The sequence below is a fragment of the Streptomyces sp. NPDC104096 genome (genome assembly GCF_055584385.1).
In genome coordinates, this window is record NZ_JBVJMD010000061.1 from 1 (window position 1) to 41,691 (window position 41,691).

The window sequence follows — 41,691 nt, forward strand, 5'->3', positions numbered from 1 at the left end:
GACCCCCTGGCCGGACCCCGCCGGGGGTGGGTCACCGGACCGGGGTGAAGTCCCGCGCCCCGATGTACTCGGGCCGTCGCACCGGTGCCGCGAACGGTTCCACCGCCGCGTTCTCCACGCTGTTGAAGACGATGAAGACGTTGCTGCGCGGGAACGGCGTGATGTTGTCGCCGGACCCGTGCATGCAGTTGCAGTCGAACCAGGTCGCCGAACCGGCCCGGCCCGTGAACAACTTGATGCCGTGCCGGTCCGCCAGCGCGGTCAGCGCCTCGTCCGAGGGCGTGCCCGCGTCCTGCATCTGGAGGGACTTCTTGTAGTTGTCCCGCGGGGTGGCCCCCGCGCACCCGAGGAACGTCCGGTGCGAGCCCGGCATGATCATGAGGCCGCCGTTGGTGTCGTGGTTCTCGGTCAGCGCGATCGAGACGGACACCGTGCGCATGTTCGGCAGACCGTCCTCGGCGTGCCAGGTCTCGAAGTCGGAGTGCCAGTAGAAGCCGCCGGCCCCGAACCCCGGTTTGACGTTGATGCGGGACTGGTGGACGTAGACGTCCGAGCCGAGGATCTGCCGGGCCCGGCCGACCACCCGCTCGTCGCGGACGAGCCGCGCGAAGACCTCGCTGATCCGGTGGACCTCGAAGACGGACCGGATCTCCTGCGACTTCGGCTCCCTGACGGAGCGCGGGTCGGCGCGGACGGCCGGATCGGCGACCAGCCGCTCCAGCTCCCGCCGGTAGATGGCCACCTCGTCGTCGCCGATGATCCGGTCCACGGTGAGGAAGCCGTCGCGCTCGTAGGCCTGGAGGTCGGCGGTCGAGACCGGTCCCGGTGTGTCCGGGGCGCCCCAGAGGACCGGGTCCTGGCGCGGGACGGCGACCTCGCCGGTGCCGCGGCTGGGGTACAGGTCGGTGATCACGGTCATCGGCGTCACACCTCCTCGGGCTCGGTGAGCAGGGGGTACACGCCGTTCTCGTCGTGGTCCTCCCGGCCCGTGACGGGCGGGTTGAACACGCAGAGGCAGTGGAAGTCCTCCTTGACGCGCAGCGTGTGCCGCTCGTGGCCGTCCAGGAGGTACATGGTGCCGGGGGTGATCGTGTACGTCCGGCCGGCCTCGTGGTCGGTCAGCTCTGCCTCGCCCCTGGTGCATACGACGGCCTCGATGTGGTTGGCGTACCACATCGACGTCTCGGTCCCGGCGTACAGGATGGTCTCGTGCACCGAGAAGCCGACCCGCTCCCGGGCGAGGACGATCCGCTTGCTCTCCCAGGTGCCGGACTTCGCCTTGACGTGTCGGTCGGTTCCTTCGATGTCCTTGAACGATCGGACGATCATGAGTGGTGTGTCTCCTCCTTGTCAGACGGTTTCCCGGACGGCGCGGGCCAGGACGCGCAGGCCCTCGTCCAGTTCCTCGGGTGTGACGGTGAGGGCGGGCAGCAGTTTCACCACCTCGCTCTCCGGGCCGGACGTCTCGATGAGCAGCCCGAGTTCGAAGGCCCGCCGGGCGACCCGCTCGGCGCGGCCCTTGTCGTGGAACTCCAGACCCCACACGAGCCCCCGGCCCCGGTACTCGCGGACGTCGGCGAGGTTCTCCTCGGCGATCGAGACGAGCCCCTGCTCCACCTGTTCGCCGCGGGTGCGGGTCTGCTTCTCCATGGCGGCCCCGTCGGCCCAGTACGTCTCCAGCGCGGCCGTCGCCGTCACGAACGCCGGGTTGTTGCCGCGGAAGGTGCCGTTGTGCTCGCCGGGCTCCCACACGTCGAGTTCCGGCTTGAACAGGCACAGCGACATCGGCATCCCGTAGCCGCTGATGGACTTCGAGACGGTGACGATGTCGGGGGTGATCCCCGCCTCCTCGAAGGAGAAGAAGGCCCCGGTGCGTCCGCACCCCATCTGGATGTCGTCGACGATCAGCAGCATGTCCTGGCGCTCGCACAGCGCGGCGAGCGCGCGCAGCCACTCCGGGCGGGCGACGTTGATGCCGCCCTCGCCCTGCACGGTCTCCACGATCACGGCGGCGGGCTTGTTCAGGCCGGAGCCCTGGTCCTCCAGCAGCCGCTCGAACCACAGGAAGTCCGGCACCAGGCCGTCGAAGTAGTTGTCGAACGGCATGGGCGTGCCGTGCACCAGCGGTATGCCGGCGCCCGCCCGCTTGAACGCGTTGCCGGTCACGGCGAGCGACCCGAGCGACATCCCGTGGAAGGCGTTGGTGAACGACACGATGGCCTCGCGGCCCTTCACCTTCCGCGCCAGCTTCAGCGCGGACTCGACGGCGTTGGTGCCGGTCGGCCCCGGGAACATGACCTTGTACGGCAGGTCGCGCGGGCGCAGCACCAGGTCCTGGAAGGTCCGCAGGAACGACCGCTTGGCGACGGTCGACATGTCGAGCCCGTGGGTGACCCCGTCGCGCAGCAGATAGTCGATCAACGCCCGTTTGAGCACGGGGTTGTTGTGGCCGTAGTTGAGTGATCCGGCGCCGGCGAAGAAGTCGAGGTACCGGCGGCCGTCCTCGTCGTACATGTGGCTGCCCTGCGCGCGGTCGAAGACGACCGGCCAGCCGCGGCAGTAGCTGCGCACCTCGGACTCCAGGGTCTCGAAGACGCTCAGGTCGGGCTGGGTGATGGTCACGGCGAAACGCTCCTCGGTGCGACGGGTGTCGGTGCGACGGATCTCGGTGCGACGGGTGTCAGTACGACGGGTGGGTCAACGGGCCGATGCGGTACAGGACTTCGGGCGCGTGCGGGCCGTCGGGGAAGTGGCCCGCGGCGAACAGCACCTCACGGGTGACAGTCGCCCCGTGCCGGGCCGCGTACGAGGTGAACAGGCGCTCGGAGGCGGTGTTGTCCGGGGTGATGGTGGTCTCGACGCGGGCGAGCGGGTGCTCGGCGGAGATCCGGGCGGTCAGCCCGTCGAGCAGCGCGGCGGCGAGGCCGCGGCCGCGGTGGGCGGGGTCGACCGCCACCTGCCAGACGAGCAGGGTGTCCGGGCGCTCGGGCCGGACGTACCCGGTGACGAACCCGACGGGCCGCCCGTCCTGTCCGCGGGCCACCGCCGATGTCCCGGCGAAGTCGCGGCACCACAGCAGATAGCTGTAGGAGGAGTTCAGGTCGAGTGTCCCGGAGTCCTTGGCGATGCGCCAGATATCGGCCCCGTCCGACACCGACGGGCGGTCGATGAGCAGGTCTGCTTGTACGGCGGTCATGCAAATTCAATTTACCGAGGGGAATTAAAAAATGCATGGCGGGACGGGCTTACTTCTGAGCCCGTCCCGTGTTAACGCGCGGGGGCGCGCAGGAGCACCGAGGTGCGCCGAATATACTGATTTGGCCGTGATGAAAGCCGCAAAGCGGTCGGCTTGTGGAACGTGTCACATGGGTGCGACCTTCACGGAATCCCCGCGAAACACCCGCTCGAATGCGCTCGGAATATTTGCGTTTAGGTACGTGATCGGCGGGCAGGAGAATGCGGGGAGCTACTTTGGATCGGAATTCGATAATCCCTGTGTACGGGAATCCCCGGATCCATGGATCGGAGCCGGGGATTCCTGAATCGCTGCGAATTCTGAATTGTCGGGCGGGTCCTCAGTGCCAGGCGCTCTCGGCGGCCTGCCGTGCCGCCTGCGGGTCCACGTCCAGGCCCTGCCCGGCCAGTGCGGCGCCCAGGGCCGCCAGGCTCGCCCGCACGGCCTCCGGCGTCGCGTCGGCCCCGTAGTGGTTGACCCGGATCATCTCCTTCGCCAGCGCGCCCCCGCCCGCGGCCAGCGGCAGCGCCGGGTCCGCCGCCAGCGCCCGCGCCACCAGCTCCGACGCCACCACGCCCGAGGTCGTCCGCAGCGTCGTGGCGACCGGTGCCGCGTCCCGCTCCTCGTACACGTACGGCTCCAGACCGCCGCCCAGCGCCACCGCCCCCGCCCGGGTGGCCAGCGCGGCGCTCCGGTGCCGGGCCATCACCGCGTCCAGGCCCGCGCTCTCGATCCGCTCCAGGCACGCCTCCAGCGCGAGCATCTCCAGCTGGGCCGGTGCGTGCAGCAGCGCCTTGCGGCCGCCGTCGACCCAGCGCTGCTTCCAGTCGAGCAGCGACAGGTACGACCGGCGCGGCGCCCCGGGGTTGGCGGCCATCCGGGCCCAGGCCCGCTCGCTCACCGACACCGCCGACACGCCGGCCGGGCCGCCCATCGCCTTCTGCGCGCCGATCACGCACAGGTCGACGCCCCAGGCGTCCGGCAGCACCGGCTCGGCCCCGACGGAGGCGACGGCGTCCAGGTAGAACAGGGCGCCGTGGGCCCGTACCGCTTCGCCGATCTCCGCGACCGGGTTGGTGTTGCCGGTCGCCGCCTCGGCGTGCACCAGCGACACGAAGTCGATCTCCGGGTGCTCGGCGAGGGCGGCGCGCACCTGGTCGGCGGTGACGGCCGTGTGGAAGGGCACGGCCAGGTCGATCACCTCCGCCCCGCAGTCGCGCAGCCAGTCGCCGAAGGTCTGCCCGTACGGCCCGGTGATCACGTTCAGCGCCGTCGTGCCGGGGCCGGCGGTCCCGCGGATCGCGCCCTCCAGCGGCAGCAGCGCCTCGCCCTGCATGATCACGACGTCCTGGCGGGTGCCGAGGAGCCGGGCCACCCGGTCCTCGATCGAGGCGAAGCGCGCGGCGCTCAGCGGGGGCAGGTCGAGGAACGGGTGGGTCACGGCGGTGCTCTCTTCGCTCTCTGTCACTCACGGGTGGCCGACCGCTCACGGATGGTCGACGCTGACGAGAGTATCCGGCGACCGGCGCCCCTCGCCGACCGGTGACTTCTTAGGCTGTACGGTCGCGTAGCCATCGGTTTGATTTGAGAGACCCAAACATCTCCTTATAATCGGAACCCACAGCTCGCTCACAGCACCCCATAACCCCCACGGACCCCTTCAGGAGGTCACCCCGTGAACACCCCTCTCGGACGCCGGACCCGCGTCCTGGCCGCCACCGCGGCGACGGCCGGACTGGTCCTCGTGGCCGGATGCTCCTCCGGCGGCAGCGGCTCCGGCGCCACGAAGACGGCGGCCGGCGGGGTCGAACTCGTCAAGGCCGGTCAGCTCACCACGTGCACCCATCTGCCGTACCCGCCCTTCCAGTCCGAGATCGACGGCAAGGTGCAGGGCTTCGACGTGTCGCTGATCGACCTGGTCGCCGACGACCTGGGTGTGAAGCAGGCCATCGTCGACACGCCCTTCGAGAACTTCAAGACGGGCGCGTTCCTGAACTCCGAGCAGTGCGACCTCGCCGCCGCCGGTATGACGATCACCGAGGAGCGCAAGAAGAACGTCGACTTCTCCGACCCGTACTTCGACGCCACCCAGGCCGTCCTGGTCGACAAGAAGAGCGGCATCACCTCGCTCGCCGACGTCAAGGCGAAGGGCAAGAAGCTCGGCGCCCAGGCGCAGACCACCGGCGAGGACTACGCGAAGAAGCAGGGCCTCGACCCGATCTCCTTCGAGTCCTCCGACGCGGTCCTCAGCGGGCTGCGCACCGGACAGGTGCAGGCCGTCATCATCGACTACCCGGTCGTCCAGGGCTGGCTGAAGGACAAGGCCAACGCCGACGCCTTCCAGGTGGTCGACAACCTCAACACCGGTGAGCAGTACGGCTTCACGGTGAAGAAGGGCAACACCAAGCTCCTCGCCGCCATCAACAAGGCCATCGCGGACGCCAAGGCCGACGGCACGTACAAGAAGCTCTACGAGAAGTGGATCGGCCCGTACGACGCGGCCGCCGCCTCCCCGTCCGCCTCATGAGTGGTGCCGACACCTCCCTCCAGCCCCGCAGGTCCGGCCTGAGCAGGCGCCAGAAGCGCCGGATCTCACGCGGTGCGCAGTACGTCGTCTTCGTGGCCGCCGTGATCGCCTTCGCGGTCACGGCGGACTGGGGCCGTCTGAAGAACCAGTTCTTCCAGTGGGACCTGGTCAAGCAGATGTTCCCCGAGGTCATCACGCTGGCGCTGAAGAACACCGTCCTCTACACGGTGTCCGGTTTCGTCGTCGGCCTCGTGCTGGGCATCGTCATCGCCCTGATGCGGCTGTCGTCGGTGGGCCCCTACCGCTGGTTCGCCGGAATCTACATCGAGGTCTTCCGCGGTCTGCCCGCCCTGCTGATCTTCATCTTCGTGGGCGTCGCGGTGCCGCTGGCGTTCCCGGGCACGGAGATCCCGGGCGGCACGTACGGCAAGGTCGCCATCGCGCTCGGCCTGGTAGGGGCCGCGTACATGGCCGAGACGTTCCGCGCGGGCATCCAGGCCGTGCCCGGGGGGCAGATGGAGGCGGCCCGTTCGCTGGGCTTCTCGCACGCCCGGGCCATGGTCTCGATCATCGTCCCGCAGGCGTTCCGGATCATTCTCCCGCCGCTCACCAACGAACTCGTGACCCTCTTCAAGGACTCCTCGCTGGTGCTGTTCCTCGGTGTCACCCTGGAGGAACGGGAGCTGTCCAAGTACGGCCGCGACCTGGCCAGCACGACCGCCAACTCCACACCGATCCTGGTCGCGGGCCTGTGCTACCTGCTCGTCACGATCCCGCTCGGTTTCGTCGTACGCCGTCTCGAAGCGAAGTCGGGGGAGGCCGCCAAGTGAGCACACCCGAGATCCAGGTGAAGGACCTGCACAAGTCCTTCGGCGACAACGAGGTCCTGCGCGGTATCGATCTGGAGATCGGCCAGGGCGAGGTCGTCTGCGTCATCGGCCCGTCCGGCTCCGGCAAGTCGACCCTGCTGCGCTGCGTGAACCTCCTGGAGGAGCCGAGCAGGGGCCAGGTGTTCGTCGGCGGTACCGAGGTCACGCACCCCGACGTCGACATCGACGCCGTACGCCGCCGTATCGGCATGGTCTTCCAGCAGTTCAACCTCTTCCCCCATCTGTCGGTGACCGAGAACCTCACGCTGCCGCAGCGCCGGGTGCTCGGCCGGGGCAAGGCGGAGGCGGCCCGGACCGCCGCCGAGAACCTCGCCCGGGTGGGCCTCGCGGAGAAGGCCGACGCCTATCCGGGCGCCCTCTCCGGCGGCCAGCAGCAGCGCGTCGCCATCGCCCGCGCCCTCGCGATGGGGCCCGAGGTGATGCTCTTCGACGAGCCGACCTCGGCACTCGACCCGGAGCTGGTGGGGGACGTCCTCGCCGTCATGCGCATGCTCGCGGACGAGGGCATGACGATGATGGTGGTCACCCACGAGATGACCTTCGCGCGCGAGGTCGCCGACCGGGTCGTCTTCATGGACGGCGGGGTGATCGTCGAGGAGGGCCGCCCGGCCGAGGTCATCGGCAGACCGCGCCACGAACGCACCCGCCACTTCCTCTCCCGCCTCCTCGACCCCGCCATGGCCGAGGTGGAGGAGGAGACCTCGGACCAGGTGGGCGGACCGGCCTGACGGCTCACTAAGGTGCGGTGCATGAGCGATCACGCGGTGCTGCACGTGAAGGGTCGGGTGCTCGTCGGCCCGGACGACACGGACGTCCGGGACGAGCTGTGGGTGGTCGGCGGACGGATCTCCTACGACCGTCCCGCCGGCGCCCGCGACATCCGTACCGTCGAGGGCTGGGTGCTGCCCGGCCTCGTCGACGCGCACTGCCATGTGGGCCTCGGCGCGCACGGCCCGGTCGACGCGGACGTCGCGGAGAAGCAGGCGCTGACCGACCGCGAGGCGGGCACCCTGCTGATCCGGGACGCGGGCTCGCCCTCCGACACCCGCTGGGTCGACGACCGCGAGGACCTCCCGAAGATCATCCGGGCCGGCCGGCACATCGCCCGTACCCGGCGCTACATCCGCGGCTACGCGCACGAGGTCGAGCCGGACGAACTGGTCGCGTACGTCGACCGGGAGGCCCGGCGCGGCGACGGCTGGGTCAAGCTGGTCGGCGACTGGATCGACCGCGACCTCGGCGACCTGTCGGCCTGCTGGCCGCGCGAGGCGGTCGAGGCGGCGATCGCGCGGGCCCACCGGCTGGGCGCCCGGGTCACCGCCCACTGCTTCGCCGAGGACTCCCTGCGCGACCTCGTCGAGGCCGGTATCGACTGCATCGAACACGCCACCGGTCTGACGGAGGACCTGATCCCCCTGTTCGCGGAGCGCGGCGTCGCGATCGTGCCGACCCTCGTCAACATCGCGACCTTCCCGCAGCTCGCCGCGGGCGGCGAGCGCAAGTACCCGCGCTGGTCGGCCCATATGCGGCGGCTGCACGAGCGCCGCTACGACACCGTGCGCGCCGCCTACGACGCCGGCGTCCCGGTGTACGTCGGCACCGACGCCGGGGGCAGCCTCGCGCACGGCCTGGTGGCCGCGGAGGTCGCGGAACTGGTGACGGCCGGCCTCCCCGCGGTCGAGGCGCTCTCGGCCACCGCCTGGGGCGCGCGCGGCTGGCTGGGCCGCCCCGGCCTCACGGAGGGGGCGCCGGCGGACCTGGTCGTGTACGAGGGGGACCCGCGGGCGGACGTACGGGTGCTGGCCGCTCCGCTGCGGGTGGTGCTGAACGGACACGTCGTCGGCTGAACACCTCGGCGGCCACCACGTCGACGCGCCCGGGCTCGCGCTCCCTCACGGCGCACCGGGTTGACGACGCGTGACCGGCCGGGTCGGTGGGTCGTTGCGCCCTCTCGCGCACGCGGTCGGCGATCCGTGCGCGCGCAGTGTGAGGCGTGGGGGTGACCGGGTGGAACATCCGTGCAGCAAGATTCGAAAAAGTGCACGGAAATCCCACGATGGAGTGAAGTGCCCCGAGATGGCCGCCCGTTCACCCTTGGTGCGTAATCCTTGCCGGGTCCCGAGCACGTCACTTCTGGGGGTCCCACGCCTTGAACGGCAACCACTTCCGCATGCCCGCACGCCGTCTCGCCGCCGTCGCGGCGGCCACGTCCCTGGCCGCCGGTCCCGCGGCCCTCGTCGCGGCTGACACCGCCCACGCGACCGGCGGCCAGGGCCGCGCGAGCGCCGCCGTCCTGCGCACCGGACTCGACGTGGCCCTGCTGAACAGGACCGCGGACGTCCCCCTCGCGGTCTCGCTCAACGAGGTCGAGGCGTCGAAGCGGCAGCACGCGCGGCGGACCGCGCTCAGCGCCCGCCTCGACGGCGTCGACGGCGGGAAGCCGTTCAGCGTGCTGAGCGCCGACGTGGCGACGGCGAAGGCGACGGTCACCGACGACAAGGCCGAGGGCTCCACCGAGCTCGCCCATGTCCGGCTGCACGTGCCCGGTCTGCCCCTGCTGTCCGTCATCGAGGTCGACGGCATCACCTCGAAGGCGACCTGCGAGGCCGGGGAGACGCCGGTCGCCTCGGCGAACGTCCTGGGCGCGGTCACCGTCCTCGGCAAGCGGACCAGGCTGACCGCGGGCGGGCCCACGGACGTGAAGGTGCCCGGCGTCGGCGAGGTGCGTCTGGACCTGTCGAAGCGCGAGACCACCTCCCGTACGGCGGCCGCGACCGCGCTCGAACTCACCGTGTCCATCAACCCGTTGAAGCTGAACGTGGCCGAGGTCAAGGGCACCCTGAGCCTCGCGAAGGCGACCTGTGAGACCCCCGAGGCCCCTGAGGCGGCCGAGGTTCCCGAGGCGGCCGATGCACCCGAGTCCTCCGCGCCCGGGTCCTCCGCGCCCGCGGCGGCCGCCGAGCAGGGAACCTCCGACGTGACGACCAAGGGCGCGCCCGCGCAGGCCGACCTGGCACAGACCGGTGGGAGTTCGGTGACCCCGTACCTGGTGGGCGGCGCGGCCGCGCTCCTGGTGGCGGGCGGGGGAGCGGTGGCGCTGTCCCGACGCCGGGGCTGACCACTCCGGAAGGGGCGGTGCCGCCCGCGCCGGGGCTGACCACCCCGGAAGGGGCGGGGCCGCCTCACCGGGGAACGGGGGGTCGGAACTGCCTCCCCCGGGGGACGGGAGGAGGCAGGGGGCGGGGCGGGGGCCGGGAGGAATCCCCCGCCCCGCCCCGGGCGGGTGCCAAAGCTCCCGCCTCACCACGCAGGCCCCGCCGCATCAGGCCAATGCCTGCTCCAGCGCCCCCAGAAAGGCGTCCGTCGTCTCCCGGTCCCGTACCGCGAGGCGGATCCACTCCTCGCCCAGGCCCGGGAAGGTGTCCCCGCGCCGCACCGCGAAGCCCAGCGTCCGCAACCGTTCTCGCACGGCATCCGCCGCAGGCATCCGTACCAGCAGGAACGGGCCCTCGGCGGGCTCCACGACCCGCACTCCCGCCGCCGCGAACCGGGCGAGTCCCGCGACCAGATGGGCCCGGTCGCCGGCGATCCGGCGGGCCGCCCGGTCCGCCTCCGCGAGGGCCCGGGGGCTCACACACGCCTCGGCCGCGGCGAGCGCGGGCGTGGAGACCGGCCACAGCGGCTGGGCCCGCTCCAGGGCGGTGACCGTCTCCGGGGCAGCGAGCACGTACCCGATCCGCAGCCCGGCCAGCCCCCAGGTCTTGGTGAGGCTGCGCAGCACCACCAGACCCGGCACGTCCGTCCGCCCGGCCAGCGCCTCCCGCTCACCCGGCACCGCGTCCACGAACGCCTCGTCGACCACCAGCGTCCGCCCGGGACGCGCGAGCCGGGCGATCGCGTCCGCCGGATGCAGGACCGAGGTGGGGTTCGTCGGATTGCCGATCACCACCAGGTCCGCCTCCTCGGGCACCGCCCCCGGAGTCAGCCGGAAGCCGTCCTCGGCGCGCAGCAGCACCCGGTCGACGGTGTGCCCGGCGTCCCGCAGCGCCGCCTCCGGCTCGGTGAACTGCGGATGCACGACCACCGGCCGGCGCACCTTCAGCGCCCGCGCCAGCAGGACGAACGCCTCTGCCGCGCCGGCCGTCAGCAGCACCCGGTCCACCGGCAGCCCGTGCCGCGCCGCCACCGCCGCCCGCGCGGCCCGCCCGTCCGGATAGGCGGCCAGGCCGTCCAGCGACCCGGCGATCAGCTCCCGCAGCCACACCGGGGGCGTGCCCGCCCGTACGTTGACGGCCAGGTCGACCAGCTCCGCCCCGTCGTCGCGCACCTCCGCGTCACCGTGGTGCCGCAGGTCGGGGCCGTCCCCGGGAACGTCGTCAGCGCGCATGGGAGTGGGTGTGCCCCCCGTGCTGGTGGTGCCCGTGGTGGTGACCGCCGCCGTGGCCGCCCTCGTGACCGTCGTGGTGTCCGTCGTCGTCCGGGTGGAAGTGGGGCTGCTGCGGCAGCCCCACCTTGTCCTCGAAGCCCGGCAGCGCGATGCGGTACACGCACGAGTCGCAGTTCATCCGCAGATCGCCCTTCACGGCCTCCGCGTACCGCTCCATCACCAGGTCCAGCAGCTCCGGCTCGGGCCCGATCACGTCCGCCGAGCGCACCTCGACCTCCGGATGCGCGGCCGCCCAGTCCTCGGTCTGCCGCCGCACCCGGTCCGGCAGGATGCCGGTGAACAGGAAGTACGGCAGCACCACGATCCGCCGGGCGCCCAGCCGCGCGCACCGGTCGAGGCCGCTCGGCACGTCCGGCGCGGCCAGCGACACGAACGCCGTCTCCACGCCCGCGTAACCGCGCCCCTCCCACAGCAGCCGCGCCGCCTTGTGCACCTCGGCGTTGGCGTCCGGGTCGGTGGAGCCCCGCCCGACCAGCAGCACGGTCACCCCGGCCCGGTCCCCGGGCGTGCGGCCCGCCTCGCCGAGCGTCTCGTCCAGGCGCCGCTCCAGCACGTCCAGCAGCGACGGGTGCGGGCCCAGCGGACGCCCGTAGGTGTACGAGATCCCGGGGTGGCGTTCCTTCTCCCGGGACAGGGCCGCCGGGATGTCCCCCTTGGCGTGCCCTGCGGACACCAGCATCAGCGGCACCGCGGCGAACCGGCGCGCCCCCCGCTCCACCAGTTCGGTCACCGCCTCACCGAGCGGTGGCGAGGACAGCTCGATGAAGCCGCCCGCGACGGGCAGTTCGGGGTGGCGGCGCCCCAACTCCCGTACGAAGTCGCGGAACGCCTCGGCTCCGGCCTCGTCCCGGGTGCCATGGCCGGCGATGAGCAGGGCGGGCGGCGGGGTGGTCACGATTGCTCCTCGGATTGCGGAATGCTGTGGTACAGCAGGGCGTTGAGGGCGGCCGCGGCCACCGCGGAACCGCCCTTCTCGGACACGTTGCTCACGGCGGGCAGCCCGCTCTCGCGCAGCGCGGCCTTCGACTCGGCCGCCCCGACGAAGCCGACGGGGAGCCCGATGACGAGCGCGGGGGAGGCGTCCAGCGTCAGCAGTTCCTCCAGGGCGGTCGGCGCACAGCCGATCACCCACAGGGCGCCCGGGCCGACCTCCTCGTACGCCAGCCGGACGGCGTGCGCCGACCGGGTCAGCCCCGGTCCGGACCGCGCGTCGCGCAGCCGGCAGACGGTGTCGCGGCGGGTGATCCCCGCGGCCACCATCTCCACGTCCACCACCACCGGCGCCCCGGCGTGCAGCGCCGTGTACGCCTTCGCCAGGTCGCCCTCGTCCAGGACGAGATCGTCGGCGTAGTCGAGGTCGGCGGCGGAGTGGATCACCCGCTCCACGACCGCCCGCGACAGCGGCGGGAAGTGCGAGGTGTCCAGACGGGCGCGCAGCCGCCGGAAGGACTCCTGTTCGATCGGATGGACGACACGGTTCACCGGGCACCCTCCTGCGGGCCTCGCTGCGGGTCTTCCTGCGTCTCTTCCCGGGTCCGCGCGTGCGGGACGGTCCGCGTCTCTTCCTGCTGGGCCGTCCCCGGGTCCTGCTGCCAGCGGTAGCCGCGCGGGGTCACCATCCGTCCCGCGATCCGCCGGGTCGCCGTGTTGCCCACGGTCACGACCGTCATCATGTCGACCGTCGCCGGATCCAGCGCGGCCAGCGTCGTCACCCGGCTGGACTCGTCGGGGCGCGACGCGTTGCGCACGACACCGACCGGCGTCGACGGCTCCCGGTGTTCCGCGAGGACCGCGAGGGCCTTCGGCAGCTGCCAGTCGCGGCCCCGGCTGCGCGGGTTGTAGAACGTCACGACGAGGTCCGCCTCGGCCGCGGCCCGTACCCGCCGCTCGATGACCTCCCACGGCGTGTGCAGGTCCGACAGGCTGATGGAGACGTGGTCGTGGCCCAGCGGCGCGCCCAGGATCGCCCCGGCCGCGAGCGCCGCCGTCACCCCGGGCACCCCGACCACGTCGATGTCGTCCGACGCCTCGGCCAGCGCGGGCGAGGCCATCGCGTACACCCCCGCGTCCCCGCTCCCGACGAGCGCGACCGCCGCGCCGCGCCTCGCCTCGGCGACCGCCGTGCGGGCCCGCTCCTCCTCCGCGCCGAGCCCCGACTCCAGGATCCGGGTGCCGGGCCGCAGCAGATCGCGGATCTGGTCGACGTACTGGTCGAGCCCGACGAGCACGGACGCCCGGCGCAACTCCGCCTCGGCACGCGGCGTCAGCAGGTCCCGGGCGCCGGGCCCGAGCCCGACCACCGCGAGCCGCCCGCGCCCCGGCCGCCGTACGACCGCGCAGGTCGCCATCGCAGGCCGGCCGTCCGCCCGCTCCGACTTCCGCTTGGGGACGAGGAGTTCACCGCCCCGTACCAGCGCGGCGGCCTCCGCGACGGACGGGGTGCCGACCGCGGCGAGCGGCGCGCCGGACGGGTTCGGCACCTCGACGGCCGCCAACTCCCCGGCGGAGTACGTCACCAGCGGCACCCCCAGCCGCTCGGCGACGGCGACGACGCCGGGCTCGTCGGACTTGGCGTCGACGGTGGCCAGTTCGGCGACGGACGCGGCGCTGAGCCCGGCGTCCCGCAGCGCGGCCTCGACCAGCCCCAGCACCTCGTCGACGGTCGCACCCCTGGACGCCCCGACGCCGACCACCAACGACGGCGGGCGCAGCAGCACTTCGCGGTCGGCCGGCGCCACGGTCCGGTCGGTCAGCCGGACCGTGTACGCGCCCCGCGTCCCCAACGGCAGCGCGGGCAGCGGCCAGGGCACCTCCGAGGCCAGCGCGACCGGCTCCCCGTCCAGCAGGGCGCGGGTCACCCCGGCGACGTCCCCCTCCACGGGCAGGCCGAGCGTGTCGAGGCCGGGCACGCCCACCGCGTCCGTCGCCGTGGTCACCACCGGCTCGGCGCCCAGCAACTTGCCGACCGCGCGGGCCAGTTCATTGGCGCCGCCGCCGTGGCCGCCGACCAGCGACACGGCGAACCGGCCGGCCTCGTCGACGCACACCACACCGGGGTCGGTCCGCTTGTCGCCCAGCAGCGGCGCGACCAGCCGTACCACCGCCCCGGCCGCCAGGAAGCACACCAGCTGCCCGCACTCCGCGAACGCCCGCGGTACGGCGTCCGCCACGGGTCCGTCGTAGACCCGCGTGCGGTCCGGCCAGGCCGCGGCCAGCCGGTCGCGCGCCGCCGCCCCCGCCGCGGTGGCGGAAATGAGGCCGATCACAGGGCAACTCCTTCGGTACGCGCCGCGGGGCGGTTGCCCCACAGCAGGAAAACGGGATTGGTCGCGGCCGGCCGGGTCACGTCACCCGGCAGCGGGACCAGCCGCGACGACTGGAGCAGCACTCCGTCGCAGTCGAACCCGGCGCCGATCAGCGCCGCCCGCGCCGCCGGCACCCGGTCCAGGGCGGCCATCGCGACGACCACGCTCCGCCGGGCCCGCCGCGCGCACGCGTCGACGATCCCGGGCAGCTCACGGCCGCCACCCCCGACGAACACGGCGTCGGGGTCGTCGAGTCCGGCCAGCGCGTGCGGCGCCGCGCCGTGCACCACGTGCACGTAGACGTTGTGCTGAGCGGCGTTGGTACGGATCCGGCCGACCCCGTCCGGGGTCTTCTCCACGGCGCTCACGGCGGCCCCCAGCCGCGCGCACTCCACCGCCACCGAACCGGAGCCCGCGCCGACGTCCCACACCAGGTCGCCGGGGCGCGGACCGAGGCGGGCCAGCGCCAGGGCCCGCACCTCGAACTTGGTGATCATCGAGTCGCGGTGCGCGAACGCGGACTCCGCGAGCGCCCAGCCCGCGGGCCCCGGCGCCGTACCGGCCACCGTCCGCGCCCCGCCCCGCGCCGTCCGGGACTCGTCCAGGCACAGCACCACGCTCACCGCCGACCCCCAGTCCCGGGCGGCGGCCTGCGCCGGTGTCACCCGCTCGACGCGCTCGCGCGCCGGGTCGCCCAGCGCCGAGGCCACCACCAGGACCCGGTCGGCCGAAGCCCGCGCGAGCGCCGCGCCCAGCTCGGCGGGTCCCGCGCCCGGCCCGGTCAGCACGGCCGTCTTCGGATACGCGCGGCACACGTGCACCGCGGTGCGCAGCTCCCGCCCGTGCGCGCTGACCACCACGGCGTCGTCCCAGGTCAGCCCGGTCCTGGCGAACGCGGCCGCGACGGAGGAGACGCCGGGCCGTACATCGAGCGCCGCGGCCCCGAACCGCTCCGACAGCACCCGCACGATCCCGAAGAACCCGGGATCCCCCGAGGCCAGCACCAGCACCGGCCGTCCCTTGCCGACGTACTCCGTGACGGTGTCCAGGGCGGGCGCCAGCGCGCCCAGGACCACCAGCTCGGCGGTCGCGGGCAGCAGCGGCCGTACGGCGTCCAGGTGCCGCCGGCCGCCCACGACGAGCTCCGCCCCCGCGAGGACGTCCCCGGGCGGCGGCGCACCGGTCCCCGTGCCGACGACCGTGATCACGTGCCGGCGCCCCGGGCGCGCAGGGCCTTGCGGGCCTCGGGGTCGGCCTTGCGATAGCCGTGGAAGTGCCCCGGGTGGTACAGGTGCGAGCGCGTCCCGCCCGCGTCCAGCGCCGGGCCGACCAGGAACAGCGTGTGCTTCCAGAGCTTGTGCTCCTTGACCGTCTCCTCCAGGGTGCCGATCGTGCACTTCACGACCAGCTCCTCCGGCCAGGTCGCCTGATAGGCGACGACGACCGGCGTGGTCGTCGGATAGCCGCCCTCCAGCAGCTCCCGCACCAGCTGGCCGCTGCGCGCCGCCGACAGGAACAGCGCCATGGTCGTGCCGTGCCGGGCGAACTCGCGCACCTCCTCGCCGGGCGGCATCGGCGTCTTGCCGCCGCCGAGCCGGGTCAGGATCACCGACTGCGCGACCTCGGGAACGGTCAGCTCGCGACCGGCGATCGCGGCGACCGCCGAGAAGGACGAGACGCCGGGCACGATCTCCGTCCCGATGCCGAGCTCGTCGCACCGGTCGAGCTGCTCCTGCGTGCCGCCCCACAGCGCGGGGTCGCCGGAGTGGATCCGGGCGACCCGCAGCCCCTCGGCGCGGGCCCGCCGGTAGACGGCCACCACGTCCTCCAGGGACATCGTCGCCGAGTCGAGGATCTCCGCGTCCTCGCGCGCGTGTTCGAGCACCTCGGCCTGGACCAGGCTGGCGGCCCAGATCACGACGTCGGCCTCGGCGATGGCCCGCGCGGCCCGGAACGTCAGCAGGTCGGCGGCGCCGGGGCCGGCCCCGACGAAGGTCACCTTGCCGGTGGGGGCATCGGCCATGGGTACGGGTCCTCTCGTACGGATCTTCACTGGGCGGGGGGCCGGAGGTGCGCGACCCGGGTTCGATCGGATAGCAAGGTCACATGGCGGTCCTCGTCGCGCTCGGCGCGTTCCTGATGACGCTGGCCGGCGGCTGGACGGCACAGCGGGTCACCGACCGGCGCCATCTGGTCCTCGGCCTGGCCGGCGGTCTGATGCTCGGCGTGGTCGGCCTGGACCTGCTGCCCGAGGCGCTGAAGACGGCGGGCACCGAGGTCTTCGGCGTACCGGCCGCGCTGCTGCTGTTCGTGGCCGGCTTCCTGCTGGCCCATCTGGCCGAACGGCTGCTGGCCGACCTCCCCCGGGACCCCCACTCCGCCCGGACGGAGGAGGACCACGCGGCCGCGCACGGCGCCGGGGCGCCCTCCGGCCGGGTGCCCGAGGTGGGCCTGACGGCGGCCGCCGCGATGGTCGGCCACAGCGCCATGGACGGCGTGGCGATCGGCGCGGCCTTCCAGGTCGGCGGCGGCATGGGCGCGTCCGTCGCGCTGGCCGTCGTCGCCCACGACTTCGCGGACGGCTTCAACACGTACACGATCACCAGCCTGTACGGGAACGCCCGGCGCAAGGCGGTGGCCATGCTGTTCGCGGACGCGGCGGCGCCGGTTCTCGGCGCGGCCTCGACCCTGTTCTTCGTCCTGCCCGAGACGCTGCTCGGCGGCTATCTCGGCCTCTTCGGCGGGGTGCTCCTCTACCTCGCGGCCGCCGAGATCCTGCCCGAGGCCCACCACGAGCACCCCGCCCGCCCGACCCTGCTGTGCACGGTCGCGGGCGCCGCGTTCATCTGGCTGGTGGTGGGTCTGGCCGGCTGAGCGGCCGTACGGCCCGCGGGGCGTCACAGCTTGCCGCCCCGCCCGCCGTCGCGCGGCGCGGGCGCGATGAGCGTCGACAGATAGGGCAGCGGGCCGTCGCCGAGATCGGCGGCCGGCCGGATGGACTCCTGCGCGAGCCCCAGCGCCGAACCCCACACCGCGGCCTCCAGCCGCCCGGTCTCCCGCAGCGCCTCGGCGACCTCCGCGGCCTGCCGCCCGAACTTGTACGCGACGACCGTGCCCGGCCCGCTCAGCGCGTCCTTGAGCGCGGCGGACCCCGCCGTGACCGGCACCAGGGTGAGCGGTTCGGTCCCCTCGGTCAGGACCGCCCCCGAGCGCGCCGCGAGGTCCTGCATCGCGGTGATGCCCGGCACGGTCTCGACGACGACGTCCGGCACCGACTCCGCCACGGTCTGCGCCAGATAGGTGAACGTCGAGTACACGTTCGGGTCCCCGATGGTCGCGAAGGCGACGCGGGCGTGCGCGTCGAGCAGCGCCGCCACCCGCGCCCCCGCCGCGTCCCAGGCGGCCTCGCGCCGGGCCCGGTCGCTGCGCTCGTTGAGCGCGAACACCACCCGGACGACCTTCTCCCGCGGCACGTAGTGCAGCACGGTCGCCTCGGCCCGTCCCGGCTCGCCGCCGTCCGCCCCGTCCGCCGCGGCCATCACGGGCACCACGACGACGTCCGCGGCGCGCAGGGCGTTGACGCCCTTGACGGTCACCAGCTCGGGGTCGCCGGGGCCGACCCCGACACCGATCAGCTTGCTGCTCATGACGTCAGGCACCTCTCGACGAACCGACGGGCCACGCCGGGCTCGGACGCCCAGTGCGTGTGCAGATAACTCGCGTGCACGCCCTGCTGCACGAAACCTTCGACGCGCCGTTCGGGGGCGCGCATCCCCCAGGCGGGAGACGCCCCGGCGCCGGGCTCCACGACCGTCCGGTGGAACTCGTGCCCGCGCATCCGGGTGCCCGCCGCCGCGAGCACGCTGTCGCCGAGCGCCACCGCGTCCCGGTAGCCGAGGGTGAGCCGCTCGTCCATCCGGGCCACGGCGTCGATCACCCCGCACATGGGCCGGCCGTCGAGCTCCCGCGCCAGATACAGCAGCCCGGCACACTCGGCCGCGACCGGCGCCCCGGCCGACGCCAGTTCCGCCACCGCCCTGCGCAGCGGCTCGTTGGCGGACAGCTCGGGCGCGTACACCTCGGGGAACCCGCCGCCGATCACCAACCCGCTCGTTCCGGCGGGCAGTTGCTCGTCATGGAGCGGATCGAAGGGCACGATCTCGGCACCGGCGGCGGTGAGCAGCTCGGTGTGCTCGGCGTAGGAGAAGGTGAACGCGGGGCCGCCGGCCACGGCGACCACCGGTGCCTTCCGGTCCCGGCCGACCACGTCCAGCCCGTCCGGCGCCTGAGGACGAGGCCGTTCGGGCCGGAGCGGGGGGCCGGGGGCGGCGGCCCCCAGGGCCTCGGCCGCGTCCCAGGCCGCACCCGGCACCGTACCGGCACTGCGCGCCAGCGCGATCAGCGCTTCCAGGTCACAACCGTCGGAGACCTGCGCCGCCATCGCCGCGACGGCCGCGACCGCCTCCGCCCGCCGCTCGGCGACCGGCACCAGACCGAGGTGCCGGGACGGCGTGTCCACCTGCGGCGCCCGCCGCAGCACCCCGAGCACCGGCACCCCGGCGGAGTCCAGCGCGTCGCGCAGCAGCTCCTCGTGCCGGTCCGAGGCGACCTTGTTCAGGATCACGCCCCCGATCCGCACCTCGGGATCCCAGGAGGCGAACCCGTGCACCAGCGCCGCCACCGACCGCGACTGCGACGACGCGTCGACGACCAGCACCACCGGCGCCCGCAGCAGCTTCGCCACCTGGGCGGTGGACGCCAGTTCCCCCTCGCCCGCCGCCCCGTCGTACAGCCCCATGACCCCTTCGACGACCGCGATGTCGCATCCCCGCGCGCCGTGCGCGAACAGCGGACCGACCAGGTCGGGACCGCACAGGTACGCGTCGAGGTTGCGGCCCGTGCGCCCGCTGGCGAGCGCGTGGTAGCCGGGGTCGATGTAGTCGGGCCCGACCTTGTGCGGGGACACCCGCAGCCCGCGCCCCGCGAACGCGGCCATCAGCCCCGTGGCGACGGTGGTCTTGCCGCTGCCCGAGGAGGGCGCGGCGACGACCAGCCGGGGAACGGACGTCCTCACCACTCGATGCCCCTCTGGCCCTTCTGGCCGGCGTCCATCGGATGCTTGACCTTGGACATGTCGGTGACGAGATCGGCGAAGTCGACCAGTTTCTCGGGGGCGTTGCGCCCGGTGATCACGACGTGCTGAGTGCCCGGCCGGTCCCGCAGCACCGCGACGACCTCGTCCGTGTCGATCCAGCCCCAGTGCATCGGGTACGCGAACTCGTCGAGCACGTACAGCTTGTACGTCTCGGCGGCGAGGTCGCGCTTGACCTGTTCCCAGCCCTCCCGGGCCTTGTCCTCGTTGTCCATCTGGGCGTCGCGCTGGACCCAGGACCAGCCCTCGCCCATCTTGTGCCAGTCGACGCTCCCGCCCTCGCCGGAGGCGCCCAGCACGCGCAGCGCGTTCTCCTCGCCGACCTTCCACTTCGCCGACTTGACGAACTGGAACACCCCGATGGGCCACCCTTGGTTCCAGGCGCGCAGCGCCAGCCCGAACGCGGCGGTGGACTTCCCCTTGCCGACGCCCGTGTGCACGACGACCAGCGGCCGGTTACGTCGCTGACGAGTCGTCAGACCGTCGTCCGGTACGACACTCGGCTGTCCCTGCGGCACTACGCGGCCCTCCTCTGCGCGTCCTTCACCACGTCCTTCACCAGCCCGGCGATGCTGTCCGCCCGAAGCTCGTCCAACGTCACCGCCGTACCGCCCAGTTCACCCGCGAGCTTCCCGGCCAGCCCCAGCCGCACCGGCCCGGACTCGCAGTCCACGACGACCGAGGCGACCCGCTCCGCCGCGAACAGCCCGGCCGCCCGGGACGCGAGCGGCAGCGGCTCGGGGCCCCCGGTGGCCCGTCCGTCCGTCACCACGACCAGCAGCGGCCGCCGCGCCGGGTCCCGCAGCCGTTCCACCCGCAGCACCTCGTGCGCCTTCAGCAGCCCGGCCGCGAGCGGGGTGCGCCCGCCCGTCGGCAGCGACTCCAGCCGTGCCGCCGCCGCGTCCACCGAAGAGGTGGGCGGCAGCGCGACCTCGGCGGCCGACCCGCGGAAGGTCACCAGCCCCACCTTGTCCCGCCGCTGGTAGGCGTCGAGCAGCAACGACAGCACCGCGCCCTTGACCGCGCCCATCCGCTGCCGGGCCGCCATCGACCCGGAGGCGTCCACGACGAACAGCACGAGGTTGGACTCGCGCCCCTCCCGCACCGCCTGCCGCAGATCGTCCCGGCGCACGAGCAGCCCCGGCCCCGAACGCCCGCGCGCCCGCTGATGCGGAGCGGCTGCCTGCACGGTCGCGGCGAGATGCAGCTTCGTCAGCGTGCCGCGCGGCCGCCGGGCCCCGGTCGTGCGCCCGTGCTCGGTCCGCGCCCGCGAGCGTCGTCCGGCGGCGCCCCGGCCTATCCCGGGCACGCTCAGCGCCTTGGTGCGGAACGGCTCGGCGGCCCGCACGGCGGACCGTTCCGTGCTTCCGGAGGCCTGCGGCTCCCCGCCCTCGCCGGCCTCGGGCCGGGCCGACGTGTCACCGCCCTGCGGACCTGACTCCGGGGACGGCTGCCCGCCACCCCCGCCGCCCGGGCCGTCGGGGTCCGGATCGTCCTCGGGGGACTCGCCCGAGAACTCCTCCAGCGTCTCGTCGAGCTTGTCCTCGTCGAGACCGGGCGCGTCGAACGGATTCCGCCTGCGCCGGTGCGGCAGCGCCAGCAGCGCCGCCTGCCGCACGTCCTCGGCGAGCACCTCGGTGCGCCCGGCCCAGGCCGCCAGCGCGGTGGCCGTACGCGCCATCACGATGTCGGCCCGCATGCCGTCCACCTCGAAGGCGGCACAGGTCGCCGCGATCTGCCGCAGCGCACCGTTACCCAGCCGCACCGAGGGCAGCAACTCGCGTGCCGCGACGATGCGTCGACGTACGGCCGCCTCCTCGCCCGCCCAGCGCGCCGTGAAGCCGGCCGGGTCGTCGTCGTACGCGAGCCGCCGCCGTACGACCTCCACCCGCTGGTCGGGTTCCCGAGAGGCGGCCACCTCGACGGTCAGCCCGAACCGGTCCAGCAACTGCGGCCGCAGCTCGCCCTCTTCGGGGTTCATCGTGCCCACGAGCAGGAACCGCGCCGCGTGCCGTACGGAGACGCCCTCGCGCTCGACGTACGAGGCGCCCATCGCGGCCGCGTCCAGCAGCAGGTCGACCAGATGGTCGTGGAGCAGGTTGACCTCGTCGACGTACAGGATCCCGCGGTGCGCGTCGGCCAGCAGGCCGGGCTCGAAGGCCTTCACGCCCTCGGCGAGCGCCCGCTCGATGTCCAGGGCGCCGACCAGCCGGTCCTCGGAGGCGCCGACGGGCAGCTCGACCATCCGGGCGGGGCGTGGCGCGCCCCCTCCCGCTTCGTGCGGCCCGTCCGGGCAGCCGGGGTCGGGGGAACCGGGGTCGCAGGAGAACCGGCACCCGGGGACGACGTCGACCTCGGGCAGCAGTGCGGAGAGGGCACGTACGGCCGTGCTCTTCGCGGTGCCCTTCTCGCCGCGCACCAGCACACCGCCGACCGCCGGTGACACGGCGTTCAGCAGCAGCGCGAGCCGCAGGTCGTCCTGGCCGACGACGGCCGTGAACGGGAACGGGGTACTCACTGGTCGTCGCCCTCCAAGTCGCCTTCGAGCTCCAGATAGGTGGCGCGCAGCCGCTCCAGCGTGTCCGCGTCCGGCTCCGCCCACAGCCCGCGGTCCGCCGCCTCCAGCAGGCGCTCGGTGATGCCGCGCAGGGCCCACGGGTTGGACTTCTTCATGAAGTCCCGGTTCTCCGCGTCGAAGACGTACTCGGCGCTGAGCTTCTCGTACATCCAGTCGTCCACGACCCCGGCCGTGGCGTCGTAGCCGAAGAGGTAGTCGACGGTCGCCGCCATCTCGAAGGCGCCCTTGTAGCCGTGCCGGCGCATCGCCGCCATCCAGCGCGGGTTGACCACCCGGGCCCGGAAGACCCGGTGGGTCTCCTCGCCCAGCGTGCGCGTCTTCACCTGGTCCGGTACGGCCGAGTCGCCGACGTACGCCTCGGGGGAGGCCCCGGTCAGGTGCCGCACCATCGCGACCATGCCGCCGTGGTACTGGAAGTAGTCGTCCGCGTCGACGAGGTCGTGCTCGCGGGTGTCCACGTTCTTGGCGGCGACCGCGATCCGCTTGAACGCCGTCTCCATGTCGCCGCGCGCCGCCCGTCCGTCGAGCCCGCGCCCGTAGGCGTAGCCGCCCCAGACGGCGTACACCTCGGCGAGGTCGGCGTCCGAGCGCCAGTTCCGGGCGTCGATCAGCGGCAGCAGGCCGGCGCCGTACGCGCCCGGCTTGGAGCCGAAGATGCGGGAGGTGGCGCGCCGCCGGTCGCCGTGCTCGGCGGTGTCCTCGTCGGCGTGCGCGCGGACGAAGTTGCGGTCCGCCGGTTCGTCCAGCTCGGCGACCGCCCGTACCGCGTCGTCGATCAGCCCGACCACGTGCGGGAACGCGTCCCGGAAGAAGCCGGAGATGCGGACCGTGACGTCGATGCGGGGACGGCCCAGTTCCGCCAGGGGCACGATCTCGAAGCCGGTGACCCGGCGCGAGGCGTCGTCCCACACCGGGCGGCAGCCCAGCAGCGCCAGGATCTCCGCGATGTCGTCGCCCTGGGTGCGCATGGCGGACGTGCCCCACACCGTCAGTCCGACGGACGTCGGGTAGGCGCCCGTGTCCTGGAGGTACCGCTGGACGAGGGAGTCGGCGAGGGACTGGCCGACCTCCCAACTCAGCCGGGAGGGAATGGCCTTGGGGTCGACGGAGTAGAAGTTGCGGCCGGTCGGCAGGACGTTGACGAGCCCGCGCGTGGGCGAACCCGACGGGCCGGCCGGGACGTAACCGCCGTCCAGCGCCTTGAGGATGTGCCCGATCTCGTCCGTCGTCCGCGCCAGCCGCGGGACCACCTCGCGGCAGGCGAACTCCAGCACCGCGACGGCGTCGGGGAGTTCGGTGCCGAGGAGGTCGCGCACCAGCGCCGGGACCGCGGCCGGGTCCCAGCCGCGCTCCTCCATGCCGAGGGCCGCCCGGCGGCAGAGCTGCTCCAGCAGGTCGATCGCGTCGGCCGCCGTCCGGGCCGGGCCCTCGACGAGGTCGGTCAGCTCGACCGGGACCTTCACGGCCGCGCCCGGCTCGGCGAGCAACTCCTTCTCCAACAGGCCGAAGTGCTCGGCGAGGGCGGCACGCAGGCCGGGCAGCGCGTTCGCCGCACCGCCCCACACCTGCGAGGCGCGCAGCACGGCGAGCACGAGGTTCACCCGCGGCTCGGCCTCCGGGCCGCCGCCCAGGACGTGCAGCCCGTCGCGGATCTGCACGTCCTTGATCTCGCAGAGGTAGCCGTCGATGTGCATCACGAACTCGTCGAAGTCGCCGTCGTCCGGCTGCTCGTCGACGTGCAGGTCGTGGTGGAGCTCGGCGGCCTTGACCAGCGTCCAGATCTGGGCGCGGACGGCCGGGGCCTTGGCCGGGTCCAGGTCGGACACGAGCGCGTACTCGTCGAGGAGTTGCTCCAGCTTGGCCAGGTCGCCGTAGGTGTCGGCGCGGGCCATCGGCGGTACGAGGTGGTCGACGACGGTGGCGTGACCGCGCCGCTTGGCCTGGGTGCCCTCGCCGGGGTCGTTGACGATGAACGGGTAGACCAGGGGGAGTTCGCCGAGGACGGCGTCGGGCGCGCAGCCGCCGCTCAGCCCGAGTCCCTTGCCCGGCAGCCATTCCATCGTGCCGTGCTTGCCCATGTGGACGATCGCGTCGGCGCCGAAACCCCCCTCCGATGTCGCGGCCTCCAGCCAGCGGTAGGCGGCCAGGTAGTGGTGCGACGGGGGCATGTCGGGGTCGTGGTAGATCGCGATCGGGTTCTCGCCGAAGCCGCGCGGCGGCTGGATCATCACGACGACGTTCCCGAACCGGAGGGAGGCGAGGACGATGTCGTCGCCGTCGACGTACAGCGAGCCCGGTGGCTCGCCCCACGCCTCCAGCATCCCGTCCCTGAGCGCGGGGTCGAGCCGGTCGAACCAGGCCCGGTAGTCGGCCAGCGGCACCCGCGCGGGCGCCGCGGCCAACTGCTCCTCGGTCAGCCACTCGACGTCGTGGCCGCCGGCCGCGATCAGCCGGTGGATCAGCTCGTCGCCGTTGTCGGGGTGCCCCTCGACCGCGTATCCCGCGTCCCTGAGCGCGTCCAGGACCCGTACGGCCGAGGCGGGCGTGTCCAGCCCCACCGCGTTGCCGACCCGCGAGTGCTTGGTGGGGTAGGCGGTGAAGACCAGCGCGAGCTTCTTCTGCGCGTTCGGGGTGTACTTCAGCCGGGCGTGCCGTACGGCGATCCCGGCCACCCGGGCGGCCCGCTCCGGGTCGGCGACGTAGACGGGCACCTCGTCCGGGCCCTGCTCCTTGAAGGAGAACGGCACGGTGATCAGGCGTCCGTCGAACTCCGGGATGGCGACCTGCATCGCCGCGTCCATGGGGGAGAGGGCGGCGTCGGACCCGCTCCAGGCGGCGCGCGAGGAGGTGAGACACAGGCCCTGGAGGACGGGCACGTCGAGGTCGGCGAGCGCCCCGATGTCCCACGCCTCCTCGTCCCCGCCCGCGGAGGCCTGTGAGGCGTGGGTGCCGCCCGCCGCGAGGACGGTGGCGACGATCGCGTCGGTCCGGCCGAGGATCCCGTACAGCCCGGGGTCGGCGTCGCGCAGCGAACCGCAGTACACGGGAAGCGCGTTGGCTCCCCGCGCCTCGATCGCCTCGCACAGGGTGTCCACGAAGGCGGTGTTGCCGCTGAGTTCGTGGGCGCGGTAGAAGAGCACGCCGACCGTGGGCCGGCCCTCGACGAGGGCACGCTCGCCGTGGACGCCGTACCCGGGCATCCGCTGCGGCCCGTCGAAGCCCTCACCCGTCAGCAGCACGGTGTCGGACAGGAACCGGGCCAGCTCCGTGAGGTTCGCGGGGCCGCCCTCCACGAGATAGCGCAGGGCCTCGGCGACCACACCGGCGGGCACCGACGACTCGGCCATCAGCTCGGCGTCCGGCACGGACTCCCCGCCCAGCAGCACGGTCGGGATCCCGGACGCCTTCAGCACGGCCAGCCCGTCCTCCCAGGCCCGCTTCCCGCCCAGCAGCCGTACGACGGCGACGTCCGCGCCCCTGATCAGCGCGGGCAGCTCCCCGGCGACGTCGACCCGGGTCGGGTTGCCGATCCGGTAGGGGGCGCCGCAGGCGCGGGCCGCCAGCAGATCGGTGTCGGCGGTCGACAACAACAACACTGTGCTCATGCGGGCGCTCCCGGGGGGATGAAGGGCAGTCCTTGCGGCGCGCCGGACTCGATGAGCCGCCACAGCGCGTCCGTGTCCGCGTGCTGTTCGATCAGGTCGCCGAGCAGGTCGAGCTGCTCCTCGCGCAGCGCGGCGAACGAGGTGTCGGGGGCCGGCACGAAACGGCGGCCCGCGGCGGCCGCCACCTCGCGCAGGAACGCCCGCCGGAACCCGTCCGACTCCAGCGAGCCGTGCCAGTGGGTGCCCCAGACGGCGCCGGCCCGGCAGCCGTCGAGGGGGTGTCCCTCGCCGTCGGAGAAGAACGGCTCGCCGCCGGTGACGTCGGCGACCCCGTGATGGATCTCGTACCCCTCGACGTGCTCGCCGAGGGCCTCGCCGACGGGCCGGGTGAGCGTCTTCTCACGGGCGAACCGCACCCGTACGGGCAGCAGACCCAGCCCGTCCACGTGCCCCGCGCGGCTCTCCACCTCGTCCTCGATGTGCTCGCCGAGGATCTGGAAACCGCCGCAGACGCCGAGCACCGGCCGGCCCTCGGCGGCCCTGCGGAGCAGCGCGTCCGCGAGGCCCCGCCGCCGCAGCCACTCCAGGGCCTTGACCGTCCCGCGGGTGCCCGGGACCACCACGAGGTCGGCGTCGGCGAGTTCCTCGGGCCGGTCCACGAACCGCACGACGACGCCCGGTTCGGCGGCGAGCGCGTCCACGTCCGTGAAGTTGGACATCAGCGGGATCGCGCAGACGGCGACCCGCAGGACGTCCTCGCCGACGGGGGCGGTGACGGCGGACTCCCGGACGGCACCCCGCAGGGAGACGCGCAGCCCGTCCTCCTCGTCGATGCCGAGGCCGTGCCGGAAGGGCAGCACGCCGTACGTCCGCCGCCCGGTGAGGCCGTGCAGCATGTCGAGCCCGGGTTCGAGCAGGGACACGTCGCCCCGGAACTTGTTGACGAGGAACCCGGCGACCAGCTCCTGGTCCTCGGGAGCGAGCAGGGCGACCGTGCCGAAGAAGGAGGCGAAGACACCGCCGCGGTCGATGTCGCCGACGACGAGGACGGGCAGTCGCGCGTTGCGGGCGACGCCCATGTTCACGATGTCGGTCCGGCGCAGGTTGATCTCGGCCGGGCTGCCGGCCCCCTCGCAGATCACCGCGTCGTACGTGCTCCGCAACTCGGCGAGGCAGTCGAGGACGGTGCCCAGCAGCGCCTCCTGCCGCCCGCCGTGCAGCCTGTTCCCGGGGGACGGGCCCGCGACCCCGCCGAAGAACCCGCGCGCGGTCATCTCGCCCACCGGCTTGCCCATGAGGACGACCTGGCTGCTGCGGTCGCCGCCGGGCTTGAGCAGCACGGGGTTCATCAGCGCGGTCGGCTCGACGCGGCAGGCCTGGGCCTGCATCGCCTGGGCCCGCCCGATCTCCGCGCCCTCGCGGGTCACGAACGAGTTGAGGGACATGTTCTGCGCCTTGAAGGGCGCGACCTTGACGCCCTGCCGCACCAGCCACCGGCAGATCCCCGCGGTGACGACGCTCTTGCCGGCGTCGGAGGTGGTGCCGGCGACCAGGAGACCACCGTTCATCAGTCACGTTCCTTCACGAGGAGTCGCGCGGCGGCGCAGACGCCGAGCGCGAGCCAGCCGACGCGCCGGGACAGCCGCACCGCCCGGTCGATGTCCGAGGCACGGACGGCCCGTCCGTGGGCACCGTTGAGCACGGGCCGGTGCTCGACCCGTCCGGCGTAGGAGAGGGTCCCGCCGAGCCGCACGCCGAGGGACCCGGCGAACGAGGCCTCCACGGGACCGGCGTTGGGACTGGGATGCCTGGCGGCGTCGGCCCGCCAGGCCCGTACGGCGCCGCGCGGATCGTCTCCGGCCAGGGCCGCGAGGGCGGCCGTGAGGCGGGCCCCCGGCCAGCCCGCGGCGTCGTCGAGCCGGGCCGAGGCCCATCCGTAGCGGCGGTAGCGGGGCGACTTGTGGCCGACCATGGCGTCGAGGGTGTTCACGGCGCGGAAGCCGATCAGTCCCGGCACCCCGCCGACGGCTCCCCACACCAGCGCGCCGACGACGGCGTCGGAGGTGTTCTCGGCGACCGACTCGACGACCGCCCGCGCTACGCCGTCCGCGTCGAGGGCCTGGGGGTCCCGGCCGCACAGATGCGGCAGCCGGGCGCGGGCGCCCGCGACGTCCCCGGCCTCCAGGGCGCGCCCGATGGCGCGGGCCTCCCGGGCGAGCGAGGTGCCCCCGACGACGGCCCAGGTGGCGGCGGCGGTGAGGGCCACGGAGGCGGCGCCGGAGGTACGTACGGCGCGGGCGGCCACGGCCCCGAGCGCCACGGCGCCGCCGGCGCACACCACGGTGTGCAGCGCGCCCTGGCCACGGTGGTCCCGCCACAACGCCCGTTCCACGGCCGCGGCCGCGCGCCCGAACAGTGCGACCGGGTGCCCGCGGCGTGGATCGCCGAGGAACAGGTCGCCCAGGAGGCCCGCGGTGGCGCCGTACGCGAAGACGCGATCGGCACGCACCGGCTCAGCCGATCGTGGCGGTACCGGGCAGTGACCTGGTGCTGAGACTCAATCGGCAGCCGAGCATGGCGACATGTCCTCACTCAGGGTGTCCACGCCCTGGTTCGACGAGACCGACGGCGAGAGTTCCTGGCTCCCGGGGATTGCTACCCCGGTCACAGTGGCGGGACCGCGCCGGATTCGCACCGGCTTCCTCTTGTGTCGTCGTAGATGGCTCCGGAAGTCCACCACGGGCCCTGAAGGGCCGTCAACCTGCTCTTGACCTGGGACGGAGGAGTGTGTGAAGCCCCACACACGGCGGGCGGCGGGATGGGCGGGCGACGAGTGGGAAGCGCGGCCGACGAGACGGGCGGGCAACGGGAAGCGCGGGCAACGGCAAGGGCGGGAAGAACCCGTGGGTTCTTCCCGCCCTTGGCGAACGGTGTGCCGGATGGCGGCGGGTCAGGCGACGATCAGCCAGATCCCGTAGCCCACCGCGGCCGCGCAGGCCGCGAAGCACGCGTAGGCGCCCGTCACCGCGAGCGCGGCGCCGCCGCCCTGCGCGGAGGCCCGCTCCTGGCGGGAGAGACCCATGATGCCGAGGGTGAACAGGGCCACGAGACCCACGGTGACCACGAGGCTGACGCCGAACACGGAGCCCAGGGCTGCCCAGTCGATGTTCATACCGATGCTTCCTTACTTAACCGGGTGCGCGGGGCTCAGGCGGCGGTCGGCGGGACCGACGCCGTCGCCGGGTCGGCGGTGACCATCGGGGCGGCGGCCGGGGAGGGGATGGTGGCCGTGAGGTTCTCGGTCACCGTGCCGGTGGGGGGCGGGGCCACCATGGCGATCGCCTGGGTCACCACGCCGGCCGGCTCCTCGGAGGCGGTGACGCTGTTGTGGTCGACGGTCTCGCGCCGGGAGACCTTCCAGATCGCGGCGCTGGAGGCGATCAGGAAGACGGCGACGGCCGCGGTGCCCCAGTCGCCCAGGTTCGTCACGGACTCGGCGAGCGCGCCGACCAGGCCGGCGGCCGGCAGGGTCAGGCCCCAGGCGACGAACATGCGGGTCGCGGTGGACCAGCGCACGACTCCGCCCTTGCGGCCGAGGCCCGCGCCCATCACGGAGCCGGAGACGGCGTGCGTGGTGGAGAGGGAGAAGCCGAGGTGGGAGGAGGCCAGGATGACCGTCGCGGCGCTGGTCTGGGCGGCGAAGCCCTGCTGCGGCTGAAGGTCGGTCAGGCCCTTGCCCATCGTGTGGATGATGCGCCAGCCGCCCAGGGAGGTGCCGAGCGCGATGGCGAGACCGGCGGAGAGGATGACCCAGACCGGCGGGTCGGAGTCGGGCGCGATGGCGCCGCCGGCGACCAGGGCGAGGGTGATGATGCCCATCGTCTTCTGCGCGTCGTTGGTGCCGTGGGCCAGGGAGACCAGGCCGGCCGAGGCGATCTGGCCGGTGCGGTAGCCCTTCGCGGCGGCCTTGCTGTCGGCCTTCTTGCCCAGGGTGTAGGAGAAGCGGGTGGCCAGCATCGAGGCGACGCCCGCCACGATCGGGGCCGCGACGGCCGGGATGAGGACCTTGGTGACCAGCGCGTCGCCGTGGACGGCGCCCACGCCGGCCGAGGCGACGGTGGCTCCGATCAGACCGCCCATGAGGGCGTGCGAGGAGCTGGACGGCAGGCCCACCAGCCAGGTCAGCAGATTCCAGAGGATCGCGCCGACCAGGGCGGCGAAGATGACCTCGGGTCGGATGCCGGTCTCGTCGACGAGACCCTTGGAGATCGTGTTGGCGACCTCCACGGAGAGGAAGGCGCCCACGAGGTTGAGGACGGCCGACATGGCCACCGCAACCTTGGGCTTGAGTGCACCGGTCGAGATGGTCGTGGCCATCGCGTTGGCGGTGTCGTGAAAACCGTTCGTGAAATCGAACGCGAGTGCGGTTACCACCACAATCGCGAGGATCAGCGAGAAGTTTTCCATTTACCCAGGCAATCGTTCGAAGTCATTGGTGCGATGAACGTAGGCAACCTGGGTGAACGGAAGGTGAACTGAGACGGGCTTTGTGGTGTCGCCAACAGGAGAATGACACTCCGCTTGATGCTACCGATACGTACCCCGCATGACCGGTCACCCCAGGTGAGCGGCCTGGTGTCGCAACCCCGTCGGACCGTCGGTCGGGATTCCGGCTTGCGGCGGGCCGTCGCCGCCGTCGTATGCCGACGGACCCGAAATGGCTACGCTGCGTGATCGGCGGCCTGTCGGCGTCGAGCCTGGCAGGATCGCGACATGACTGAGCGGCGGCACGACGGGCAGGGTGCGCGGGGCGCCCGGAACACAAAGGGCATACAGGGCGACCCGGGCGGCCGGGGTGTGAGCGAGGACGAGGCGCGTGCCTGGGACGCGCTTGTCGCGACGGCCCGCCGGACCGTCTCCGACGGACTGGTCGTCGGCACCTCGGGCAACGTCTCCGTCCGGGTCGGGGACACCGTGCTGGTCACGCCGTCGGGCGTGCCCTACGACCGGCTGACGCCGGACGACATCACCGGGGTCGACCTGGCGGGCCGGCAGGTGCTCGGCAGCCTCGTCCCGACCAGCGAGCTGCCCATGCACCTCGCCGTCCACCGCGCCGGCGACGCCCGGGCCGTGGTGCACACCCACGCCGTGCACGCCACGGCCGTCTCCACGCTCGTGCCCGAGCTGCCGACGATCCACTACATGGCCGCGGCGCTCGGCGGGCCCGTCCGGGTCGCCCCCTACGCGCCCTACGGATCCGAGCGGCTGGCCGAGAACGTGCGCCTGGCCCTGGTGGACCGCACCGGCTGTCTCCTCCAGAACCACGGCACCCTCACCCACGGCGCCACCCTCGACCAGGCCTACGACCGCACGGCACAACTGGAGTGGATGTGCCGGCTGTGGCTGACCGCGTCCTCGGTGCCGGGACTGGCGCCGCACCTGCTGACGGCCGAGCAGGTGGCGGAGGCGGGGGAGCGGCTGCGGGGGTACGGGCAGCGGGCCTGACGGTGCGGGTGGGGCGGGCAGGGTGCGCGGTGCGCATGGGACGGCCCGCGCAGGCGGCCCGCCCGGCGTACGCACGGCCCGCGCGGCGCGCACGGCGGACAGGTGGCACGCACGGCGTACAGGTGGCGCACACGGCGCACGCGTGCCGCGCGCGGCGTACGGGTGGCCGGGGCGTGCCTCCGGCCCCGTCCCGGTACGTCACTCCTTCCCCGGCTCCCACTGGCCGGTCGTCCGCACCGCCCCGACACTGAACGGGTGCACCCTGTCAAAGCGACGGCCGCCGCCGTCACCGCAGTGGTAGGGGCCGGGGCCGCCGCGGTGGCCGCCGGCCGGCTCGCCAGCGACGCCGCCCTGAAGGCGCCGGCCGGCCGGCCCCTGCCCACCGAACCCAGGCTCACCGTGCACGGCACCGCCGCCGGACGGATCACCCTCACCAGGGACCTGGCCTCGCTGCGCCCCGGCACCTACGGCCTCGCGGGCGACGGCTCCCACGCCGTCGTCGGGCCCGTCGTCGACGCCGCCGCGCTCTCGGCCGACACCGTGGTGCGCCGCCTGGAGCGCGTCACCCACGGCACCCTGAGCCAGGGCGACAAGGTGTGGCTCACCCCGAACGTGTACGTCGGCAACCCGGGCGCCGCGCTCGGCCTGGAGTACGCCGACGTCGACATCCCCGGCGAGCTCGGCCCGCTGCCGGCGTGGTTCGTCCCCGGCGCCCGCGACACCTGGGTGATCGCCGCCCACGGCCTCGGCACCACCCGGGAGCTGGCCCTGAACGTGATGGAGTTCCTGCACCGCCATCGCTTCTCGGTGCTGGCCCTCTCCTACCGCGGCGACCTCGGCGCGCCCCGCCCGCAGGACGGCCTGAACCACCTCGGCGAGAGCGAGTGGCGCGACCTGGACGCCGCGATGCGCTACGCCGTGCGCTACGGAGCCGAGCGCCTCGTGCTGTACGGCTGGTCCACCGGGGCCACCATGGCGCTGCGCGCCGCCGCCCACTCGGGGCTGCGCGAGCGGGCCGTGGGGCTCGTCCTGGACTCCCCGGTGCTGAGCTGGGAGACCACCCTGCGCTCGCTGGCCGCGGCCCGCCGCACCCCGGGGCCGCTGCTGCCGCTGGCCGTGCGTGCCGCCGAGGGCCGCACCGGCATGAACAGCGCCAGCGACGAGGAGCCCGCCGACCCCGCCCTGCTCCGGATCCCGGCGCTGATCTTCCACGGCCCCGAGGACGCGGTGGCCCCCTGGGCCCTCTCCCGTCGCCTCGCCCGGCGCCGGCCCGACCTGGTCACCCTCCAGACCGTCCCGGGTGCCCCGCACGGAGCCATGTGGAACGCCGACCCGGCCGCCTACGAGGAGGCTCTGCGGCGCTTCCTGGTCCCCCTGATGTGACCGGTCCGGTCCCCTGACGTGGCCGTCCCGGTCCCCCGCCGGGACCGGACCGCGCACCGGTCGCGGACCGGCCGACCTGCTTCCGTTTAAAGCCGTACCACTGGCCTGATCGCTCCCGTCGACCCCCCTCGCGGACGTGTGCGTTGGCCAGTCCCGTAGCCCGCCGTGACATTCCGTTTGGGTTTTCGGACGGTCAACCGGAAGACTGCACCCGTGACGTCCCGTATCCCGCGCGACTCCAGGCTTCGACTCGTCCGCCCCCGACCCCTGGCCGCCGCCCCCAGAGCCGTGAACCAGCGGCGCCCGCGCCGCCCCGCACCCCGACCTCCGGAGGGCACGCCGGCCCCCGCGGAGCTGGCCAGAATGGCTCGCTCCGGTCTGGCCCCGGCCGCCCGCGTCGCCCGCTGGGCCGACGCCGCCCTCGGCCCCGGCCGCGACGGCGCGGCCGTCGACGGCAAGGCCACCCTCGCCGACGCGACCGCCGACCGGGCGGCCCTGGAACTCGGCCTGACCGCGACCGAGGTCCGCGCCGACTGGGACACCGCCCGGCTCGCCGGCCTCATCGAGGTGCACGGCGACAGCGCCCGTCCCGGCTGGCGGCTGCGCGCCTGGGACCGTGACGACAGCGCCGTCCTGCGCGGCTGGGTCGCCCTCTTCGACGCGTGGTCGCTGGCGTGCCCGGAACCCGCGGACCATGAGCCCTCGACCGTCGCCGAGGTCGTCTCGGCCATGCCGCAGGTGCTCTCCTTCCTCCAGCTCTCCGCCGGTCCCGTACCCGTGACCCAGCTCCTCGACCTGCTCGCCCAGCGGGTCACCGAGCTGCGCACCGAGCGCTGCGAGATCCCCTACGGCCCGCAGGCCGTGACCGGCGCCGCCGCCGTCCCCGCGGGGGCCGCCGTGGCCGCCGCGACCGTTGTGCCCTCCGCCGACGCCGACCCGGCGGAGCCCGCGCAGGAGGCCGAGCTCGCCCCGCTGCTCGACTGGGCCCTGCACGCCCTCGCCTCGGTGGGCGCCCTCACCTGCGGCGCCGGTCAGGCCACGCTCACCCCGCTGGGAAGCTGGGCGGTCTGGGTCAAGCTGGAGCAGATCTGCGTCGCCGCGCAGAGCCCCGCCGGGAACATCGAGCAGGCCGCCGAGGGAATGCTGCGCGGCTGTGCCCAGCTGCGCCCCAACGCGGCCCGCGCCGAGTACCGCGCCTGGCTCGCCGCCCGCCCCGTCGGCCGCGCCGTCACCGACCTGCTGGCCGCCGCCCGCGGCGAGGACGCCCTGCTGCGCGGCCTGGCCTTCGAGGCGCTGCGGGTCGTCGGCGCCCCCGCCGAGCACGACGTCCGCTCGGTGGTGGACGAGCCGGCCCTGCGGCCGTACGCCCTGCTCTGGCTCGCCGAGCACGACGGCGTCGACCCCGAGGACGCGCACGAGGTGCTCACCCGGCAGGAGGCCACCTGGCTGTGGGTCGACACCGCGGCCGCCGTGGCCGACCACGGCGAGGCCCCGATGCTGGTCCGGCATCTGGAGTCCGCGGTGCAGCCCACCGTCCCGCAACTGCTCGACGAGGTACGCGCCGTCGGCCACCCGCGCACCGTGCAGGTCCTCGTCGCGCTCGCCGCCGCCCACCCGGACCCGGCGCTGGCCAAGGCCGTCCGCCGGGCGGCCTTCCAGGTGCACACCGGAGGGAACTGACCCGGAGGAACCGACCCGCGGGAACGTCGGCCGCGGCGGACCGCGGGGACCGTTCCGCGGCGACCCGATCACGGCGAACCGGCGGGAGACCCGGGCAGAGCCCCGGCCTCCCGCCGACTGCCGGTGCCGGTCGTCAGGACGGCAGCTCGGGGGCGTACGTGCCGAAGCTCCAGATGTTGCCCTCGATGTCCCGGGCCATGTAGTCCCGCGAACCGTAGTCCTGGTCCGTCGGGGGCATCAGGATCTCCGCGCCGTGCTCCACGGCCCGCCGGTGGTGGGCGTCGACGTCGTCCACCAGGACGTACACCCCCGCCGGGCCCGCGCCCTTCATCGCCGTGTCGAAGACGCCGCCACGGCCCTTCGAACCCAGCATCACCGCGCCGTTGCCCTGTACCAGCTCGGCGTGCATCACCGCGCCGTCCTCGCCCTCGTACACCGACAGCTCCAGGAACCCGAAGGCCTCCGTGAGCTGCCTGAGTGCCGCCTTCGCGTCCGTGTACAGCAGTGTCGGACAGATGCTCGGGCGTCCACCGCTCGTCCCCGTCATGCCGGCCTCTCCCTCGTCGTCGCCGCCGGAAATCAACCTGCCGCCCAGTCTCGCAGCGGCCACTGACAACGGACCCGCCCCGCCGCACCGGAAGGCGGAGCGGGCCGGATGTGCCGAACGTCACGCCACGCCACCGCCGCGCCACCGGCCCCGTATACGTCCTGGTGGACGCCGCCGCCGTACGCCCGGTCCGCCGCCCGATCGCAGAAAAAGTGGTTGCACGGCCCCGTTAGACTGACGTCATGGCCATTCTCCTCGCGCATTAGACGGCGGGAACGTCCTCAGCCGCCCACCCGCCACCCTTCCTGCCCTGGAGCCTGTCCGTGATCTCCGCCTCCGGTATCGAGCTGCGCGCCGGTGCCCGCATCCTCATCGAGTCCGCCACCTTCCGCATCACCAAGGGCGACCGCATCGGCCTGGTCGGCCGCAACGGCGCGGGCAAGACGACGCTCACCAAGGTCCTCGCGGGCGAGGGCATCCCCGCCGGAGGCACCATCGCCCGCTCCGGCGAGGTCGGCTATCTGCCGCAGGACCCGCGCACCGGCGACCTGGACGTGCTGGCCCGCGACCGCATCCTCTCGGCCCGCGGCCTGGACACCCTGCTCCGCAAGATGCGCGACAACGAGCAGCGCATCGCCAACGGCTCCGGCGCGACCCGCGAGAAGGCCCTGCGGCAGTACGAGCGCCAGGAGACGGAGTTCCTCACCAAGGGCGGGTACGCCGCCGAGGCCGAGGCCGCCACCATCGCCGCCGCGCTCAATCTGCCCGACCGGGTGCTCGGCCAGCCGCTGCACACCCTCTCGGGCGGTCAGCGCCGCCGTATCGAGCTGGCCCGGATCCTGTTCTCGGACGCGGACACCCTGCTGCTCGACGAGCCGACCAACCACCTCGACGCCGACTCGATCGTCTGGTTGCGCGACTACCTGAAGACCTACCGCGGCGGCTTCATCGTGATCTCCCACGACGTCGACCTCGTCGAGACGGTCGTCAACAAGGTCTTCTACCTGGACGCCAACCGCGCCCAGATCGACGTCTACAACATGGGCTGGAAGCTCTACCAGCAGCAGCGCGAGGCCGACGAGAAGCGCCGCAGGCGCGAGCGGCAGAACGCCGAGAAGAAGGCCGCCGCCCTGAACGCGCAGGCCGACAAGATGCGCGCCAAGGCCACCAAGACCGTCGCCGCGCAGAACATGGCCAAGCGGGCCGACAAGCTGCTGTCGGGCCTGGAGGCCGTGCGCCAGCAGGACAAGGTCGCCAAGCTGCGCTTCCCGGAGCCCTCGCCGTGCGGCAGGACCCCGCTGATGGCGGAGGGCCTGTCGAAGTCGTACGGCTCCCTGGAGATCTTCACGGACGTCGACCTGGCCATCGACAAGGGTTCCCGCGTGGTGATCCTCGGTCTGAACGGCGCCGGCAAGACGACCCTGCTCAGGCTGCTGGGCGGCGTCGAGGTCCCCGACACCGGCCAGGTGGTCCCGGGCCACGGCCTCAAGCTCGGCTACTACGCGCAGGAGCACGAGACCCTCGACCCCGAGCGCACCGTCCTGGAGAACATGCGCTCCGCGGCCCCCGACCTCGACCTCGTCGAGGTGCGCAAGACGCTCGGCAGCTTCCTGTTCTCCGGCGACGACGTCGACAAGCCGGCGGGGGTCCTCTCCGGCGGCGAGAAGACCCGTCTCGCCCTGGCCACCCTCGTGGTGTCCTCGGCCAACGTCCTGCTGCTCGACGAGCCGACCAACAACCTCGACCCGGCCAGCCGCGAGGAGATCCTCGGCGCGCTGCGCACCTACAAGGGCGCGGTCGTCCTGGTCACGCACGACGAGGGCGCGGTCGAGGCGCTCCAGCCGGAGCGGATCATTCTGCTGCCCGACGGTGTCGAGGACCTGTGGGGCTCCGACTACGCGGATCTCGTCGCCCTCGCTTGATCGAATGTCTGATCCACGGCGTATGGATCATTCGGCCGATCCGTGATCCATCATCTGCGTGAGATCTCCTCGTATCGAGGTGTGTCCTACATCCATTTCACGGCCGATCCCTTTGTCGACAAGGGATCGGCCGTTGCGCGTCCCTGACCTGGCACTTCGTGAAACAACCCGTTTGGGTGCATGGATGCGATCGGATGGAATCAGAGATTCCGCATGTGGGGACGCACTCCTGTCGTCACAAGCCTGTCGTACGGACCTTGCCGAATGGGTGGCCATCGGGCCCGGGAGGGGTGATCATGAGGAGACCAGAGCGCACTTCCCATGAGGAGGCACGGGTGGCCGAGACTCTGAAGAAGGGCAGCCGGGTGACCGGCGCCGCGCGCGACAAGCTCGCGGCAGACCTGAAGAAGAAGTACGACTCCGGTGCGAGCATCCGGGCGCTGGCCGAGGAGACCGGCCGCTCGTATGGCTTCGTACACCGGATGCTCAGTGAGTCGGGCGTCACGCTCCGTGGGCGTGGTGGGGCGACGCGGGGCAAGAAGGCCGCTACGTCCTGACCCGGGCGGCCCACCGGCTTCGATGGTGGCCACCCGGTCGTTCGGCTGATCGACCGGGTGGTTACTGTGCAGTCACTTAGCTGACCGCTGACTGACCGCACTCATCGGAGGCGTCCATGGCTTCGCCCGACCAGGAACTCGTCCCCCTGCTCGACAAGGACGGCGTACGGCTCACCGTCGACGACGCGCTCGCCACGGTGACGCTGACCAACCCGGCCAAACGCAACGCGCAGAGCCCCGCGATGTGGCGTGCGCTCGCCGAGGCCGGCCGGCTGCTGCCGGGCTCCGTCCGCGTCGTCGTGCTGCGCGGCGAGGGCAAGTCCTTCTCCGCCGGTCTCGACCGGCAGATGTTCACGCCGGAGGGGATCGAGGGCGAGCCGTCCTTCATCGACCTCGCACGCGGTGACGACGCCGAACTCGACGACGCCATCGCCGGGTTCCAGGAGGGCTTCACCTGGTGGCGGCGCAACGACATCGTGTCGGTCGCCGCCGTGCAGGGCCATGCCATCGGGGCGGGCTTCCAGCTCGCGCTCGCCTGTGACGTGCGCGTCGTCGCTGACGACGTGCAGTTCGCCATGCGCGAGACCTCGCTGGGCCTGGTGCCGGACCTGACCGGCACCCATCCGCTGGTGTCCCTGGTCGGCTACGGCCGTGCGGTCGAGATCTGCCTGACCGGCCGGTTCGTGACGGCCGAGGAGGCGGTGAGCTCCGGGCTCGCCAACCTGTCGGTGCCGGTGGCCGACCTCGACGCCGCGGTGGCGGATCTGGCCGCGGCGCTCCTCGCCGCGCCCCGGGACGCGGTGATCGAGACCAAGACCCTGCTGCGCGGGGCCGCCGACCGTACGTACGACGAGCAGCGCGGCGCGGAGCGCGCCGCCCAGGCCCGCCGACTGCGGGACCTGGCCGGCCTCGGCGAGTGAGCCCGGGAGCTCCGGACGGCTCTCAGCCGACCACGGTCACCAGGACCGTCACCGTGGGGTGATCCGGCAGCGCCTCGCCCACCGCCGTACGGACCGCGCGGGCCACGTCCAGGGCCCGGTGGCCCGCCCGCACCGCGATCTCCACCCGTGCGTGGCGCCGCGGCAGCGCGCCCTCGTGCGGCGGTTCTCCGGTCTGCGCCGAGGCGTGCGTCGAGAGCTGCACCGGCGACCAGCCGCCGAGCGCGCCGGTCAGCCGCTCCACCCCCGGAACACCGCGCGCGGCCGCGGCCGCCCGCTCCTCGTCGGGCGTCGCGGCGCGACCGGCCGTGGGCGGCTCCGGCAGACGTACGGGGGAGGGCTCGGGCGCCTCCTCCAGCAGGCCCGTCACCCGCAGGTCCACCTCGGTGACCGCCAGCCCGAGGCGCTCGGCCGCCGCGCCCAGCGTCGCCCGTACGAGTGACGCCGTGACGGGCAGCGGTCCGCTCAGCGTGGTCGCGAAGTCCGCCGTGACCCGCAGCGGGCCGGGCGGCGACGCCCCGGGCGGCGGCGGCACGACCGGCTCGGCCGCCTCCCCGGGATCCGCCAGCGCGATCCCCAGCGCACCCGGGTACACACCCGGAACGCTCTGTGCCGCGCGCCTTAGCCACGCCTCGGCCGCCCGCTGCGTGATCCACGCGCCGTCACCCGGGCCGCCCAGCGGCAGCAGCCTGCCCAGGCGCAGCTGATCCCGTACCGCCCGCCCGATCCGATCCGCCGTCATTGCTCCAGCCTGCCCCATCACCAGGGCGGCGGCGGGCAACCGCGCTTACCGTGGGGGAAGGACGAGGACCGGAAGGACGTGCGGCGATGACCGACATGACGCAGCAGAACCGGACGCAGAGCCCCGAGAGCACGGCCGAGCCGTCGGTCCAGACCCGCAAGACCACCAGGCGTGGCGGCGGGGACCCGGCGACCCGGGGACGCACCACCATCGCCGACGGGGTCGTGGAGAAGATCGCCGGGATGGCGGCGCGGGACGTCCTCGGCGTGCACGCCATGGGCGGCGGTCTCAGCCGCACCTTCGGCGCCGTACGGGACCGGGTGCCCGGCGGGTCGAAGTCCGCCGTGACGCGCGGGGTCAAGGCCGAGGTCGGCGAGGTGCAGACCGCGCTCGACCTGGAGATCGTCGTCGACTACGGCGTGTCGATCGGCGACGTCGCCAAGGCCGTGCGGGAGAACGTCGTCGCGGCGGTGGAGCGGATGACCGGCCTGGAGGTCGTCGAGGTCAACATCGCCGTCAGCGACGTGAAACTGCCCGAGGAAGAGGACGAGGAGCCGGAGCCCCGGATCCAGTGAGCCAGGGCCGTGAGCTGAGGAGCGCCGCATGAACATGGCCGTGGTCGGCATGATCGCCGGGATGGCGTTGGGCTTCGCCGGGTACTTCGGCGGGTTCGGCGCGTTCCTGCTGGTGGCGGCGCTGGGCGCCGTCGGGTTCGTCGTCGGCCGGTTCCTGGAGGGGGACCTGGAGCTCGGCGACTTCTTCCGCCAGCGTGACGACCGGCGACGGTGACGTCGGTGAGCGAAGGGACCGTCGAGGGCGGCGGACGCCCGACCGTCGTCCCGCCGGGCGAGCGCGGCGCGACCCGGATCGCCGACCGGGTGGTGTCGAAGACGGCCGCCCAGGCGGCCCGCGAGGCCGTCGGACCGCTGCCCGGGGCCGCCGCGCCCCCACAGGCCACCGTCGTCGTCCACCACGACACCGCCCGCGTCCGGATCCACCTCGAACTCGGTTATCCGGGTGATGTCGCCGCCCGCTGTCGCGAGGTGCGTCGTCATGTGGTCGAGCGGGTAGGCGCGTTGGTGGGAATGGAGGTGCCGGAGGTCGCCGTGCACGTGGAACGGCTGCATCCGACCCCGGCACACGACGTGGCACAGGGGAGGACGCGATGAGCGAGCCCCAGGGCTCCGAAGGCACCACACGACGACTACCGGTCATCGAGAAGGACGACCCCGGCGACCCCGGCGGCCCCGGCACCGGACCCGGCCGGTCCGCCCCCGCGGTCCCCGACCCGCCGCCGGCGACCGACGGCGCGGGCCACCGCTTCTGGTCGGCGCGCCGGATCCCGGCGGCCGTCGTCGCCGTCCTCCTGGCGGTCGTCGCGGGCGCCTTCCTCTACGACATCGCCGCCGTGCGGGCCGGCCGGCCCGGCATGCAGTGGCGCCGCTTCCTGGCCGGGGAGCTGGCCCGGCGGCCGCTGGACGACACCTGGGTGCTGGTCGGCGCGGGGGTCACCGCGCTGCTCGGCCTCTGGCTGCTGGTCCTGGCCGTCACGCCCGGCCTGCGGGCCGTCCTGCCGATGCGGCAGGACCGCCCCGACGTCCGCGCGGGACTGCACCGGGACGCGGCCGCGCTGGTCCTGCGCGACCGGGCCATGGAGGTCGCGGGCGTGCAGTCGGTACGGGTACGGGCCCACCGCCGGCGGGCCGAGGTGCGCGCGGTCTCGCACTTCCGCCCGCTGGACGAGGTCCGTGCCGACCTCGACACGGTGCTCGCCGAAGCGGTCGGCGGCCTCGGACTCGTCCGGCCGCCCGCGCTGTCGGTGCGGGTGCGGCGACCGGGCCGGAAGGGGTGAGCGCGATGCTCAGGACCGTCAACCGGGTACTGATCGGTCTCGTCGGCCTCGTCCTGGTGCTGCTCGGCGGCTCGGTGCTCGCCGTCGCCCTGGGCGCCGCGCCGCCCTCCTGGTGGATCCACCAGGGCCCCCACGACGTGCTGCTCAGCGTCGCCGAACGGACCCGCCGGCAGGGCGCCGGCTGGTGGTGGCCGACGGTCCTGGCGGCCCTCGCCGTCCTGGTCCTGCTCGCCCTGTGGTGGCTGATCGCCGTGCTGCGCCGCCGTCGGCTCGCCGAGGTCGTCGTCGACACCGGTGACGGCGAGGAGGCGCTGCTGCGGGGGCGGGCCCTGGAGGGGGTGCTGGCCGACGAGTCCGGGAACATGGACGGCGTCCAGCAGGCCCACATCCAGCTGACCGGGCGGCGCAGCGCCCCCGCGGTCCGGGTACGCCTGCTGCTGGAGCCGCACGTCGACCCGGGCACGGCCCTGCACCAGCTCACCGGCCAGGCCCTGACCCACGCACGCGACTCCGCCCACCTCGCGGCCCTGCCCGCCGAGGTACGCCTGCGCGCGGCCAGGCACCGCGCCACCAGGGTGGGCTGAGCACGCGGCAGCGACGGCGAACCGGCCGCACGCGGCAGTGAGCCCGCCCTGGGTGTACGGACCCGCGGGGGGGGGGGGGGGGGGGGGGGGGGGGGGGGCGCGCGGGGGGGGGGGGGGGGGGGCGGGCCGCGGGGGGGGGGGGGGGGGGGGGGGGGGGGGCGCGGGGGGGGGGGGGGGGGGGGCGGGGGGGGGGGGCCGGCGGCGGGGCCCCCCCCCCGCGGCGGGGGGGACGGCGGCGGCCG

Annotated in this window: 39 protein-coding genes and 1 riboswitch; of the genes, 17 read left to right on the plus strand and 22 right to left on the minus strand. The window is 73.7% G+C overall.

What is annotated here, in order from left to right; all coding sequences use genetic code 11:
• Nucleotides 1–31: 31 nt before the first annotated feature.
• From thpD to ACZ60B_RS36460, 5 genes are all read right to left on the minus strand, one after another.
• Nucleotides 32–919, minus strand: coding sequence for an ectoine hydroxylase (thpD, locus tag ACZ60B_RS36440; protein WP_469394880.1), 888 nt, complete (start codon nt 917–919; stop codon nt 32–34).
• Between the two features lie 5 nt (nt 920–924).
• Nucleotides 925–1,329 (minus strand): ectoine synthase, encoded by a 405-nt coding sequence (locus ACZ60B_RS36445; protein WP_469394882.1) that lies wholly within the window; start codon nt 1,327–1,329, stop codon nt 925–927.
• Between the two features lie 21 nt (nt 1,330–1,350).
• Nucleotides 1,351–2,622: a diaminobutyrate--2-oxoglutarate transaminase gene (ectB, locus tag ACZ60B_RS36450; protein ID WP_469394884.1), complete on the minus strand. Its 1,272-nt coding sequence runs from the start codon at nt 2,620–2,622 to the stop codon at nt 1,351–1,353.
• Between the two features lie 58 nt (nt 2,623–2,680).
• On the minus strand, nt 2,681–3,196 hold the full coding sequence (gene ectA, locus ACZ60B_RS36455) for a diaminobutyrate acetyltransferase (protein WP_469394886.1): 516 nt from the start codon (nt 3,194–3,196) through the stop codon (nt 2,681–2,683).
• Nucleotides 3,197–3,575: 379 nt separating this feature from the next.
• The gene (locus ACZ60B_RS36460) at nt 3,576–4,676 is read right to left on the minus strand and encodes a pyridoxal-phosphate-dependent aminotransferase family protein (RefSeq protein WP_469394888.1); all 1,101 of its coding nucleotides are present in this window, start codon (nt 4,674–4,676) and stop codon (nt 3,576–3,578) included.
• Nucleotides 4,677–4,910: 234 nt separating this feature from the next.
• Here ACZ60B_RS36460 and ACZ60B_RS36465 point away from each other — a divergent pair, with 234 nt between their 5' ends.
• From ACZ60B_RS36465 to ACZ60B_RS36485, 5 genes are all read left to right on the plus strand, one after another.
• Entirely contained in the window at nt 4,911–5,762 is an 852-nt protein-coding gene (locus tag ACZ60B_RS36465) for a transporter substrate-binding domain-containing protein (protein ID WP_469394890.1), read from the plus strand.
• Nucleotides 5,759–6,592 (plus strand): amino acid ABC transporter permease, encoded by an 834-nt coding sequence (locus ACZ60B_RS36470; RefSeq protein WP_469394892.1) that lies wholly within the window; start codon nt 5,759–5,761, stop codon nt 6,590–6,592. Before ACZ60B_RS36465 ends, ACZ60B_RS36470 begins: the two co-directional genes overlap by 4 nt.
• A complete protein-coding gene (locus ACZ60B_RS36475; RefSeq protein WP_469394894.1) occupies nt 6,589–7,380 on the plus strand; it encodes an amino acid ABC transporter ATP-binding protein in 792 nt (263 codons plus the stop codon). Before ACZ60B_RS36470 ends, ACZ60B_RS36475 begins: the two co-directional genes overlap by 4 nt.
• A 21-nt stretch (nt 7,381–7,401) precedes the next feature.
• Nucleotides 7,402–8,499, plus strand: a complete 1,098-nt coding sequence (locus ACZ60B_RS36480) for an amidohydrolase family protein (RefSeq protein WP_469394896.1) — start codon at nt 7,402–7,404, stop codon at nt 8,497–8,499.
• Between the two features lie 302 nt (nt 8,500–8,801).
• Nucleotides 8,802–9,770 carry an SCO1860 family LAETG-anchored protein gene (locus tag ACZ60B_RS36485; RefSeq protein WP_469394899.1) on the plus strand — a complete coding sequence of 323 codons (969 nt, stop codon included), beginning with the start codon at nt 8,802–8,804 and terminating at the stop codon, nt 9,768–9,770.
• Between the two features lie 204 nt (nt 9,771–9,974).
• On the opposite strand, the gene cobC is transcribed toward ACZ60B_RS36485, so the two are convergent.
• From cobC to cobM, 6 genes are read right to left on the minus strand one after another with little or no spacing between them, the layout of a single operon-like run.
• A complete protein-coding gene (cobC, locus tag ACZ60B_RS36490) occupies nt 9,975–11,039 on the minus strand; it encodes an Rv2231c family pyridoxal phosphate-dependent protein CobC (RefSeq protein WP_469394901.1) in 1,065 nt (354 codons plus the stop codon).
• A complete protein-coding gene (locus tag ACZ60B_RS36495) occupies nt 11,029–11,994 on the minus strand; it encodes a sirohydrochlorin chelatase (RefSeq protein ID WP_469394903.1) in 966 nt (321 codons plus the stop codon). Before ACZ60B_RS36495 ends, cobC begins: the two co-directional genes overlap by 11 nt.
• Nucleotides 11,991–12,581: a precorrin-8X methylmutase gene (locus ACZ60B_RS36500; protein ID WP_469394905.1), complete on the minus strand. Its 591-nt coding sequence runs from the start codon at nt 12,579–12,581 to the stop codon at nt 11,991–11,993. The genes ACZ60B_RS36495 and ACZ60B_RS36500 overlap by 4 nt, the downstream gene beginning before the upstream one ends.
• A complete protein-coding gene (cobJ, locus tag ACZ60B_RS36505) occupies nt 12,578–14,365 on the minus strand; it encodes a precorrin-3B C(17)-methyltransferase (RefSeq protein WP_469394907.1) in 1,788 nt (595 codons plus the stop codon). The genes ACZ60B_RS36500 and cobJ overlap by 4 nt, the downstream gene beginning before the upstream one ends.
• Entirely contained in the window at nt 14,362–15,612 is a 1,251-nt protein-coding gene (cbiE, locus tag ACZ60B_RS36510; RefSeq protein WP_469394909.1) for a precorrin-6y C5,15-methyltransferase (decarboxylating) subunit CbiE, read from the minus strand. Before cbiE ends, cobJ begins: the two co-directional genes overlap by 4 nt.
• Nucleotides 15,609–16,427, minus strand: coding sequence for a precorrin-4 C(11)-methyltransferase (gene cobM, locus ACZ60B_RS36515; protein ID WP_469394911.1), 819 nt, complete (start codon nt 16,425–16,427; stop codon nt 15,609–15,611). The genes cbiE and cobM overlap by 4 nt, the downstream gene beginning before the upstream one ends.
• 83 nt (nt 16,428–16,510) lie before the next feature.
• On the opposite strand from cobM, the gene ACZ60B_RS36520 reads away from it, so the two are divergent.
• Nucleotides 16,511–17,278: a ZIP family metal transporter gene (locus ACZ60B_RS36520; protein WP_469394913.1), complete on the plus strand. Its 768-nt coding sequence runs from the start codon at nt 16,511–16,513 to the stop codon at nt 17,276–17,278.
• Nucleotides 17,279–17,301: 23 nt separating this feature from the next.
• Here ACZ60B_RS36520 and cobI read toward each other — a convergent pair whose 3' ends face one another.
• The 9 genes from cobI to ACZ60B_RS36565 all read right to left on the minus strand — a co-directional run bounded on the left by cobI (nt 17,302) and on the right by ACZ60B_RS36565 (nt 30,206).
• Nucleotides 17,302–18,051 (minus strand): precorrin-2 C(20)-methyltransferase, encoded by a 750-nt coding sequence (gene cobI / locus ACZ60B_RS36525; RefSeq protein ID WP_469394915.1) that lies wholly within the window; start codon nt 18,049–18,051, stop codon nt 17,302–17,304.
• Nucleotides 18,048–19,478: a cobyrinate a,c-diamide synthase gene (locus ACZ60B_RS36530; RefSeq protein WP_469394917.1), complete on the minus strand. Its 1,431-nt coding sequence runs from the start codon at nt 19,476–19,478 to the stop codon at nt 18,048–18,050. The genes cobI and ACZ60B_RS36530 overlap by 4 nt, the downstream gene beginning before the upstream one ends.
• Nucleotides 19,475–20,074 carry a cob(I)yrinic acid a,c-diamide adenosyltransferase gene (gene cobO / locus ACZ60B_RS36535; protein WP_469394919.1) on the minus strand — a complete coding sequence of 200 codons (600 nt, stop codon included), beginning with the start codon at nt 20,072–20,074 and terminating at the stop codon, nt 19,475–19,477. Before cobO ends, ACZ60B_RS36530 begins: the two co-directional genes overlap by 4 nt.
• Nucleotides 20,074–22,074, minus strand: coding sequence for a putative cobaltochelatase (locus ACZ60B_RS36540; RefSeq protein ID WP_469394921.1), 2,001 nt, complete (start codon nt 22,072–22,074; stop codon nt 20,074–20,076). The genes cobO and ACZ60B_RS36540 overlap by 1 nt, the downstream gene beginning before the upstream one ends.
• Nucleotides 22,071–25,739 carry a cobaltochelatase subunit CobN gene (gene cobN / locus ACZ60B_RS36545; RefSeq protein ID WP_469394923.1) on the minus strand — a complete coding sequence of 1,223 codons (3,669 nt, stop codon included), beginning with the start codon at nt 25,737–25,739 and terminating at the stop codon, nt 22,071–22,073. The genes ACZ60B_RS36540 and cobN overlap by 4 nt, the downstream gene beginning before the upstream one ends.
• On the minus strand, nt 25,736–27,307 hold the full coding sequence (locus ACZ60B_RS36550) for a cobyric acid synthase (protein ID WP_469394925.1): 1,572 nt from the start codon (nt 27,305–27,307) through the stop codon (nt 25,736–25,738). The genes cobN and ACZ60B_RS36550 overlap by 4 nt, the downstream gene beginning before the upstream one ends.
• Nucleotides 27,307–28,248, minus strand: coding sequence for a cobalamin biosynthesis protein (locus ACZ60B_RS36555; RefSeq protein ID WP_469394927.1), 942 nt, complete (start codon nt 28,246–28,248; stop codon nt 27,307–27,309). Before ACZ60B_RS36555 ends, ACZ60B_RS36550 begins: the two co-directional genes overlap by 1 nt.
• A 101-nt stretch (nt 28,249–28,349) precedes the next feature.
• A riboswitch (cobalamin riboswitch) is annotated at nt 28,350–28,495 on the minus strand.
• A gap of 194 nt (nt 28,496–28,689) precedes the next feature.
• On the minus strand, nt 28,690–28,911 hold the full coding sequence (locus ACZ60B_RS36560) for a hypothetical protein (protein WP_469394929.1): 222 nt from the start codon (nt 28,909–28,911) through the stop codon (nt 28,690–28,692).
• Between the two features lie 35 nt (nt 28,912–28,946).
• Nucleotides 28,947–30,206: an inorganic phosphate transporter gene (locus ACZ60B_RS36565; RefSeq protein ID WP_469394931.1), complete on the minus strand. Its 1,260-nt coding sequence runs from the start codon at nt 30,204–30,206 to the stop codon at nt 28,947–28,949.
• 306 nt (nt 30,207–30,512) lie between these two features.
• On the opposite strand from ACZ60B_RS36565, the gene ACZ60B_RS36570 reads away from it, so the two are divergent.
• The 3 genes from ACZ60B_RS36570 (at nt 30,513) to ACZ60B_RS36580 (ending at nt 34,307) form a co-directional block, all read left to right on the plus strand.
• The gene (locus tag ACZ60B_RS36570; RefSeq protein ID WP_469394933.1) at nt 30,513–31,244 is read left to right on the plus strand and encodes a class II aldolase/adducin family protein; all 732 of its coding nucleotides are present in this window, start codon (nt 30,513–30,515) and stop codon (nt 31,242–31,244) included.
• A gap of 255 nt (nt 31,245–31,499) precedes the next feature.
• Nucleotides 31,500–32,627: an alpha/beta hydrolase gene (locus ACZ60B_RS36575; protein ID WP_469394935.1), complete on the plus strand. Its 1,128-nt coding sequence runs from the start codon at nt 31,500–31,502 to the stop codon at nt 32,625–32,627.
• A 213-nt stretch (nt 32,628–32,840) separates the two neighbouring features.
• On the plus strand, nt 32,841–34,307 hold the full coding sequence (locus ACZ60B_RS36580) for a hypothetical protein (RefSeq protein ID WP_469394937.1): 1,467 nt from the start codon (nt 32,841–32,843) through the stop codon (nt 34,305–34,307).
• Nucleotides 34,308–34,440: 133 nt separating this feature from the next.
• On the opposite strand, the gene ACZ60B_RS36585 is transcribed toward ACZ60B_RS36580, so the two are convergent.
• Nucleotides 34,441–34,854 carry a VOC family protein gene (locus ACZ60B_RS36585; RefSeq protein ID WP_469394940.1) on the minus strand — a complete coding sequence of 138 codons (414 nt, stop codon included), beginning with the start codon at nt 34,852–34,854 and terminating at the stop codon, nt 34,441–34,443.
• A gap of 323 nt (nt 34,855–35,177) precedes the next feature.
• Between ACZ60B_RS36585 and ACZ60B_RS36590 the strand changes: the two genes are divergently transcribed.
• The 3 genes from ACZ60B_RS36590 to ACZ60B_RS36600 all read left to right on the plus strand — a co-directional run bounded on the left by ACZ60B_RS36590 (nt 35,178) and on the right by ACZ60B_RS36600 (nt 38,253).
• On the plus strand, nt 35,178–36,776 hold the full coding sequence (locus ACZ60B_RS36590) for an ABC-F family ATP-binding cassette domain-containing protein (protein ID WP_469394942.1): 1,599 nt from the start codon (nt 35,178–35,180) through the stop codon (nt 36,774–36,776).
• Nucleotides 36,777–37,111: 335 nt separating this feature from the next.
• The gene (locus tag ACZ60B_RS36595; protein WP_010355597.1) at nt 37,112–37,333 is read left to right on the plus strand and encodes a helix-turn-helix domain-containing protein; all 222 of its coding nucleotides are present in this window, start codon (nt 37,112–37,114) and stop codon (nt 37,331–37,333) included.
• Between the two features lie 116 nt (nt 37,334–37,449).
• Entirely contained in the window at nt 37,450–38,253 is an 804-nt protein-coding gene (locus ACZ60B_RS36600) for an enoyl-CoA hydratase/isomerase family protein (RefSeq protein ID WP_469394944.1), read from the plus strand.
• Between the two features lie 22 nt (nt 38,254–38,275).
• Here ACZ60B_RS36600 and ACZ60B_RS36605 read toward each other — a convergent pair whose 3' ends face one another.
• Nucleotides 38,276–39,013 (minus strand): nucleopolyhedrovirus P10 family protein, encoded by a 738-nt coding sequence (locus ACZ60B_RS36605; protein ID WP_469394946.1) that lies wholly within the window; start codon nt 39,011–39,013, stop codon nt 38,276–38,278.
• Between the two features lie 86 nt (nt 39,014–39,099).
• Here ACZ60B_RS36605 and ACZ60B_RS36610 point away from each other — a divergent pair, with 86 nt between their 5' ends.
• From ACZ60B_RS36610 to amaP, 5 genes are read left to right on the plus strand one after another with little or no spacing between them, the layout of a single operon-like run.
• Nucleotides 39,100–39,588: an Asp23/Gls24 family envelope stress response protein gene (locus ACZ60B_RS36610; RefSeq protein ID WP_469394948.1), complete on the plus strand. Its 489-nt coding sequence runs from the start codon at nt 39,100–39,102 to the stop codon at nt 39,586–39,588.
• A gap of 28 nt (nt 39,589–39,616) precedes the next feature.
• Complete coding sequence (locus ACZ60B_RS36615) at nt 39,617–39,802, plus strand: hypothetical protein (protein ID WP_469394951.1); 186 nt, start codon at nt 39,617–39,619, stop codon at nt 39,800–39,802.
• The gene (locus ACZ60B_RS36620; protein WP_469394953.1) at nt 39,799–40,182 is read left to right on the plus strand and encodes an Asp23/Gls24 family envelope stress response protein; all 384 of its coding nucleotides are present in this window, start codon (nt 39,799–39,801) and stop codon (nt 40,180–40,182) included. The genes ACZ60B_RS36615 and ACZ60B_RS36620 overlap by 4 nt, the downstream gene beginning before the upstream one ends.
• Nucleotides 40,179–40,865 carry a DUF6286 domain-containing protein gene (locus ACZ60B_RS36625; RefSeq protein ID WP_469394956.1) on the plus strand — a complete coding sequence of 229 codons (687 nt, stop codon included), beginning with the start codon at nt 40,179–40,181 and terminating at the stop codon, nt 40,863–40,865. Before ACZ60B_RS36620 ends, ACZ60B_RS36625 begins: the two co-directional genes overlap by 4 nt.
• Entirely contained in the window at nt 40,862–41,449 is a 588-nt protein-coding gene (gene amaP / locus ACZ60B_RS36630) for an alkaline shock response membrane anchor protein AmaP (protein ID WP_469394958.1), read from the plus strand. The genes ACZ60B_RS36625 and amaP overlap by 4 nt, the downstream gene beginning before the upstream one ends.
• The last annotated feature ends 242 nt before the right edge of the window (nt 41,450–41,691 follow it).

What these genes read in the sequence shown, in the direction of transcription:
- ACZ60B_RS36600 (WP_469394944.1), top strand. Translation starts at nt 37,450, where the DNA reads ATGGCTTCGCCCGACCAGGAACTCGTCCCCCTGCTCGACAAGGACGGC.
- ACZ60B_RS36550 (WP_469394925.1), bottom strand. Translation starts at nt 27,307, where the DNA reads ATGAACGGTGGTCTCCTGGTCGCCGGCACCACCTCCGACGCCGGCAAG.
- ACZ60B_RS36480 (WP_469394896.1), top strand. Translation starts at nt 7,402, where the DNA reads ATGAGCGATCACGCGGTGCTGCACGTGAAGGGTCGGGTGCTCGTCGGC.
- cobN (WP_469394923.1), bottom strand. Translation starts at nt 25,739, where the DNA reads ATGAGCACAGTGTTGTTGTTGTCGACCGCCGACACCGATCTGCTGGCG.
- ectA (WP_469394886.1), bottom strand. Translation starts at nt 3,196, where the DNA reads ATGACCGCCGTACAAGCAGACCTGCTCATCGACCGCCCGTCGGTGTCG.
- ACZ60B_RS36605 (WP_469394946.1), bottom strand. Translation starts at nt 39,013, where the DNA reads ATGACGGCGGATCGGATCGGGCGGGCGGTACGGGATCAGCTGCGCCTG.
- ACZ60B_RS36625 (WP_469394956.1), top strand. Translation starts at nt 40,179, where the DNA reads ATGAGCGAGCCCCAGGGCTCCGAAGGCACCACACGACGACTACCGGTC.
- ACZ60B_RS36470 (WP_469394892.1), top strand. Translation starts at nt 5,759, where the DNA reads ATGAGTGGTGCCGACACCTCCCTCCAGCCCCGCAGGTCCGGCCTGAGC.
- ACZ60B_RS36565 (WP_469394931.1), bottom strand. Translation starts at nt 30,206, where the DNA reads ATGGAAAACTTCTCGCTGATCCTCGCGATTGTGGTGGTAACCGCACTC.
- thpD (WP_469394880.1), bottom strand. Translation starts at nt 919, where the DNA reads ATGACCGTGATCACCGACCTGTACCCCAGCCGCGGCACCGGCGAGGTC.
- ACZ60B_RS36520 (WP_469394913.1), top strand. Translation starts at nt 16,511, where the DNA reads ATGGCGGTCCTCGTCGCGCTCGGCGCGTTCCTGATGACGCTGGCCGGC.
- ACZ60B_RS36585 (WP_469394940.1), bottom strand. Translation starts at nt 34,854, where the DNA reads ATGACGGGGACGAGCGGTGGACGCCCGAGCATCTGTCCGACACTGCTG.
- ACZ60B_RS36560 (WP_469394929.1), bottom strand. Translation starts at nt 28,911, where the DNA reads ATGAACATCGACTGGGCAGCCCTGGGCTCCGTGTTCGGCGTCAGCCTC.
- ACZ60B_RS36445 (WP_469394882.1), bottom strand. Translation starts at nt 1,329, where the DNA reads ATGATCGTCCGATCGTTCAAGGACATCGAAGGAACCGACCGACACGTC.
- ACZ60B_RS36615 (WP_469394951.1), top strand. Translation starts at nt 39,617, where the DNA reads ATGAACATGGCCGTGGTCGGCATGATCGCCGGGATGGCGTTGGGCTTC.
- cobC (WP_469394901.1), bottom strand. Translation starts at nt 11,039, where the DNA reads ATGCGCGCTGACGACGTTCCCGGGGACGGCCCCGACCTGCGGCACCAC.
- ACZ60B_RS36570 (WP_469394933.1), top strand. Translation starts at nt 30,513, where the DNA reads ATGACTGAGCGGCGGCACGACGGGCAGGGTGCGCGGGGCGCCCGGAAC.
- cobI (WP_469394915.1), bottom strand. Translation starts at nt 18,051, where the DNA reads ATGAGCAGCAAGCTGATCGGTGTCGGGGTCGGCCCCGGCGACCCCGAG.
- ACZ60B_RS36610 (WP_469394948.1), top strand. Translation starts at nt 39,100, where the DNA reads ATGACCGACATGACGCAGCAGAACCGGACGCAGAGCCCCGAGAGCACG.
- cobM (WP_469394911.1), bottom strand. Translation starts at nt 16,427, where the DNA reads ATGGCCGATGCCCCCACCGGCAAGGTGACCTTCGTCGGGGCCGGCCCC.